This window comes from Buchnera aphidicola (Mollitrichosiphum nigrofasciatum), assembly GCF_039388045.1.
Taxonomy (GTDB): domain Bacteria; phylum Pseudomonadota; class Gammaproteobacteria; order Enterobacterales; family Enterobacteriaceae; genus Buchnera_K; species Buchnera_K aphidicola_B.
This window is the reverse complement of sequence record NZ_CP135015.1, coordinates 173,015-230,685: the sequence shown is the minus strand read 5'-3', so window position 1 is coordinate 230,685 and position 57,671 is coordinate 173,015. Positions and strand designations below refer to the sequence as shown.

Below are 57,671 nucleotides of genomic sequence, written 5' to 3'. Positions count from 1 at the left end.
AAAGACTATAGAGATATAAAATTAGCAGCAGGTATTGGTGTAGATTATCTAGCAGTATCATTTCCAAGATGTTGTGATGATATAAAATTAGCTAGATCATTAATTAACAAATTAGGAAGTAATGCAAAAATTGTGGCAAAGATTGAAAGAGCAGAAGCAGTATTTAATGAAAAAAATATGAAAGAAATTATTTTATCATCTGATGCTATTATGGTCGCAAGAGGTGATTTAGGAGTAGAAATTGGTGATCCAGAATTAGTAGGAATTCAAAAAAAATTAATTCGTACTGCTAGGAGAATGAATAGGGTGGTTATTACAGCTACACAAATGATGGAATCTATGATTAATTTACCTTCTCCAACAAGAGCAGAAGTTATGGATGTAGCAAATGCTGTCTTAGATGGTAGCGACGCAGTAATGTTATCTGCTGAAACAGCTTCTGGAAAATATCCTGTAGAAACTGTTAAAGCGATGAGTAAGGTTTGTATAGGTGCTGAGAAAGTTCCTAGTATTAATGTCTCAAGACATCGATTAGATATTAAATTTACAGATATTGAAGAATCCATAGCTATGGCTGCAATGTATTCAGCAAATCATTTAAAAGGAGTTTCCGCTATTATAACTTTAACTGAATCCGGAAACACTCCTTTAATGACTTCGCGTATTACATCTGGTTTACCAATATTTGCCTTATCACGTCATCAAAAAACTTTAAATTTGGCTTCTTTATATAGGGGAGTAACACCTATTTTTTTTGATAGTTATAAAAATTCTAATGAAATTTCTAGTGAAGCGATAAAATTATTATTACAAAAAGGTTATTTAACACCTGGTGAAATAGTTATTTTTACTAATGGAGAAATTATGAGTCAAACAGGCAAAACAGATACTATAAGAATATTAAAAGTTTATTAGCAAATTTTAAAATTTTTTAAAAATAATTTATATACAAGAAATTTAATAATAAAAAAGATTATATGTAATTATATAAACAGAAAAAATTATTTTTCTACTCAATAAGTTATATTACTTAATAATTTTACTTTAATAATAAATTAATTGGTGCATCACTTACTGGACAAATAGCAGCAGTTGTTTTTGGAAACGCGATAACTTCACGAATACTTTTGCTATGTGTTAATAGCATAGTAATTCTATCTAATCCAAATGCTATACCTGCATGAGGTGGTGTGCCATATTGTAATGCTGTTGTAAAAAAACCAAATATTTTTTTTTGTATTTTTTTCTTTAATTGAACTATATCAAATATTTTTTTTTGGAGATTTTTATTATTAATACGCACTGATCCACCACCTATTTCATATCCATTAATTATTAAATCATAAGAATCTGAAATAATTTTTTCTGGATTTTTTTCTAAATCTTTTAATATAAAATTTTTTGGGGCAGTAAAAAGATGATTAGTGCAACATAATTTATTTTCTTTATTTTTAATAAATAATGGAAAGTTAATAACCCATAATGCTTTCCATTTTTTATATTTTATTATATTTAATTTTTCACCTAATTTAAATCGTAATTTTGTTAATTTGTTATTTGCTTTGTTTTTTTCATTTGCTATTAAAATTAATACATCATTATTATCTATTTTATTGATATTTATTATTTCTTTAAGTATATTTTGTGAAATTATTTCTTTTATGTTACTTATTATTTTTATTTTTTTAAAATTTGTATTTTTAAATTTTATGAAAAATATTTTTTTTTTATTGTTTTTTTTAATTATCGTCTTATATATTTCTTTTTGATTTTTTAAATATTTATTAGGTAGATGTATTGCAGCTACTCTATTTATGTTATTTTTTTTTAAATAAAAATATTTTTGATATTTTGTTTTTTTAAAAAATTGTGTTAATTCTATAATTAATAGTGGATTTCTTAAATCTGGTTTGTCAGAACCATATAATAATAATGCTTTATCATATGTTATAATTTTAAATTTTTTAAGATTTATATTTATTATTTTTTTAAATAATTTTTTTATCATTTGTTCCATAATATTACGTATTTTTGAAGAATGTACAAATGACATTTCTATATCTACTTGTGTAAATTCTGGTTGTCTATCTGATCTTAGATCTTCATCACGAAAACATTTAGCAATTTGATAATAACGATCTATTCCAGAAATCATTAATAATTGTTTAAATATTTGTGGCGATTGTGGTAATGCATAAAATTTATTTTTATATATACGACTAGGAACAATGTAATCTCTAGCTCCTTCTGGAGTTGATTTAGTTAAAATTGGTGTTTCTATTTCTAAAAAATTTCTTTTTTCTAAAAATTTTCTTATAAAACTAGTTATTTTATTTCTTATTATGAATTTTTTTAATACTTTTGGGCAACGTAAATCTAAATAACGATATTTAAAACGTATATCTTGATTTTTATTATTATATAAATCTATCGGCAAAGGTTTGGATTTATTTAAAATATTTATTTTTAATGCTAGTATTTCGATTGTTTTTTTAAAGGTTTTTATTTTTTTTTGTATTATGCCTATAACTTGTATGCAAAATTCGTTTCTTAATTTTTTTGCTTGTTGAAAAGAAATATTATTTTTATAATCACAAAATATTTGAATTGAGCCTTTGCAATCACGAATTTTTAAAAAAATAATTTTTCCTAAATTAATATATTTTTCAACCCAACCGCAAACTTTAACTATTTTACCTATATCTTGATAGTTTAATTTTCCGCAATAATGTGTTCGCATATGTCTCTTAAATAAAATATTTTTTTATTTTAAAATAATTTAATTTTTTAATATATTAAATAATATAATTATAAAATATTTTTTAATATTTAAATCATGTAAAAATAATAATAATTTATTTATTATTAAAATAAATTTTATTTTTTTTTTAAATTTGTCTCTATATTTTTATTTTATTATATTTATCTACTTCTAAAAATTATACGTCCTTTATATAAATCATATGATGTTAATTCTACCACTACTTTATCTCCTGTTAAAATTCTTATATAGTTTTTTCTCATTTTTCCAGATATATGTGCAGTTATAATATGACCATTATCTAATTTTACTCTAAACATAGTATTTGGTAATGTATCGATAACTGTTCCAGAAGCTTCAATATTTTCTTCTTTTATCATATTTTATTTTCCTTTTATATAATTTATTTTTGTAATTGTTCTAAATAACGTGAAGCATCTATCGCAGCCATGCATCCGCTAGATGCTGAAGTAATAGCTTGTTTATAAACATGATCTATTACATCACCTGCTGCAAATATTCCTGGTATATTGGTTTGAGTAAAATTACCATGATTTCCAGATTTTACAATAATGTACCCATTATTCATTTTTATTTTTTTATTAAATATATGAGTATTAGGATCATGCCCAATAGCTATAAATAAACCTTCTATATTTATTTTTTTTTTAAATTTTATATCTTTTTTTGAAATAATTTTAATTCCTGTAATATTATTTTCATTACCTAATATTTCTTTAATTGTGCAATTTAAATATAAATCGATTTTTTTTTCATTAATTTGTTTCATAACACGAGAAATTAAAATTTTTTCTGCACGAAATTTTTTGTTTCTATGTATAATATATATTTTTTTAACAATTTTAGATAAAAATAAAGCATCTTCTAAAGCAGTATTACCTCCACCAACAATAGCTACTTTTTTATTTTTAAAAAAAGGTCCATCGCATATTGCACAAGCTGATACCCCTTTACCTTTATAATATTCTTCTGATGGTAATCCTAGATACCTTGCAGATGCTCCAGTTGCTATAATTAAAGCATCAGATTGATATTCAGTATTATAACCAAACATTGAAAATGGTTTAACATTTAAATTTACTGTATTTATATGATCATTAAATATTTTAACATTATTTTTTTTAACTTGTTCTTGCATTCGATTCATTAATTTTAAACCACTGATATTATTTATTTCTCCAGGCCAATTTTCAATATGTTCAGTTTTTATTAATTGCCCTCCACAATCATTTCCGGTAATTAAAAATGGTTTTAAGTTCGCCCGTCCAGCATAAATACCTGCTGTATAACCTGCAGGACCAGAACCTAAAATTATCAATTGACTATATTTTATTTTTTTATCTATTTTAAAATTTTTCATATTATTGTATATTAAACTAATTAATTATTTTAAATAAATTAAATAATATCAAATTTTTACATTATATTAAATAATTGATTTTAATTTTTTTTTAATTATATACTTAAATTTTATTTTTATATACAATTATATATAAAAAATAAATATAATTGTATAATATAAATATTTAATTTAAGAAATAATTATGATTAATGTTAAATTATTACGAAATAATCCTAAATTAATTGCATCAAAATTGTGGCGTAGAATGTTTTTTTTAAATACTAAAAATATTATTAATATAGAAAAGATTCGAAAATTTTTACAAATTGAATTAGAAAAATTACAATATAAATATAAAATTATAATTACAAAATATAATAATGATAAATATAAAAAAAATTTTTTTTTAAATGAAAAAAAAAAAATTTCTTTTTTCTTAAAAATAATATATAAAAAATTTTTAAAATTTAAAAAAAAAATTAAAAAATATTATTCTTATATACCTAACGTTCCAGATTCACACATTCCTTATGGAATAAAGTATGAAAATAATAAAATAATAAATCAATGGGGTCAAATCAAAAAAAATAAGAAATATAAAAACTATATGCAATTAAAAAAAAAATTTTTAGATTGGGAAAGTGCTCAAAAAATAACTGGTTCGAAATTTACATTTATAAAAGGTAATATGGCTTTATTACATAGAGCATTAGGTCAATTTATGTTAGATTTACATACTTTTAAACATGGATATACAGAAACTTATGTTCCTTACTTAGTTAATAAAAAGAGTTTATATTGCACTGGTCAAATACCAAAATTTACTAATAAGTTATTTCATATATTAAATTCTAAAAAAAAATATACTTTGATATCTACTGGTGAAATACCTTTAACAAATACTATGCGAAATACAACTATTTTAAAAAAATATTTGCCAATTATGTTAACTACAAAAACACCTTGCTTTCGTTTAGAATCAAAATCTTATGGTCGTAAATTGAAAGGATTAATACGCATGTATCAATTTGATAAAGTAGAATTAGTTCAAATGACTTCAAATAAAGAATCATTCTATACATTAGAAAAAATTACAGTACATGCAGAAAAAGTTTTACAATTATTACAATTACCATATAGAAAAATATTATTATGCGCAGGTGAATTGGGTTTTGGTTCTACTAAAACATATGATTTAGAAGTATGGTTTCCTTCACAAAAAAGATATAAAGAAGTGTCATCTTGTTCTAATATGAAAAATTTTCAATCTAGAAGAATGAACGCAAAATATTTTTCAACAAATAATTCAAAAAAAAAAAAATTATTACATACTCTAAACGGATCAGGTTTAGCTTTAAGTAGGATTTTAGCAGCTATATTAGAAAATTATCAAGATAATTTTGGTAATATTAAAATACCTAAGATTTTAAGTAAAAAATATATGAATGGACTAAAATTTATATAATTTTAAAATAATTATTTTAAAAATAAATACAAATATCATGATTTTATGTTTTTTAAAAAAATATAGTTTATAAAATAAAAAAGGTTCATTGATGAAAAAAATATATAACTTTAATGCTGGACCCTCTATGTTACCTAAAGCAGTTTTACTAAGAGTTAAAAAAGAACTTTTAAATTGGAATAAATTAGGTGCTTCTGTAATGGAAATTAGTCATCGTAGTATAGATTTTATAAATTTAACTGATAAAATAAAAAGAAATTTAAAGAAATTATTAAATATTCCTAATTCTTATAAAATTTTATTTGCTCCAGGTGGTGCTAGAGGTCAATTTTCAGCTATACCTATGAACATTACACGTAAATTAGACACTGTAGATTATATAGTTGGAGGACATTGGTCTAACGAAGCATATATTGAAGCTAAGAAATTTTGTTTACCTAATAAAATTAATGTTCGTGAAAATTTTTTTGGTAAAGAATATATTACACATTTTAATAAATGGAAATTAAGTAAAAATAGTAAATATGTACATTATTGCCCAAATGAAACTATTGAAGGTATAGAAATTTTAAACAACCCAATAGGTAATAATTTTGCAAATAAAATAATTATTGGTGATTTTTCATCTACTATTTTATCTAAACCTATAAATGTTAAAGAATATGGTATAATTTACGCTAGTGTGCAAAAAAATATAGGTCCTCCAGGAATCACTTTAATTATAATTAAAAAAAGTATTTTATATTCTAAAAGAAAGGATATTCCTTCTATTTTAGATTATAAAAATTTATTAAATTATGATTCTATGTTTAACACACCTGCCACTTTTTCTTGGTATGTCTCTGGTTTAGTAATTAAATGGTTAATTAAAAAAGGTGGAATTGATTTTGCAAGTAAATTAAATTATAAAAAATCAAAATTGTTATATAATTTTATTGATAAAAGTGATTTTTATAATAATAATATACATTATAATAATAGATCTACATTAAATGTAATATTTAATATTTATAATACTAATTTAAATAATTTATTTTTAAAAGAATCACGTGATGCAGGATTAATAGCATTAAAAGGACATAATTTAATTGGTGGTATGCGTGCTTCTATTTATAATTCTATGCCTATAAGAGGTGTAAGAAAATTAATAAAATTTATGAAATATTTTGAAAAAAAATATGGATAATGAAAATATTAATGAAAAAATATAATTTTATTATATTTTATGGAATTTAATGCAATGAAAAAAAATATTACTTTAAAATCTATATCTTCTATTTCGGGTTTGATTAAATTACCTGGTTCTAAAAGTATTTCAAACAGAGTGTTACTTTTATCCGCTTTATCCAATGGAATTACTACAATAAAAAATTTATTACAAGCTGATGATGTTTCATGTATGTTAAATGCATTAAAAATTTTAGGAATTAAAACTGTTGTTTCTAATAATGGTTCCGAATGTAAAGTTTTTGGAATAGGTAAAATTCCAAAAGTTTTAGAATTTTCTAATTTTTTTTTAGGAAATGCTGGTACAGTCATCCGTCCTTTACTTGCAGTTTTATCTATACCTAAACATCAATTAGTTCTTACTGGTAACTCGAGAATGCAAGAAAGACCGATTGGACATTTAGTTGACGCTTTAAGACAAGGTGGAGCAGTAATTAATTATGTTAATAATTCCAATTATCCACCAATATTAATTAATGGAGGATTTGAAGGAGGAGAAATATTTTTAAATGGAAATATTTCTAGTCAATTTTTAAGTGCTTTATTAATTGCCGCTCCAATGGCTAAAAAAAATACAAAAATCACAATTATAGGTAATTTAGTTTCTAAACCATATGTTGATATGACTTTAATGTTAATAAAAAAATTTGGTGTATGTATAAAAAATAAAGATTATAAAATATTTGAAATTTCAGGTAAACAAAATTATTCTACTATTGGAAAGTATTATGTTGAAGGGGATGCATCAGCAGCATCGTATTTTTTAGCTGCAGCAGCAATTAAAGGAGGTAAAGTTGTTGTTAAAGGTATAGATTTAAAAAGTATTCAAGGAGATATTTATTTTGCACATATTTTAAGGAAAATGGGAGCAATAATAAAATGGAAAAAAAACCATATTATTTGTATTAGGAAAAATTTATATGGAGTAGACTTAGATATGAATCATATACCTGATGCAGCTATGACTATTGCTATAGTTGCGTTATTTGCACAAGGTGTTACAACAATACGTAATATATATAATTGGCGAGTAAAAGAAACAGACCGATTAAAGGCTATGTCTATAGAACTTAAAAAGATAGGTGCGTTAATAATTGAAGGAAAGGATTTTATATCTATCATACCTCCTAAAAATTTTTTATTTTCTAGTATAGAAACATATGAAGATCATCGTATGGCAATGTGTTTTTCATTAATATCATTATCAAACCAATCAGTAAAAATCATTGATCCTTTATGCACTTCTAAAACTTTTCCTCAATATTTTGAATTATTTAATAACATTAGTAAAAAAAAATAAATTTATTATATTAATTATATATTATAATAAAAAATTAAAATATATTTATAATTAACTATAAGGAAATAAAAATGTTAATGATTCCAATTATTACAATAGATGGTCCAAGTGGTTCAGGAAAAAGCTCTTTATGTGCCGCTATAGCAAAAAAAATTAAATGGGAAAGTTTAAATTCCGGATTCTTTATAGATTACTTGCTTTAGAAATATGTAAAAAAAAAATAGTTTTAACAGAAAAAAGTGTTTGTAAATTTTTAAAAAAATTCTTTATTTACACTTCTTATGAAATATTACGAATTAAAATGAATACAATAGATAATTATACAAATAATTACAAAAATTTTTTTAATACATTATCTATTATTTCGCAATTTGCTAAAGTACGTAAATTATTATTATCAATTCAACGTGAGTTTGTCAAACCTCCTGGTTTAATTGCTGAAGGTAGAGATATGGGTACATTAGTTTTTTCTAATGCTGTATTAAAATTTTTTTTAGATGCGAATTTAGAACATAGAGCGTATAGAAGGAAGTTAGAGTTGCAAAAAAAGGGTTTTAATGTTAATTTTGAGGAAATTTTGTTAAATATGTGGGAAAGGGATAATAAAGATTCTAATAGAAAAATATCTCCTTTAATACCTGCAAAAAATGCAATTATATTAGATTCTACTTTTTTAAATTTTAAACAAATATTTAATATAATGATGCAATATATTAAAAAAAATACAATTATACGTACTATTATGAACCATCATTCTACTTTATAATAAAGGAATGTTATAATTATATAAACAAATAGTATATTAAAAAGGATATTTAATAACTGTTCAGAAAAATATATTATAGTGTGTATGACTAAATCTTTTGCTGTATTATTTGAAGAATCTTTAAAAAAAATAAAAACCCAACCAGGTTCAATTATTCGCGGTGTTGTTATTTCTATAACAAAAGATACAGTTTTAGTTGATGCAGGTTTAAAATCTGAAGCTTTAATTCCAATAGAGCAATTTAAAAATTCTGAAAATATCTTAGAAGTTCAAATTGGTGATAAAGTGGATGTTTCTTTAGATGCGATTGAAGATGGTTTTGGTGTAACTATTTTATCTAGAGAAAAAGCAAAAAGACATGAATCATGGTTAATTTTAGAAAAATCACATATAGATAATGCTACAGTTTTAGGTAAAATTAATGGAAAAGTAAAAGGAGGCTTTACAGTAGAACTAGGTGATATAAGAGCTTTTTTGCCTGGTTCATTAGTAGATGTCAGACCTGTTAGAGATACTATGCATCTTGAAGGAAAAGAATTAGAATTTAAAGTTATAAAATTGGATCAAAAAAGAAATAATGTTGTTGTTTCAAGAAGAGCAGTTATTGAATTAGAACATAATGCTGAAAGAACGCAGTTGTTAAAAAAATTATTTGAAGGTGTTGAAGTAAAAGGAATTATTAAAAATTTAACTGATTATGGCGCTTTTGTAGATTTAGGTGGTGTAGATGGATTATTACATATTACAGATATGGCTTGGAAAAGAGTTAAACATCCTAGTGAAATTGTAAGTGTAGGACAAGAAATTATTGTTAAAGTATTAAAATTTGATAAAGAAAAAACAAGAGTTTCATTGGGTTTAAAACAATTGAGTATTGATCCATGGATATCTATTTCTAAACGTTATCCTGAAAATACAAAATTAAACGGAAGAGTAACTAATTTAACAGATTATGGTTGTTTTGTAGAATTAGAAGAAGGTATAGAAGGTTTAGTACACGTTTCAGAAATGGATTGGACAAATAAAAATATTCATCCTTCAAAAGTAGTAAAAGTTAATCAAATAGTTGAAATTATGGTTTTAGATATAGATGAAGAACGTAGAAGAATTTCTTTAGGTTTAAAACAATGTACTATTAATCCATGGAAAATTTTCTCTAAGACACATAAAAAAGGTGATCATGTTATAGGTAAAATTAAATCTATTACAGATTTTGGAATTTTCATAGGATTGAATGGTGGTATTGATGGATTAGTGCATTTATCAGATATCTCTTGGATTTTAAGTGGAGAAGAATCTGTTAAAAAATACAACAAAGGTGAAACAATTTCTGCTGTAGTATTGCAAGTAGATTCAGACCGTGAAAGAATCTCCTTAGGTATTAAACAATTAACAGAAGATCCGATAAATTATTATGTAAAATTGTACAAAAAAAACAGTATAATTAACGGTGTAGTTTTTAAAATAGATAATGAAAATACTGTAGTGAAATTATCAGAAAATATTAAAGGTATTATTAAAAATAATGAATACAACAAAAATAAAAATATAAAAACAAATCTATATAATTTACATGATACAATAATGGTTAGAATTTCTAATATTGACCGTAAAAATCGTATTATATTTTTATCTTATATATCTAAAAAATAAATTTTAAAAAAAATCTAATTACACCAAATTTAAATATTTTATATTATTTAAAAATATTATATTAAATTATATTTTACATAATTAAATTTATATTTTAATATCATTGGTCAAATTTATAAAATACATTTTTTACATTGTTTTATATAGTATATTCAATATTAGATTAAATTTTTAGAATGTATTTTATAAGTATAAATATTTTATTTAATTAATAAATTTATATAATTATAGTTTTATTTATTATAATTATATCATTTATCAACAAAATTAATTATGAGCGTAATAATTATGAATAATAATATATTAATTACAGCAAACTGGAAATTAAATGGTGAAAAAAAAACAATTAAAAAATTTTTACAATTATTAAACACCTTTTTATTTGTTAAATTATACCCTTGTAAGATTATTTTTTCTCCTCCTTTAATTTATCTTAATTTAGCTAAACAGCTTATTACATATAAAAATTTACATCTTGCTGCGCAAGATGTGGGAGTTAATTCTTTAGGAGCATTTACTGGAGAAATTTCTGCTTATATGCTAAAAGATATAGGTGTAGAATATGTAATTATAGGACATTCTGAGCGTCGTTTATATCATTGCGAAAATAATATTTTTATTGCAAAAAAATTTAAAATAATTAAAGAATCTGGTTTAATACCGATTTTATGCATAGGTGAAACATATGAACAAAAAAAAAATAACGAAACTGAAAAAGTTTGTAAAGAACAAATTGATATAATTATTGAATATTGTGGTCAATATGCTTTTAAAAATACTGTTATTGCTTATGAACCTATTTGGTCTATTGGAACTGGTAAATTACCTACTCCTTATGAAGTACAAAAAATTCATGCATTTATAAAGTATTATATAGAATATAAAAGTAAATTTATTGATATTTCAAAAATTACTGTGCAATATGGTGGATCTGTTGATGGAACAAATATACAAAATTTTTTAAAAGAAAAAGATGTTGACGGTGTTTTAATTGGAGGAGCTTCTTTAGATTTTTATAAATTTTCTAATATTATTACTTTATCAAATAATTTATAATTATCAATTAATTTTATTAATGTTTCAAATGGTATTATTAATTTTTTAGTAATTATAATATATTATATTTTTGTAAAAAATTACAATTTACTTATTGTAAATAAATAAATTATAATTTTTTATAAATATAAATTTATGAAAGAATATATCTTAATATAATTTTTTTACTAATTTTAGCCAATCACATTTAAACGGTTTTTTTAAATTTTTTAAAGCATAAATAATATCATTATGTATAATTTTTTCATTTTTTATTCCTATACATCTACCGGAATATCCTTGCAATAATAATTTTATCGCATAAGCACCCATTCTCGAAGCTAATATTCGATCATAAACTGATGGAGACCCGCCTCTTTGAATATGACCTAATACTGTCGCTCTAGTTTCTTTTGCAGTTTTTTTTTCTATATATTTAGCTAATTTTTTTACATCATATATACATTCTGTAATTATTATTATTGCGTGTTTTTTGCCATTTTTAATATGTTTTTTAATTTTCAGAATTAATTCTTTCTTTTTAAATTTCATCTCTGGAATAATTACAAATTCACAACCTCCAGCAATAGCAGCAGATAAAGCTAAATCACCACAATTTCTTCCCATAACTTCAACAATAGAAATTCTTTGATGTGAAATAGAAGTATCACGTAATCGATCTATAGATTCAACGATAGTTTCTAATGCTGTGTAATATCCTATAGTATAATCCGTTCCAGGAATATCATTATCAATGGTACCTGGAATGCCAATACATGGAAAACCCATTTCAGTTAATTTTTTTGCACCTAAGTATGATCCATCTCCTCCAATTACAACTAAAAAATTAATATTTTGATCAGTTAAATTTTTTATTGCCACAGATTGTATTTTTTTTTTTAGAAATTTTGGAAAACGAGATGAACCTAATATTGTACCACCTTTATTAATAATATTAGAAACACTAAATTTGTTTAATTTAATCATTTTGTTTTCATATAAACCTAAATATCCATCATATATACCAAAAACTTCTAATTTAGAATTTAAAGCACTTTTTACGACACTACGTATAGCTGCGTTCATTCCTGGAGAATCTCCACCACTAGTTAAAACTGCTATTTTTTTTTTCATATTGTTTATTTTATTCCTGTATAATTAATAAAATGTATATTTTAAATAATTTTTTTAAATAAATATAAATAATACATAGTACGTGTATTTAAATTTAAAATATAAAATTAAATAAAATAGTTATCAATAAATTTTAAAACATATAAATACAAATATTAAAATAAAATTTAAATATTTTATATAAATAGTTAAATAAATTAATTACAATAATTTTAAAAATTTTTATATTAAAAATATTTTAATTATATTTAATTGAATATTTTATTAAAATATTTTAATAATTTTATTAAAATATTTTATAAATATTTTTACTTTATGGTGTTAAATAAATTAACACCATAATATTAACTTTTAATAATATTATTAATTAAATATTTAACATGATACGTCTATTATCTTCTACAAGATATTTTATTCTTTTTAAAAATTCTATCGCATCTTTTCCATCTATTAAACAATGATTATAAGATAATGCTAAATACATCATTGGAAAAATATTTATTTTTTCTTTTACAACACATGCTCTATTTTGAATTGCATGCATGCCTAGTATTGCAGATTGTGGATAATTAATAATTGGAGTAGACATAAGTGATCCATATATCCCTCCATTGGAAATAGTAAAATTACCTCCAGATAATTCTTCAATAGTAAGTTTATTATTTTCGGCTTTTTGGGCTAATTCTTTAATTTTGTGTTCTATTTTTGGAATACTCATTGTGTTTGCATTTTTTAAAACAGGTGCAATTAAACCTTTAGATGTAGAAATAGCAATATTTATATCATAAGATTTATTATATATAATTTCATTATTTTCAATATATGCATTAATTATTGGAAAATATTTTAAACATTCTACAACTGCTTGTACAAAAAAAGAAATAAATCCTAATTTTATATTATGTTTTTTTTTAAATTCTTCACCATATTGTTTTCTTATTTTAATAATAGAAGACATGTTTACTTCGTTAAAAGTCGTTGCTGTTGCTGTTTTTTTTTTAGCATTTAATAATTTTTTAGCTATACTTCTACGTATATAGGACATGGGAACAGATTGTTTTTTTATGTTTTCTTCTATTTTAAGTATTTTATTATTATTTTTTGATTTTTTAAAATATTGTTTAATATTATGTTTTTTATATATTTTTTTTAAATCTTTTTTTGTAAAATTTTTATTTTCAAATTTATATTTTGAAATGATTCTTCTGATTTTAGGAGTATAATGTACTTTTTGGAAAATATTATTTTTGCATTTTTTTATGTTTAATTTTTCGACTTCATTTGTATTTATAGTTAATTCATCTTTATTAATATTTAATGCATCTTTATTAATATTTAATGCATCTTTATTAATATCTAATTGATCTTTATTAATATTTAATGCATCTTTATTAATATTTAATGCATCTTTATTAATATCTAATTGATCTTTATTAATATTTAATGCATCTTTATTAATAGTAATATTATTTTTGTTTAAATTAACTTTAATATCAATGATTCCTAATATTTCATTAGATTTAATTAAATTTCCAGGTTTTTTAAAAATATCTTGTAATACACCACAAATAGGCGCAGGTATTTCTAAAATTATTTTATCTGTTTCTATATCTATTAATTTTTCATTTTCTATGATTTTATCACCAATATTTTTATACCATTTTACAATTACAGCCTCAGCTATTGATTCAGGTAATTCTGGTGCAACAATATTAACTGTATTCATTATTAATTCTCGCAATTAATTGTACTGAATATTTGATTAATAATTTTTTTTTGTTGTTTTTTATGTATATATAAACTCCCCACTGCTGTTGTAGAAGACGCTGGACGTCCAATATATTGCAAAGAAGCTGTATATGGTATAATTTTTAATAATATGTTTTTAATATAATTCCATGATCCTTGATTACGCGGTTCCTCTTGACACCAAATGAAATCATTTATGTGCTTATATAATTGTAATAAAATTTTTAATTGTTTTTTTGGAAAAGGGTATAATTGTTCTATTCGAATTAAAGAAATATTGTAATTTTTATTCTTTTGTTTTTGTATTAATAAATCATAATATATTTTTCCAGAGCAAAAAACTACACGTGTTATTAATTTATTCGATATTTTTTTTTCTTCTACAAGAATATTTAAAAATTTTTTATTTAATAAATCTTTAAAAGTAGATTTAGCTAATGGGTGTCTTAATAATGATTTAGGAGAAAAAATTATTAATGGTTTAATAATTTTTTTAAACATGTGACGACATAATAAATGATATATTTGAGCTGGATTAGATGGTATACAAATATACATATTTTTTTCTGCACAAAGTTGCAAAAATCTCTCTATTCTAGCTGAAGAATGCTCAGGACCTTGACCTTCATAACCATGTGGTAAAAAAATAACCAAATTAGATTTTTGATTCCATTTTGTTTCAGCGGAACTAATAAATTGATCTATTACAATTTGAGCTCCGTTAATAAAATCTCCAAATTGTGCTTCCCATATAGTTAAACATTTTTCATGATTTACAATAGAATAACCATATTCAAAAGCTAAAATCGCCGCTTCGGATAATGTAGAATTCCAAATATTAAATTTTTCTTTTGAGGTAATATTTTGTAAAGGAATATATTTTTTATTTGTATTTTGATCATAAATTGCACAATGTCTATGTGCAAAAGTACCTCTTTGCACATCTTCTCCGGATAAGCGACATGAAAAACCTTTTTTTAATAATATTGCATAAGCTAAATTTTCAGCAGCTCCCCAATTAAATAATTCTTTTTTTAACACCATCTTAATTCTTGAATTATATATCTTTTTTACTTGAAGATGTATATTAATATTTTTTGGTAAATTATTAATTTTATATGCTAATTTTTGTAATTTCTTTTTTTTAACTTTGTATTTTTTTTTTTTAAAATTTTTTTTATTTTCTTTTAAGAATGAGTTAAAATGTAATTTTTTATTACTAATATTTAAAAAAATAAAGTATTTTGTATTAAAGTATGTATTATATTTTTTTTTTATTTTTGCAATATACTTATTATCAACAATTTTTTGATTTATTAATAAATTTTCATATATTTGAGTAACTGTTTTATGTTTATAAATATTTTTATACATTATAGGTTGAGTAATATTTGGATCATCTGTTTCATTATGACCATGTCTTCTGTAACTAACTAAATTTATAAATACATCTTTTTTAAATATATCTCTAAAGTTTAAAGCTAATTTTATAATATAAATTGCAGATTCTGGTTCATCAGCATTAATATGAAATATAGGTGAATCAATCATTTTAGCAATATCTGTACAAAATTTGCTAGATCGTATATCCTTTTTATTTGAAGTAGTGAAACCAATTTGGTTATTTATAATAATATGTATTGAACCACCTGTTGAATAACCCCTGGTTTGTGACATATTTAATGTTTCTTGTACAATTCCTTGTCCACAAATAGCTAAATCCCCATGCACCATAATTGGTAAAACTTTGACATTATTATTTATTTTATCAATGTATGCTCTTGCAGTACCAGAGACCACAGGATTAATAATTTCTAAATGTGAAGGATTATATAATAATTTTACAACTATTTTGTCATCATTTTTAATTTTTATAAAACGAGTATAACCTTTGTGATATTTAACATCATCACTATATGAAATATTGTGATATTCATTAGAAAATTCATAAAATACTTGGGATAATTTTTTTTTTAAAATGTTTATTAAAACATTTAAACGTCCACGATGCGCCATTCCAATAATAACATATTTTTTATTTTTTTTTTTTGCAAAATTTAAAATTGTTTTTAATATTGGTATAAAAGTTTCAGAACCTTCTAAAGAAAAACGCTTAGTCCCAGGATATTTATTACCTAAATTTTTTTCTAATAATTCTGCAGAAATTAAATTTTTTAATAAGTTTTTTTTTTTTTTTATTGAAAGATTATAATTATAAAATTTTTCTTCTAATTGATATTGTATCCATTTTTTTTCTTTTAATTTTGATAAATGACCATGTTCTATACCAATAGTATTACAATATATTTTATTAAATTTTTTAAAAATTTTTTTTATTTTTTTTTTTTTTGGAAAATATTTTTTTAAATAAAAATTATTTTCATTTATATTCAAATATTTTTTTTTAATAATATCAAATTCAATAATATTGCTATTCTTTATTAAACCTAAAGGGTCAATTTTAGCAATTTTATAACCATGTAATCTATAAGTATTTATTATTTCTTTATAAGCATTTTCTTTTATATAGTATTTTATTTTTTTTTTTTTTATTTTTTTTTGTTTTTTAATAATTTTTTTAAATTTTTTACTCCAAATATTTGCAACTGAAGATTTTTTATTCAAATATTCATGATATAAATTATCAATATATGGTTGATTAAATACTGTAAACCATGTTTTTTTTTTAAATATTATATTAGATTTTTCTTTCATATACACCTGTATAATTATTTTTAAAATAAATATATAATATAATTATCCTAATTGTCGTAAATATTTCAAATAATGTCTTATAATTAAATAATTTATTATATTTTTTAAATTACATTTTTTAAAATAATAATTAATGTACTATAATTTTTAATTAATTGTATATAATATTAGGATTATGAAAAATATGAATAATAAAAAAAATATAGGAATATTTTTTGGCAGTGACACTGGTAATACAGAATTTGTCGCCAAATTAATACAAAAAACATTATATCCTAAACAATCTTTATTATATGAGATAAATAATACAAAGAAAAAAGATATAGAATCTTGTAAAATATTGTTTTTTGGTATATCTACTTGGTACTATGGAGATATGCAATGTGATTGGGAAGATTTTTTACCTATTTTACAAACAATAAATTTCCATAACAAAAAAATAGCTTTATTTGGTTGTGGAGATCAGGAAGATTATTCGGAATATTTTTGCGATGCTATGGGTTTACTATATAAAATTTTAAAATCAAAAAAAGTAGAAATTATAGGACAATGGTCTACAAAAGGTTATTACCATACTTCATCTAAAGCTGAAATAAAAAAGAATGTATTTTGCGGATTAACTATTGATATAGATAGACAACCAAAATTAACTAAATTAAGGGTTAAAAAATGGATTAAAAACCTAAGAATATAATAAAAGATATATAAATTATACTACCGTTATTTAAATTACATGCATAACGGTAAATATAATTTACATTGTATTTTAATTTAAACCAATAAACTAAAATATTAAAATTAAAATTAATTTTTTGTTATTAATTCTAATAAATCTAACACTTTACTTGAATATCCTGATTCATTATCATACCAAGCTATAATTTTTGAAAAATGATTATTTAATGATAAACCTGCTTTAAAATCTACTATAGATGTCAGTGTATTTCCATTAAAATCAGTAGAAACTACTTCATCTTCTGTGTAACCAATAATATTTTTCATATCATTATTGGCAGCGTGTTTTATTATATTACATATATTTTTATATGTAGATTGTTTTTTATAACGTATAGTTAGATCCACCACTGAAACATTAGAAGTAGGTATACGAAATGCAATACCAGTTAATTTTCCATTTAGTTCAGGTAAAACTTTTCCAACGGCTTGTGCTGCACCAGTAGATGAAGGAATAATATTTTGCAAAATACCTCTCCCACCTCTCCAATCTTTATTTGAAGCTGAGTCTACAGTTTTTTGTGTAGCAGTTGTCGCATGTACAGTTGTCATTAAACCTTCTATAATGTTTAATTCATTATTTAAAACTTTAATTAAAGGCGCTAAACAATTTGTTGTACAAGAAGCATTAGAAACAATTTTTTCACCATTATATTTTTCAAAATTTGCACCTTTAACATACATAGGTGTATCATCTTTAGAAGGTCCTGTTAATATAACTTTTTTTGCTCCTGCTTTAATATGTCTATAAGCGGATTCTTTAGTTAAAAATAAACCAGTAGATTCTATAACAACATCAATATTTAATTTACCCCAAATTAAATTTTCTGGATCACGAATGGAAAGGATTTTTATTATATTATTATTAACAATAATTGAATCGCCTTTAATATTAATTGTGTTATTAAATGTTCCATGTGTAGAATCATATTTCAACATATATGCTATATAATTTACGTCTAAAAGATCATTTATAGCTACTATTTTTATGTTTTTTCTTTTTTGAGCTAACCTAAAAACAATCCTTCCAATTCTTCCAAATCCATTAATACCCACTCTAATAGACATATACTCACCATTTTAATTAATTATATTAATATTATATTTTACTATTTAATAAAATTTTAAATACACTAAAAAATATTTTAGCACACAAATATTATTTAATAGTTTTATTTCAATTTACTATTATATGTAATAATTTATAAAATTTATTGTATATATTTTAATAAATTTTATATTATTAAATTCATATTATTTTTTCAATTGCATTTATTTAATAATATATTATGGTTTTTAAAAAACCAAAATCATCATATTTCGTACTTTAACATCTTAAAATTCAAATTAACTTAAATTTTATTTAATCTTAAATCCTTAAATATTATATTAAAATAATTTTAAAATACAATAAAAATTTATAATATTTATTTTAATTAAATATTTTAAAAAATTAAGTTTGTATATTTTCAAAAATAAATTTTTAAACTCCTATCTTAAAATAATAAAAAATACAAATATCAAACCAAATTCACATTTTATTAAAATTATAAATATATTATTTTATATAAATATTTTAATAAAAAATTTTTAAATTATTTATATTTTTTAAATTTTATATATTTTACTGATTTAAACGCATAATAAACAAAATGTAAAATTTTTTAAAAGCGTAATTTTAAAAATATCTTATTCAGGATATAAATATTATGAAAATTTTTAAAATTAGTCTCGCTTGGCAAATTTTAATTGCTTTATTTTTAGGTAGTATTTTAGGGGTTGTTTTGCATAATAACCCCGAAAAACGTTTATTAGTAATTAATCACTTCCTTAGCCCAGCTGGAGACATTTTTACACACTTAATTAAAATGATAGTTGTACCGATAGTTATTTCAACATTAATAATTGGTATTGCATCTGTTAGTGATACTAAACAGTTAGGCAGAATAGGTATAAAAACCATAATTTATTTTGAAATTGTAACTACTTTAGCAATAATTGTAGGTATTGCTTTAGCAAATTTTTTCAAACCTGGTTCTGGAATTGATATGTCTTTATTAAAAATGGTTGATATATCTAAATATCAAAATTCTGCCATGCAAATGCAAAATATATCTCATGATTTTATGCATATTATTTTATCTTTAATACCGCAAAATATTTTTTTTTCTATTGCACATAATGATATGTTGCAAATAATATTTTTTTCAGTATTATTTGGTTTAGGTTTATCTTCCCTTCCTTTGCAAGATAGAAAACCATTAATAAATATTTTTAAATCTACTTCAGCTACTATGTTTAAAATCACTAATATAATTATGTGTTATTCTCCAATTGGTGTTTTTTCATTAATTGCGCTAACTATTTCTAATTTCGGATTTTCTTCTTTTATACCTCTAGCTAAATTAGTTGTTTTAGTATATCTTTCTATATTTTTTTTTGCCTTTATAATATTAGGGGCTATAGCACGTATTTGCAATTTCAAAATAACTGTATTAATAAGAATTTTGAAAAATGAATTAATTTTAGCATATTCTACTTCCAGTTCAGAAACAGTTTTACCACAAATTATACAAAAAATGCAAGATTATGGCGCTCCAAAGTCTATAACTAGTTTTGTCGTACCTACAGGATATTCATTTAATTTAGATGGTTCAACATTATATCAAAGTATAGCAGCAATTTTTATCGCGCAATTATATGGCATTGAATTATCTCTTTCTGATCAAATAATTTTAGTTTTAACTTTAATGATTACTTCAAAAGGTATTGCCGGCATCCCCGGAATATCTTTTGTAGTTTTACTTGCAACTTTAGGTTCTGTAGGTATTCCATTAGAAGGACTAGCGTTTATTGCTGGAGTAGATAGAATTATGGATATGGCTCGTACTGCGTTAAATGTTATAGGTAATTCTTTAGCTGTTTTAGTAATTTCTCGTTGGGAAAATCAATTTGATGATATTAAATCTAAAAAATATGAATATAAAATATTAAATAATATAATAGATAATTAAATATTGTATTAATTGTATCAGTTAATATTGTAAATTAATATTAAGATATTTAAATATTTAAATTTTAATTTAATTATTATAAAATATTGCATTTTAATAATATTTATAATAAATATTAACTGTTATAAAATAAAATAAAGAGAATATATATATGAATCAAATAATTTACATATCTAGTTCAGAAAGTAAACAAATAGAAGTATGGCGTTTAGAAAATTTTGGAATATTAAATTTAATACAAATAGTTGCATTAAAAGGTGAACCACAACCTTTATGTATCAATAAAGAAAAAAAAATATTGTATGTAGCTATTCGACCAAAATTTTACATTATATGTTATAAAATTAATCGTTTTGGTTTTATAAAATTTTATAAAAAAGTTCGTTTATCCGTTAGTTTAAATCACATTACTCTAGATGTAAATAAACAATTAATATTTTGTAGTTCTTACCATTTTAATTCATTAAATATATTTAAATTGGATGTTTTTGGTATACCTATAATTGATTCATTAATTACATTACCTAATATATTAGGATGTCATTCATCATGCTTAAGCATGGATTATAAAAAAATATTTGTTACAGCGTTAAAAGAAAATAAAATTTATGTATATAATACTGAAATTAAAAAATTTAAAATAAAAAAATTAATTAAATTAAAAAACTCAATTAACTTCGGTCCTCGTCATATGTGTATACACAACAATGGAAAATATTTATATAATATTAATGAATTAAATGGCAGTGTTGATGTATGGTATATAGAACATTTTAATAACATTCTTAAAACACAAAATATAAGTATTTTTAAAAATAATATTAACACTAAACCATGGTCAGCAGATATAATTATACACCCTTCTGGAAAATTTTTATATAGTTGTGATAGAAAATTACATTTAATTACAATATTTAAAATTTTAAATAATGGAAAATATTTAAAAATTAAAAAAAATTTTATTACTGAAATACAACCTCGTTCTTTTAATATAAATAAAAAAGGAAATATTTTGATTGTCGCTGGAGAGAAATCAAATACTATTGCATGCTATTCTATAAATTTTAACACTGGTTATATAAAATTAATTTCTATTGGAAATACTGGTAAAAATCCTTTATGGGTTTTAATTCATAATATATAATATTTATTTAAAAATAAATTTAAAAAATTTATTTATAAAATATTTTAAATATAGTAATGTAAGTAATTTAAATAAATTGTTGAAAAATTATCATATTAAAATATTTGTTAATTTAATGTTTCACATTATAATAAATTATTATTAATTATATTCTTATTATTTCACTATGAGTGTAATTAAAATATTTAATTTTAAAAATGTAATACACATAAAGTAAAATTGCATTATATTTGCTTTTATGTGTAGAATATAATTAATAATTATATTATTTATTATAAACAGGAAATTTTTTACATAATTTTAATACTTTTTTTTTAATTTTATTAATAATATTTTTATTGTCTATATTTTCTAATATATCGCTAATCCAATTAGCTATCATTTGTGATTCAATTGCCCCCATACCTCTCTTAGTTATAGCAGGTGTGCCAATTCTAATACCCGATGTAATAAAAGGACTTTGTTTATCATTTGGTATGGTATTTTTATTAACAGTAATATTTGCTTTATTTAATGCATAATCTGCTTCTTTTCCAGTTATTTTATTTTTTGTTAAATCAATAACAAATAGATGGTTGTAAGTATTTCCAGAAACTATTTTATAATTTCTTAAAATAAATGTTTGTACCATTTTTTTAGAATTTTCTAATATTTTTTTTTGATATTCTGTAAATTTTTCTTCCATTGCTTCCTTAAATGCAATAGCTTTTGCTGCAATTATATGCATTAATGGACCACCTTGTATACCTGGAAATATAGAAGAATTAATCTTTTGATGTAAACTTTTATCATTAGAACAAGACAAGATTAAACCACCTCTAGGACCTGCCAAAGTTTTATGTGTTGTAGAAGTTACAAAATGAGCATATTTTAATGGATTAGGATATAATTTTGCTGCAACTAAACCTGCGATATGTGCCATATCTACCAAAAAAAATGCGTTTACAGTATCAGCAATATGTCGAATTTTCTCCCAATCACATAAACCGGAATATGCAGAAAATCCTCCAATAATCATTTTTGGTTTATATTTTTTCGCAAGTGATTCTATTTCTTTGTAATTTACTGTGCCATTTTCATCAATTCCATAACTTATTGTATTATATAATCTACCTGAAATATTTACTTTTGAACCATGTGTTAAATGTCCTCCATGAGTTAAATCCATTCCTAAAATTAAATCTCCAGGATTTAATAATGCATTATAAATAGCAAAATTAGCTTGTGAACCAGAATGAGGTTGTACATTAACGTAATTTGCGCCAAACAAAATTTTAGCTCTTTTTATAGCAATTTTTTCGATTATATCCACGTATTTACAACCACCGTAATAACGTTTTTCTGGATATCCTTCAGCATATTTATTTGTTAATATAGAACCTTGTGCTTGCATAACTAATTTACTAGTATAATTTTCTGAAGCAATTAATTCTATATGTTCTTCTTGCCTTTTTTCTTCTTTTTTTATAGCATTCCATATTTTTATATCATAATGTTGTATAGAATTATTTTTTATAGACATGCGTTTTTCCTTGGACTTTATATTTGAAAATTATGTATAATAATAAATATTCATTTAAAAAAATTTTTAATAAAAAAATAAATATTTTTAGAAAAAACAACAACTCTTTGATTTTGTTTACAAATTTTTACAGTAATATAATTATTTCTTCTTTCTTTGTCACCTATAAAAATTAACAAATGAATATTAAATTTAGAAATATTTTTTTTTTGATTAAAGAGATAATTATTACTATGAATTGTTATTGATAAATTAGGAAAAATATTATGAATATATTCAGATAATTTTATAGCTGATAATTTATTTCTATTTTTTATAAAACAAATGAAAATATTTATGGTTTTTTTTTTCTTTGTTTTTATATTTTTATAAAGCATTACTAAGCGTTCCATTCCAATTGCAAAACCTATAGCTGGAACATGATCTTTGTTACCTAATTGTTTAAATAAAGTATCGTATCTACCTCCTGAACAAACAGTATCTTGTGTTCCTAAAGTCTTTGTTTTCCATTCAAAAACAATATTGTTATAATAGTCTAAACCTCTAACTAAATTATAATTTATATTATATGGAATATTAAATTTCTTAAGCATTATGCATAAATTATTAAAATTATTTATTGAAATTTCTCCCAAATAATCTTTTAACAAAGGCGCTTTAGATAATATTTTTTTAATAACGTTATTTTTACTATCTAATATTCTTAATGAATTGAATTTAAATTTATGTATATTAGCTTTTTTAAAATATTGAATATTTTTTTTAAAAAAATTTTTTAAATCTTTAATATATTTTATACGTTCTTTTAAAAAACCAATAGAATTAATTTCTAAAGTTAAAAAATTACAAACATTTAATTTTTTCCATATTCTATTTATTAATAATAAAATCTCTAATTCAATTTCTGAACCTTCTAAACCGAAAATTTCGGCTCCAATTTGATAAAATTGTCTAAATCTTCCTTTTTGAGGTCTTTCATATCTAAACATAGGTCCATAATACCACAATTTTAATATTTTTTCATATAGAAGATCATTTTCAATAACTGATCTGACACAACTAGCGGTAGATTCCGGACGTAATGTAATAGAAAAATTATTTTTATCATTAAAACTATACATCTCTTTATTTATATCAGTATCTTGTCCTATAGTTCTATTAAAAAGATTTGTTTGTTCTAAAATTGGAGTTCTTATTTCATTAAAACAATAGCTTGTAAATATTTCTTTAATTACATTTTCTATTTTACACCACCAAAAATATAAATTTTTTGGTAAAATATCATTCATGCCGCGTAAAGATTGAATCTTGCTCATTTTTTTAAACCTTTAATATTTAAAATTTTAAATCATTTTTTCTATAAATATTAAAATTAATATGTTTTTTATAAATCACAATTTATAAAATTTGACAATTGCCCACAAGCGGCATTAATATCCGCTCCTCTATTTTTCCTAATTTTAACAATATAACCTTTTTTAAGTAAAATATTTGCAAATTTATGCATTTGCTCATATGTACTTACGCAATATTTAGAATATTGATTATAATTCCATGGTATTAAATTAATTTTGCTAGGTATATTTTTTAATAATTCTACTAGTTCTTGTGCAAATTTAATATTATCATTAATATCTTTTAACATAACGTATTCTATCGTTACACCTCCTTTATTGGTTTTAGAGGTGTTTAAATAATTTTTAGCAGTACTTAATATAGATTCAATATTATATTTTTTATTTATAGGTACAATTTTAGAACGTAATTTATTATTAGGTGCATGTAATGATATAGCTAATCTTATATCAATTGTATTTTTTAGTTTTTCTAATCCTGGTATTATACCTACTGTTGATAATGTAATATTATATTTAGAAATACACATTCCTAAAGGATCCAGCATAATTTTAACAGCAGTAATAACATTGTTAAAATTTAATAATGGTTCTCCCATACCCATGAAAACAATATTAAGTTTTTTTCTGGATTTTTTTTTTTTAATATTTAATATTTGACCAATAATTTCTGATACTTGTAAATTACGCTTAAAACCCATATAACCTGTTGCACAAAAATCACATTTTAATACACATCCTACTTGCGAAGAAACACATATTGTATTTCTTTTTTTTTCAGGAATATAAATGGTTTCTATATAATTTGTATCTATTTGCATTAAAAATTTTATAGTACCATCGTTAGAATTTAATTTTTTAATTATTTTAGGTATACGTAATGTCGTACGATGGATCAATTTTTGTCGTAAACGGATACTTAAATTTGTCATTTTATTAAAATCATAACAATTATGATTATATATCCATTTCATTATTTGATCTGCATGAAAATATTTTTCATTAATAGATATAAAAAAATCACGCATTTTAATACGATCAAAATTTAGCAAATTTATTTTCATAATTATATTTTTAAATAATTTTAATTAATAAAATATAAAAAATTATAACATTATTTGTATAGTTTATAATTTATTATAATTTTAATGTAATTTATTATAATTTTAATGTAATTTATTTAATTATTTTATATATTTTAAATTATAATATATTATTTTAAAATATAAATATTTAAGTAATTTTTTTTTATAAATTTTATAGATATAATAAAATTATTATTTAATAATAAAATTTTTTTAAATTAATTAAAATTAAACATTACAATTTAAAATTTATTATATTAAAAATAAATATTATACAAAATCAATAATTTAAATTAATATTAAAAATTTCAATATCATTTAAATTCATATCTTTGCAAGATTTACTAAAATTCTTAATTTATTTATTTTTTTTTTACTCAATTCTGTAAATTTCCCTTTTTTTAATGATTTTGGTAAAAATATATTTGCATAACTAATTCTTATTAATTTTTTTACTGTTAATCCTATAGATTCCCATAAAATCCTGACTTCCCTATTTCTTCCTTGATATAATGTTACTACAAACCATTTATTAAATTTATCACCTTTTATAAAAAAAATATTATTAAATATAAGAAATTTTTTATTATACCATAAACCTTTTTGTAATTTTTTAAACAAATGAGTAGTTAATAAACCACAAACTTTTACTTTATAATCTCTTTTAATATTATATTTAGGATGTGCAAGTCTGTAAGCTAATTCTCCATCTGTAGTAATTAATAACAAACCTTCAGTATTAACATCTAACCTACCTATATTAATCCATTTTCCATATTTAATTACAGGTAAATGATCAAATATAGTATTATAATTTTCATTTGTTTTTTTTGAGCAAATTTGCCCAATTTTTTTATTTAATATTAACATTTTATTTAAAAATTTCAATGGGGTATTAAAACAAACACCTTTTATTTGAATAATTTTAATATCTTTTTCCTCAAAAACATCCCCAATTTTAATTAATTGATTATTTATAAATATTTCTTTATTATAAATCATTTTTTCAATATTTCTACGTGAATTAAATCCATATTTAGATAATATTTTTTGTATTTTGAAAATCATATAATTATATATATATTATAAAATTATTAATAATGATAATATATATAACATATTATAAAAAAAATTTTAAAGTTTCAAAATATTTTTAGGTAACATAGTTAATAACATACCAAATACTAAAAATATTAGTAATAAAAATTGAAATAAAGTAATATTATAAGCATAGTAATATTTATCAATAATACATACAATAAAAGGGAATAATAAAAAAACGATAGAAGTATAAAGTGAATCAATATTTTTTTGTAAATAAAAATATGATAAAATTCCAAAAATACCAATAAAATTTCCTAAATATATTATTGCAATGATAGATTTTAAAGAAAAATTCTGTATTACAGGATTTTCAATAAAATAAGATAATATTAATAACATCAAACCTGAAAATAAAGAAGGTAAGGTATTAAAAGTTAATATAGATATTTTTTTACATTTTTTTTTAGTATAAACATAAATCCAAGCATGACTTATAACAGCTATTAATAAAGTTAATATACCTTTATATGTTTGAATATTATATAACAATTCGGAAAGTAAAATAATAAAAAATGAAAATAAAGATATAGTAACACCAATAATTTGCAAAAAATGAGTTTGTGTTTTAAAATAAATACAAGAAATAATTATAATAAAAATTGGCATAGTAGAAAAAATTACAGAAGCAAAAAAAGAACTAATATAGATACTACTATATAACATTAAAGTAAAAGGTATAAAAAAATAAAATAAAGAAATTATAAATTGATATTTTATTTTATTTGTAGGAAAAAAAAAAGGAACATTATTTAAATAACATAATATTATTAATAATGGAGAAGCTAATAAAAAACGCATTCCAGTTCCAAAAATTGGAGGTATTGTTTCTGTTACTAATTTCATAACAATCCATGTCGTCCCCAGTGTAATTGAAACTATTAAAAATAATAATAATATAAATAATTTCTTCATTATACTGGTCCCTTAAACATATAATTAAATAATATAAAAAAATATAAATATTAAATATAAATATTAAATTTAAATATTAAATATTAATATTATTCAAAATAAAGATCAAGATAAAATTTTTATTTTAATAGAATTATCAATAATTTAATTTTAAAATAAATGATTATTTTAAATTTAATATATACATTATATTTAATATTTATTAAAAATATTTTAATATAATTTATTTTATTTAAAATGTTTAATATTATTTATTTAAATCCAATATTATAAGATTAAATCATGAAAAAAATTTTACAAAAAATTTATAATGGTCAATATTTAACACAAAAAGAAAGTGAAAGATTATTTAAATTCATAATTGTCAATAAAATTAATGAAATGCAATTATCAGCTCTTTTGATGACAATTAAAACCCGCGGTGAAACAATAGATGAAATTTATGGTGCAGTATTAAGTTTATTTAAAAATTGTAAATTTTTTCCACGTCCTAAATACATATTTTCTGATATTGTAGGAACAGGAGGATGTGATTTTCATACTATGAATATTTCTACTGCAACTGCTTTTGTATTAGCTGCAGCAGGATTTAAAATAGTAAAACATTGTAATTATAATATATCTAGTAAAGTCGGTTCCGCGAATATTTTAAAATCATTAAAAATACCTTTAAATATAACACCTAATCAATCACGTTTCCTTTTAGATAATTATAATATTTGTTTTTTATTAGCTCCTAAATATCATTCTAGTTTTAAATTAATTCACAAAATTAGAGCAAATCTTAATACTAGAACAATATATAATATCTTAGGACCTTTGTTAAATCCTGCAAAACCTAATTATACTATTATTGGAGTTTATAATTATAACTTAATAGATCCAATGATTAATTTATTAAAAAAATTAAATTATAAACATGCTATTGTAGTTAACAGCGATAATATTGATGAACTGACCTTACATGATATTACACATGTCGCAGAACTAAATAATAATGTAATTACTAAATATAGTTTAACAGCAAAAGATTTTGGTTTAGAACCATATTCTAAAGATGTTCTGAAAAGTGGTACAGTAACACAAAATGCTCGAATACTTAAAAACATATTACAAGGAACAAAAAAATATATTGATTTAGAACACACTGTAGCAGCAAATGTTGCTTTATTTTTAAGAAATTTAGGTTTTTTAAATTTAAAAGAAAATACTAAATATGCATTAAAAATAATTTATAGTGGAATTGCATATAAAAATCTTTTATCTATTTCTAAGAGTTGTATTATATGAAAAATAATATTTTAAAAAAAATATTAAAAAAAAAAAAAGAATGGATTCATTATAATAAAATAGCAAATCCTATTTCATCTTTTAAGAACAATATTATTAAAAGTGATAGAAATTTTTATTCAAATTTAAAAAAAGAATATCCAGCATATATTTTAGAATGTAAAAAATATTCTCCTTCTCATGGTTTGTTAAGAAATAAATTTGATTTACCAAAAATAACTAATATATATAAAAAATATGCTTCTGCAATTTCAGTTGTTACAGATGAAGAATTTTTTAAAGGATCTTTTAAAAATTTATTATTAGTAAGAAATAATGTGCACCAACCAGTATTATGTAAAGATTTTATAATAGATAAATATCAAATATATTTAGCTAGATATTATAAAGCAGATGCAATACTATTAATGTTATCTATTTTAAATGATGCACAATATATTTATTTATCTAATATTGCAAAAAAATTAAATATGGGAATTTTAACAGAAATTTATGATATTAATGAAATGCATAGAGCACAAAATTTAAAAGCTAAAGTTATTGGAATTAATAATAGAAATTTAAATGACTTAAATATTAATATTCAAAATACGCAAAAAATAGCACCTTTAATTTCAAAAAAAACTATAATAATTAGCGAATCAGGTATAAATAGTTTTAAACAAATAAAGAAGTTACGTAAGATGGTTCATGGCTTTTTAATAGGATCGTATCTTATGAAAAAAAAAAATATTGATCATGCTATTAAAAGATTAATATTTGGAAATAATAAAATTTGCGGTTTAACAAATACACAAGATGCAATATGTTCGGAAAAAAACGGTGCTATTTATGGAGGATTAATTTTATGCAAAAATTCTCCTAGAAAAATAAACATAAACAAAGCAAAAAAAATAATTTCCAACACAAATTTAAAACACGTTGCTGTATTTCAAAATAATACTGCACGTTATATTATAAATGTATGTAAAAAAATAAATTTATATGCTATTCAATTACATGGTAATGAAACACAAGAATATATAAATAATATTCGCAGAAATATAAGTTCTAAAATAAAAATATGGAAATCTATACCTATCATAAATTCTTTTCCTAATTTAAAATTTATTCATGTTAAAAAATATATTTTTGATAATATAATAGGAGGTAGTGGAAATACATTTAATTGGTCAATTTTAAAAAATAAAAAAATAAATAATATTTTTATTGCTGGAGGGTTGAATATAGATAATTGCAAAATAGCATTAAAATTTGATTGTTTTGGATTAGATTTTAATTCTGGTATAGAAAGTATTCCTGGAATTAAAAGTGAAAAAAAAATACAAAAAATTTTTAAAATATTACGTACATTTTAATATTATAAAAGGTAATTTAAAATGACTTTATTAAACCCATATTTTGGTTCATTTGGTGGTATGTATGTTCCTCAAATATTAATTCCTGCATTATATGATTTAGAAAAGATATTTTTTAATTCTTTAAAAGATGAATTATTTAAAAAAAAATTACATTATTTATTAAAAAACTATGCAGGAAGACCAACTCCATTAACTCTTTGTCGCAATATTACCAAAGGAACAAATACTAAAATATACCTTAAAAGAGAAGATTTATTACATGGTGGAGCGCATAAAACTAATCAAGTAATAGGGCAATTGTTATTAACTAAAAAAATGAATAAAAAAAATATTATAGCTGAAACAGGTGCAGGACAACATGGAGTTGCAACTGCCATGGTATCATCATTTTTTGGAATAAAATGTCGTATTTATATGGGTCAAAAAGATATACAAAGACAATCACAAAATGTTTTGCGTATGAAATTACTAGGAGCTAAAATTATACCAGTACATAGTGGCTCCAAATCTTTAAAAGATGCCTGCAATGAAGCTATAAGAGATTGGTCAGAAAATTATGAAAATTCACATTATATGATCGGAACTTCTGCTGGACCACACCCATATCCAACTATAGTTAAAGAATTTCAAAAAATAATTGGTAAAGAAACTAAAAAACAAATTTTAAAAGCTGAAGGAAAATTACCAGACTCCATAATCGCATGTGTAGGAGGAGGATCTAATGCTATAGGAATTTTTTCTGATTTTATTAAGCACAAAGAAGTACAATTAATTGGAATTGAACCAGGTGGATTAGGTGTAAATAGCGGCAAACATGGCGCTCCTTTGACAAATGGTAGAACAGGTATTTATTTTGGAATGAAAACACCAATTATGCAAAATAAAAATGGTCAAATTAAAAAATCATGGTCTATTTCTGCAGGATTAGATTTTCCCGCTGTTGGTCCAGAACACGCTTGGTTAAAAGAAACTAAAAGAGCTAAATATTATAGTATTAATGACAAATATGCTGTAATGGCTTTCAAAAAATTATGTAAATATGAAGGTATTATACCTGCTTTAGAATCATCACATGCATTAGCTTATGCTTTAAAAATAATGAATCAAAATCCAAATAAAAAACAAACTTTAATAGTTAATTTGTCAGGTAGAGGGGATAAAGATATTGCAACTATAAATAAATTTAATAATAAGGAGATATTATGAATCGTTATTATAAATTATTTCAACAATTAAAAAAAAGGGAAGAGGGATGTTTTATACCTTTTGTAATATTAGGCGACCCTAATATTGAATTATCATATAAAATTATTAATACAATGATTTATTCTGGAGCAGATGCATTAGAATTAGGTTTTCCGTTTTCCGACCCTATGGCTGACGGAAAAATTATACAATCAGCAAATATTCGTGCTTTAAAAAATAATATAAATTATATAAAATGTTTTGAATTATTACAAAAAATAAGAAAAAAATTTCCCAATATACCTATTGGTTTATTACTTTACGCAAATATTATTTTTAATATAGGAGTTAAAAATTTTTATAAAAAATGCCATGAATTAAATATAGATTCTATACTTATTGTAGATGTTCCTATAGAAGAATCTGTTTCATTTTTATATTTATCTAAAAAATACCAAATTGCGCAAATTTTTATTTGCCCGCCAAATGCAGATGATGCATTAATTACAAAAATTTCTTTATATGCAGAAGGATATATATATATATTATCTAGAACAGGTGTAACAGGTATTACACAAAAAACTATAAAACCATGTGAAACAATTATTAAAAAATTTAATAACTTAACTAAAACACCTTTAATTCAAGGTTTTGGTATTTATGATATTAAACAAATAAAAGAAAGTATAAAATTAGGCATTAATGGAGTAATATGCGGTTCAATTATAATTCAAATTATTGAAAAAAACATACATAATTCAAAAATAATATTATTAAAAATACAAAAATTAATAAAAATTTTAAAAAAATCTACTAAAATTTTATGCTAATTAATGATATTTTAAAAAATAAATATTTACTAGTTTAATATTATAAATATATTTTTTAAAAAAATAATTAAATGATATATTTAAATTTATGTATTTAAAACAATTTTATTATAGGTGTAATATGAAGAAATTTATTGATATATTACCAATATTATGTTTTTTCCTATTTTATAAAAAATATGACATTTTTATAGCATCTAATACATTAATTATAACTTCTGGTTTAACTATTGCTATTAAATGGTTAATTTATAAAGAAATAAAAAAATTTGATATTATCAGTTTTGTCTATATAGTTTTTTTTACAACTTTAACTATAATATTACATGATAGCCAATTTATAAAATTAAAACCAACTTTCGTTTATTTTTCTTTAGCTATTTTTTTATTTATCAATCATATATGGATGAAAAAATTATTTATTAAAAAAATTTTAAAAAAAAAATTTATATTACCTGACTCTATATATAGAAAAATAAATATATCTTGGATATTTTTTTTAATATTATGTGGTTTTAGTAATGCTTATGTAGCTTTAAATTCACCAGATAACATTTGGGTAAATTTTAAAATTTTTATTTTAAATTTGGCTATTTTGATATTTGTTATATTAAATTTAATTTATATAAAATATACAATTTCAAAAAATGATAAACTGAAATAAAATAATATAAAAAAAATTAAATAAAAAAAGATATTTATAAAAAATTAGGATTTAAAATATTATAAAAAAATTTAAATAATAAATTTTTAATATTAAATAAAAATTGTATTGCGCTTATTTATACAATTTATATTTTTGTTTATTATAATATTATTAAAATAAATAAAAAAAATTAATAACGTAATATTTAAAAATTATATTAATAAATTAAAATTACTTAAAAACAAATTTTTAAAAATTTTAAAAATATTTGTCATTAATTTTGCTTAAATATAATTCTATTTAAATGCAAGATAAAATAATTTAAATATATAATTTATTTAAAATATTAAAAATTTTTAAATAATATAAATTTTAAATATTTGGAAAGAAACATGGATAAATACATTTTAATATCAACTAATTTGTTTTTTTTAAAATATTTTTTGATATACCTAATTATTGCAATAGAGATTTTTAAAAAAAAAAAATCTCAATTTTTATTATGCAAATGATTTTTTTGTTATTATTTTTAATAATTATATTATTATGGATTCAATGTATTAAAAAAAAACCTAATAAAAAAAAAAGAATATCATGCATCATGTTTTCAAAAAAAAAATATTATTTAAAATTTATTAATTCTTTACATTATAATTATAAAAAAAAAATTAGTGATGTAGCACAACCTTTATTGCAATTATGCAAAAAGCGCCAAGGGTTATCTGGATTAACTAATAAAAAAATAAAAATATTTACTAATTCTAATAATATCATAAAAAAAATAATATACGATATAAAAAAAGCAACTAAAACTATCGATATTGTTTTTTATATTTGGCAACCTGGTGGTATTGCAGATGATGTAGCAAATGCTTTAATTAAATCTTCTAAAAAAGGTATTAAATGTAAATTAATGTTAGATTCTACAGGTAGTTCAAAATTTTTTCGAAGTAAATGGGTTCAAAAAATGAAAAACTCTGGTATTAAAATAGTTGAAGCTTTAAAAATAAAATTTTCAAATATATTTTTAAAAAGAATCGATCTTAGACAACATAGAAAAATAATTTTAATTGATAATTATATTGTATATACTGGAAGCATGAACTTAGTTGATCCGGAATTATTTAAACAAAATTCTGGTTTAGGAAAATGGATTGATATTATGGTTCGAATAGAAGGAACTATAGCAGCAACTATAGGTTTAATTTTCTCTTGTGATTGGGAATTGGAAACAGGTAAAAAAGAAAAAAAAAAAATACCCAAAAAATTAAAAAAATTCACAACAATTGAAAAAAATCCCATTTCAATAGAAGTTATACCTTCAGGTCCAGGTTATTTAAAAAATATAATACATCAAGTATTATTAACTGCAATATATTCTGCAAAAAAAAAAATAATCTTAACCACTCCCTATTTAGTACCTAGTGAGCATTTATTATATGCAATTTGCATAGCTGCACAAAGAGGCGTAAAAGTTATTATTATTTTACCCAAAAAAAATGATTCTTTTTTAGTACATTGGGCTAGCAGAGCTTATTTTACAGAACTATTAGAATCAGGAGTAAAAATTTATCAATGCAAAAAAGGATTATTACATAGTAAAAGTGTGTTAATAGATGATCAATTGAGCTTAATTGGAACATTTAATTTAGATATGCGTAGCATTTGGTTAAATTTTGAAATAACTTTAGTTATTGATGATATAAATTTTAGTAAAAGATTAACAAAAATACAAAATAAATATATTGCACATTCTAAATTAATCATTCTGAAATTATGGTATCTACGTGCATTTTGGAAGCGTTGTATAGAAAATTTTACTTACTTATTTAATTCTTTATTATAAATTTAAATATTTAATAATAATTTATTTTAAATAACTAATGTAAATTTAAAATTTTTTTAAATAATATACTATACTTTATTATTTAATATGATTATTAAAAATCAAATATATGTCCCATTTTTTTTTCTTTTGTACTTAAATAATTAAAATTTTTTTTATTTTTTCCTATAATTAAAGGAATTCTTTCCAAAATATCTAATCCTGTTGCAGATAACATTTTTACTTTAAAAGGGTTATTAGTTAATAATCTTATACTAATAACACCTAATATCTTAAAAATATCTGCACAAATAGAAAAATCTCTTTCATCTGCAGAAAAACCTAATTTATGATTAGCTTCTACAGTGTCAAAACCAGAATCTTGTAAAGCATAAGCATTTAATTTATTTAATAAACCAATATTTCTTCCTTCTTGTCTATGATATATCAATATACCTTTCTTCTCTTTAGCAATCATCATTAAAGCGGTTTTTAATTGAAAACCACAATCACATCTTAAACTAAATAACGCATCTCCAGTTAAACATTCTGAATGGACTCTAGATAAAACAGCAGCATTATTATTTACGTTACCATAAATTAATGCTAAATGAGATTTTTTATTAATTTTTTCTTCAAAACCAATAATTGAAAATTTACCCCAAGGTGTAGGTAAAATTGATTTAACAGATTTTTTTAACATTTCGATATTCCTTAAAAAATTTTACTATTTTAAATTAATATAATATAAATATTACAAAATACATAAATTTATATTTAAAATAATATAATTAAAATTTTATTAAATTTAAAAATATTCTATAAATAAAATGTTTTTAATAATTAAAAGATATATTATAAAAACATATTTTAATATTTTAAATAATATATTTAAATATTATAAAGTGATATAATTTAATACATAAAACAAAAAAATTTAAGTATTTAATTATTGTAATCTATATATAAAACAAAAAAATTTACAAAATAAAAATTTTTTTTAAAATATCTAAAGGATTTATTGCAGCTGTTACAGTTCTACCTAAAACAATATAATCTATATTATATTTTCTAGCTATTTTAGGGGTAATAACATTATATTGATCATTATTATTATCTCTTTCTAACCTAATTCCTGGTACAACATATTTAAATTTTTTATTTATATTTATAATTTTATTTTTAATATATTTGAAAAATACACCAGGACATATTACTCCATCTAAATTGCAGTTAAAAGCAATCTTAGATAATAGTAAAGCTTGTTTTTGCATAGAATTTACAATACCTAATTCAATAAAATTTTTAATATTAAAACTAGTTAAAATAGTAACACCCATTAACAAAGGAGCATCATACTTAAAGTATTTTAAAGCTGACTTGGCGGATCTTAACATATCACTACCACCAGAAGTATGAATACTTAACATCCATACCCCCATATCTGCAGAAGCTAGTACAGAATTAAAAATTGTATCAGGAGTGTCAAAAAATTTTAAATCTAAGAAAATTTTAAAATTTAATTTTTGCAACTCATAAATAAATTTTTTACCAAATAATGTAAACATTTTATTTCCAATTTTTAAATAATATAATTTAGGATCTATATTATATACTAAATTCATTGCTTCTTTTTTAGAACTATAATCTAAAGCTATAATAATTTTAGTCATAATAACACCTATCAAGTTTTTAAAATAATTAATAATATTTAAAAAATTATTATTTAAATTACAATAAAACAAATTTATACAATAATTTGTTTTGAAGCATGATATGAAGAACGCACAAAAACACCACAATATGCTTTAGCAAAACCCATACTTATTGCTTTTTTTTGAATTTGTGAAAATTCATAAGGTGTATAATATTTTACTACAGGTAAATGATTTTTACTAGGTTGTAAATATTGTCCAATTGTCAACATACTAACATTATTTTTTAATAAATCGATTAAAACTTTTATAATTTCACTTTTTGTTTCTCCTAAACCAACCATTAATCCTGATTTTGTTGGAATATTGGGAAATAATTTATTAAATTTTTTTAATAATTTTAATGAATTATAATAATTTGCACCTGGTCTTATTTTTTTATATAAACGCGGTATACTTTCAATATTGTGATTAAAAACATCTGGAGTGTTATCTACAATATATTGTAAAGCAATATTGATTTTCTTTCGAAAATCAGGTACTAAAATTTCAATTTTAGTCTTCAAACCATTTATTTTACGTATTTCTTTAATACAATTAGCAAAATGCAATGCTCCAGCATCTTTTAAATCATCTCGATTTACTGAAGTTAAAACAACGTATTTTAATTTTAATTTATAAATTAATTGTGCTAATCTTAATGGTTCTTTTTTATCTACAATATTGGGTCTACCATTCTTTATTGCGCAAAATGGACATGATCTTGTACAAATATTTCCTAAAATCATAAATGTTGCAGTTTTATTATTAAAACATTCAGGTAAATTAGGACATAAAGCATTTTCACATACTGTGATTAACTTATTCTTTTTAAGAATAGATTTCATTTTATTAATTTTTTTATTATCAACAGGTAATTTAATTTTAATCCAATTTGGTTTTACCAAATTTTTTTTTTTTTGAATATTTTTAATTGGAATTAATTTATTTATATCATATTTCATATATTATAATTTTATTTTATAAAATTTAATTTCGCATATATTTAATATACAATGCTTTTTTAAAAATAAATTTTTTATTTAAAGAATTTAAATTTTTTTATATCTTTATATATTATTTTTTTTATTTTAAGAATTTTTACAAAATTATATAAAAATTTTTTCTTTAATTGTATAAAAGAAGTTTTAGAGCAAAAATCAGATATTTGAGTCATCTTCATATATTTATCTCCACACGGTGTTATTAAATTAAATGGAGATAAATTCATTTTAACATTAATTGATAAACCATGTAATGTAAAACCATTTATTATTCTTAATCCAATAGAACAAATTTTTTTATTATTGACATATACACCTGGAAAAAAAAGTTTATTATATGCTACAATTGAAAAATAATTTAAAGTCTTTATTACACAATTTTCTATTATACTTATGAGTTTACGTGGATTAAGATTATATAATTTAATATTTATTAATAAATATATAATTTGTTGCCCAGGACCATGATATGTTATTTCACCACCTCTATTTGTATATACACAAGGGATATTAGTTTTAACATTAATTTGCTTTGAATTTAATCTTTGACCAAATGTAAATATAGGATAATGTTCTACAAACCAAATTTCATCTATAGAAAACATAGTTCTTTGAACAGTAAAAGAATGCATTTCTAAAAAAACAACTTTCCAATCTATTAAACCAAAATCCCGAACAATAATACAACTCAAAATATATACCTCACAATTTTAAAAATTTATATATTTAAAATCATATCTCTTATACTAAGATGAATAAATTCAATCCCTATAGAAATTAATAGTATACCCATTATTTTTGTAATAATTTTCATACCTTCTGTTCCAATAAAAGAATAAATGTAAGGAGAAATTTTAAACAATAACCAACAAAAAAAACAAAAAAAAGAAATTGCTATTACACAACCTACATGATTAAAGAAACTAGAATACTTCTCATTCCAAATAATTGTTGTGCTAATTGCTCCAGGTCCAGCAATTAAAGGTATAGCTAAAGGTACAATAGCTATTTTTTCAGGAGTATTAATTTTTCTACTGTCAACAGAATACATTAATTTATCATTTAACATATTTAATGCAATCACTATTATCAATAATCCTCCTGCCATACGAAAAGAAGAAATAGATATACCTAAAAAATACAAAATTTTACTACCTAAAAAAACAGTAATAGATAAAATTAAAAAAACAGTGAAATTAGTTATAAAATTTGTTTTTGATTTATTTATTGTTGACTGTTTTTGAGTCATACTAGAAAATATCGGAATAATTCCTATAGGATTTACTAATATGAATAAATTCATAAAAAAATTAAAATAAATTGCACAATTTGTCAATAAATTAATCATATATATTCCTAATAATGATAAATGTAATAAATTAATTTATATAATAAATATAAAATATTGTAAATAAAATATTACATTTTGAAAAAACAAAGAATTTATATAAATTATATAAAAATATTTTTATAAAAAATAAATTACAGTAATTAATACATTAAATTATAACCTCCATCAACATAAATAATTTGCCCAGTAATACCAGAAGAAAGATCAGAACATAAAAAAGCTGCTACATTACCTATTTCATGTATAGTTATATTTCTTTTTAAAATATTTTTTTTTTTACTATCATTAAATAATTTATTAAAGTTTTTTATTTTAAAAGAAGCTAAAGTTTTAATTGGAGCAGGTGAAATACCATTAATTCTAATATTATCTTTTCCTAATATATTTGCACTATAACGAACATTTGCTTCTAAAGAAGCTTTCGCTAAGCCCATTATATTATAATATGGTATTATTATATTAGCACCAATAAAAGAAATAGTAATTATCGATGATTTTTTATTTAACATATTTTTACAAGCTTTAATCATTGAAACTAAACTATATGATGTAATAACATGTGTCATATTAAATATCTTTTTTGTTATACAATCAATATAATTATTTTGTAACTGAGAAATTGGTGTATAAGCAATTGCATGAACAAAGCCATCAAATTTCTTCCAAATAATTGATAAATTTGAAAATAAATTTATTATATTATTATCTGATGATACATCACATGGAAAAATAATATTTGAATTAAAATTATTAGCTAATTTTATAACTCTTTTTTTATATTTTAGATTTTGATAAGTAAAAGCTAAATCCGCTCCTTGTTGATACATTGCTTTTGCAATTCCATAACCGATAGAATACTTATTTGCCATACCCAAAATTAATATTTTTTTACCTTTTAAAAAACTCATATAAATACCTTAAATTTAAGTCTCAAAAATTAAAATATATTAAATTATGTTTAAAAATTAAATAAAAAACACATTAATTAGTAAACTTTTCTACAATTTTTATCGCATACCCTATATAATTAGATGGATTAATTTTTTTAAAACGTTCTTTTTCTTTTAAAGGGATATTTAAATTATTAATAATATTATATAATTTTTTTTTATTTAATACTTTTCCTTTAGTTAAATTTTTAATATATTGATAAGAATTACTGAAACCATAACGTCTCATTATAGTTTGTAAAGGTTCTGCAAGAATTTGCCAGTTATTTTGTAATTCTAATAACATTTGTTTAGAATTAATTCTTAATTTTTGCAAACCTAACAATAAAGAATCATAAGCAATAATAGAATATCCGAAAACAACACCTAAATTTCTTAGAACAGTTGAATCACTCAAATCCCTTTGCCATCTAGATATTGGTAATTTATTAGACATATGTGTCATTAAAGCATTAGATAAACCCAAATTTCCTTCAGAATTTTCAAAATTAATAGGATTAATTTTATGAGGCATAATTGAAGAACCTACTTCATTTATATTATTATTTTGCTTAAAATAATTCAAAGAAATATAACCCCAAATATCACGATTAAAATTAATTAAAATATTATTAAATCTTATGATACAATTTAAAAGTTCAGCAATATAATCATGTGGTTCAATTTGTGTAGTACAAGGATTCCATTTTAAACCTAATGATTGAACAAAATCTTTGCTTAAAGTAATCCAATTAACATTAGGAAAAGTAATAAAATGTGCGTTATAATTTCCTATAGTACCATTAATTTTACCTAAAATAGAGATTTTTTTAAAAATAAAAAACTGCTTTTTTAATCTAAAATAAAAATTTAATATTTCTTTACCCATGGTAGAAGGAGTGCAATTTGGCCATGTGTTCTAGTTATTAAAGGTTCATATTTATATAAAATAGCTAAATTTTTTAAATATTTTAATATCTTTTTAAAATAAGGTGTTAAAATTTTTTTTTTAGTTTTTTTAAGCATGATACCATATGCTAAATTATTAATATCTTCAGAAGTACAAGCAAAATGCACAAATTCTTTAATATATTTAAAATATTTTTTTTTACTTAATTTATTTCTAATAAAATATTCTATAGATTTGACATCATGTTTTATTTTTTTTTCGAATACTTTAATTTCTTTTATATCTTTATCTTGTATATTGTTAATATTATTTATAAAATTTAATATATTTTTATTTAATTTTGGTATTTCTTTTATTTCTGAAACTGTAGATAACTTTTTAAACCAATTTAATTCTATATAAATACGAGCTTTAATTAAACCAAATTCACTAAAAATATTTTTTAGAAAAATAGTTTTATGTTTATAACGTCCATCAATTGGAGATATTGACTTTAAATACTTATAACACATTCAAAACTCCTAATATTTTAAAATTATTATTATATATTCAACTACCAATTTTATTAATATTATTAATTAAAAAAACTTTTGTAATAATTCCTCCTCCAATACATATATTATATTTATAAAATACAGCGGACTGTCCTACAGTAACTGCAATTTCATAATTTTTAAAAAAAATTTTAATATATTTTTTTTTTATTGGATATATAATACATTTTAAACTTTTTTTTCTATATCTTATTTGAACATCACATTTTTTTTTTTTTTTAAGTACTTTTAAATCAAACCAATAAGGTTTTTTAATTATAAAACCATAAGATCGTAAATAAATATTATTCGAACCTTGTGCTACAATTAATATATTTTTAGAAACATTTTTATCAATAACAAACCAAGGTTTATTTGAAGTATTTTTAATTCCACCAATATTAATACCTTTCCTTTGACCTATAGTATAAAATTCAACACCATCATGAAATCCAATATTTAAACCAAAAATAGTCTTAATTAAACCTTTTTTAATAGGAATATAATCAGTTAAAAATTTTTTGAAATTTTTAGGCTCAATAAAACAAATTCCTGTAGAGCTTTTTTTATTAGCAATTTGCATATTTAATTTATGTGCTAATTTTCTAACAATATTTTTATTTAACTCCCCTAAAGGAAAAATAATTTTTTTAATTATTTTATAATTTAATGTATATAAAAAATAAGTTTGGTCTTTACTTTTATCCCAAGATTTTAATAATTCCCTTTTATGAAAATTACTATTTATAGCATAATGCCCAGTAGCAAGATAATCTGCTTTTAAAATTTTTATAGCAAATTTTAAAAGGACGTTAAACTTAATTTTATAGTTACATAGTACATCAGGATTAGGAGTAAAGCCTTGCATATAATTTTTTAAAAAAACTTTAAAAACTTTATTCCAATATTCATAAGAAAAATTAACTTTATGTAAATAAATATTTAATTGATTGCAAACTAATTGAACGTCTTTTAAATTCTTTTTAGATGCGCAATATTCATTTGTATCATTTTCTTCCCAATTTTTCATAAATAATCCTTCAACATTATAATTTTGCTTTTTTAATAACCACGCTGCAATAGATGAATCAACACCTCCAGACATAGCAACAATTACTTTTTTTTTAAAATTCATATCTTTTCCTCTAAATATTTATAATTACAAAATCTTATTCTTATATCTTTACTCATTAAATAAATATTATATAATTAAATTTATATTCTTAATATTTATAAGATATTATTTATAATAATATATTAAATTAACAAGTTATTAATTGAAAATAAAAAATTATGAAAAAAATAAGAAATTTTTCCATTATTGCGCATATAGACCATGGTAAATCTACTTTATCAGATCGTTTTATTCAAATCTGTGGAGGTTTATCAAAAAGAGAAATGTCAGAACAAGTTTTAGATTCTATGGAATTAGAGAAAGAACGAGGTATTACTATTAAATCACGTAGCGTAACAATTAACTACACAGCAAAAAATAAAAAAAAATACAAATTTAATTTTATAGATACCCCAGGTCATGTAAATTTTTCATATGAAGTTTCTAGATCTTTAGCTGCATGTGAAGGTGCGTTATTAATTGTTGATGCTACACAAGGAGTTGAAGCTCAAACAGTAGCAAATTGTTATTTAGCATTAGATTTAAATTTAAAAGTAATTCCTGTATTAAATAAAATAGATTTACCTACTGCAAATACTGAAAAAGTTTGTAATGAAATTGAAGATATAATAGGAATTTCTGCTGCTAAAGCAGTTCATTGTTCTGCAAAAACGGGTTTTGGAGTTATAAATTTATTAGAAAATATTATAAAAAAAATACCAAAACCAAAAGGTAATATTAACAATCCTTTACAAGCATTAATTATAGATTCATGGTTTGATAGTTATATTGGAGTAGTATCTTTAATCAGAATAAAAAATGGTTTTATAGAAAAAGATATGGAAATACAGATTATGGAAAATAAAAAAACATTTAAAATAGAAAAATTAGGAATTTTTACACCAAAAAAAAAAAAAAAAAAAAAATTATTTTGTGGTGAAGTAGGATGGATTGTATGTGGAATTAAAAAAATCTCTTTGATTCCTATTGGAAGCACTATAACATATCATAAAAACCCAGCAAAATCACCTTTAATTGGGTTTAAGAAAATTAAACCAAAAATATTTGCTGGTTTATTTCCAGATTCTTCTGAAAAATATGAAATTTTTAAAAAAGCTCTAGAAAAATTAAGATTAAATGATTCTGCTTTATTTTACGAACCTGAAAAATCTCTTGCTTTAGGTCATGGTTTTCGATGTGGTTTTCTAGGTTTATTACATATGGAAATAACACAAGCACGTTTAGAAAGAGAATATAATTTAACACTAATTTCCACTCGACCAACAGTAATTTACAAAATAAGATTAATAAATGATAAAACAATATATTTAGATAATCCTGGAAATTTTCCATTAATTAACACCATAAAACTAATAAAAGAACCAATTGCAGAATGTAATATACTTGTACCACCTAAATATTTAGGTAATATTATGAAATTATGTTCTGAAAAACGCGGTGTACAAAAAAAATTAATATATCATACACATCAAGTTTCACTAACATATGAAATACCTATGTCTGAAATAGTATTAAATTTTTTCGATAAATTAAAATCTCTTTCTAGTGGATATGCTTCATTAGAATATAATTTTTTAAAATTTAAAAAATCAGAAATTATAAAATTAGAAATATTAATCAATTCCGAAAATATTGATGCATTATCTATAATCATGCACAAAAAAAATGCTCAAAAATACGCAAAAAAAATAGTTAAAAATATATCTACATTAATTCCTAGACACCAATTTAATATTTCAATACAAGCCGCTATAGGTAAAAAAATTCTAGCACGTTCAAATATAAAACAACTACGTAAAAATGTTTTATCAAAATGTTATGGAGGAGATGTAAGTAGAAAAAGAAAATTATTAGAAAAACAAAAGGCAGGGAAAAAGAAAATGAAAAAAATAGGCGGAATTAATATACCAAAAGAAATATTTTTAAAAGTATTATATAAAAATTAGTTTAAAGGAATATATATGTATATAAATTACATAATTTTTATAATATTTATAATATTTATTCAAATATTTTCTTTTAAAAAAAAAAAAAAAATACTAATTTCATTTTTAATAGTAGTTTTTATGCGTACTTTTATATATGAACTGTTTTATATTCCATCTAATTCTATGAATCCAAATTTATTAATTGGAGATATAATAATAGTTTCAAAATATATTTATAATATAAAAAACCCCTTTACAAAAAAAATTCTATTAAATTTTAAAATTCCTGAAAGAGAAGATATTATAGTATTTAAATATCCTTACAATACGAATAAATATTTTATAAAAAGAATTATTGGTTTACCTGAAGAATATATAATATATGATACATATAATAAAAATTTAAATATTTATAAAAAAGATATATTTAAAAAAAATTGTTATAAAAAAATCTTTGTTTCTTACATCAAGAATAACAATAAATTTAATTATTATAATTATTTTCAAGAAATTATAAATAATAAAAAAATACAAATTATTTTAAAAAAAAAATACACAAAAAAAACACAAAAAATACATTTTTACATACCAAAAAAATACTACTTTGTTATGGGTGATAATAGAGATGATAGTTTTGATAGTAGATATTGGGGCGTAATTTCTGAAGAAGAAATTGTAGGGAAAGCAACTAATATTTTATTTAATTGTATAAAAAATACAAATTATTTTTTAAAAAATTCTAACAATAGAATTTTAAATAAAATAAATTAATATGAAACATATAAATAGCATTAATTTAAATAAATTATTAAATAAATAAAATATATCTTAAATAAATAATGTAAATAAATTATTTAAATGGTATAACATGAATTATATTATAATTAAAAAAATACAACAAACATTAGGGTATAAATTTAAAAAAGTTGATTTACTTTATCAAGCATTAACACATAGAAGCGCAAGTAGTGCACATAATGAAAGATTAGAATTTTTAGGAGATTCAATATTAAATTATGTTATTTCTACAGCTTTATATAAATACTTTCCAAATGTAAATGAAGGTACTATGAGTAGAATGAGATCACTCTTAGTTCGAGGTAAAACACTTACACAAATAGCTTATAAATTTAATTTAGGAGTATTTTTAAATTTAGGTCAAGGTGAATTAAAAAGTGGAGGTATAAAAAGAAAATCTATTTTAGCTAATACAGTAGAAGCATTAATAGGGAGTATTTTTTTAGATAGTAATATAATTACTATTGAAATTTTAATATTAAAATGGTATAAAAAACGTTTTAAAAAAATTAACCCAATAAAAATAAAAAAAGATGCTAAAACACGTTTACAAGAATACTTACAATCTAAACATTTACCTTTACCTAAATATTTAATAATACAAGTATATGGAAAAGCCCATAAACAAGCTTTTACAATTAATTGCACAATTCAGGGAATTTCAGAAAATTTAATTGGAACAGGCGAAAATAAACGAAAAGCAGAACAAAATTCTGCTCAATTTGCATTAAATAAATTAGGAATAAAGTGAATAAAAAAAAAAAATATTTCTGTGGAAAAATATTGATAATAGGTAAAACTAATGTTGGTAAATCTACTTTATTAAATAGATTAACTAATAAAAAAATATCTATTGTATCTTATAAAAAAAACACAACACAAAAAAACATAAAATCTATAATAACAAATAAATACTATCAATATATTTATATTGATACACCAGGTTTAGAATATAAAAATAATAATACAATTAAAAGAAAAAAATTTTACATAAACACTAAAATAGATATAATTATTTTCGTAATTGAATTAATATATTGGAGTAATATAGAAAAATATATTTTTGAAAAAATAAAAAAAAAAAAAACACATATAATTTTAGTTATAAATAAAATAGATAAAATTAAAAATAAAAATATATTGTTACCATTTTTACAACAATTTAAAGAAAAAAAAATAACAGAAATAATACCAATTTCTTCACTTACAGGAGAAAACATTAATATATTGTTTAAAACAATAAAATCATTATTACCTATAAAAAAACACAAATATAAAAATAACATCACTATAAATGATTCAAAAAAATTTTTTATTTCAGAACTAATTCGAGAACAATGTATTAAATTATTAAAACATGAATTATCTGACACTATTGAAATTAAAATTAATACTTTTAAAAAAAATTTGTTTTCTTATTTTATAGATGCGACAATATTTGTAATTCACAAACGACATAAAAAAATAATTATAGGAAAAAAAGGTGAAATAATTAAAAAATGCAGTAAACTATCCCGTAAAAACATTGAAAAATTTTTAAATAAAAAAACTCATTTATATATTTGGGTAAATCAAAAAAAATAATCAAATATTTCAATAAAATAATATAAATATATGACAATATTTGGCATTGGAAATGATATATTAAATATATCTAGAATAAAGAAAATAAGAAAAAAAAACGGTTCACAATTTGCAAAAAAAATTTTAACTAATCAAGAATTAAAGAAATATTTTAAAGAAACATATAAAACTAAATTTTTAGCAAAAATGTTTGCAGTTAAAGAAGCATGTTGTAAAGCATTAGGATCAGGAATAAGAAATAAAATAAATTTTAAAAATTTTGAGTTATTTTATACCAGATTTGGAAGACCAAAATTAAAATTCTTAAATTATGCTAAATACTATGCTAAAAAAAATAAAATTACAAGAAAACACTTAACTATAACATATGAGAAAAAATATATTTACACATTAGTTATTTTAGAAAAGTAGTATTTTATCTTTTTTTTTTAAAAAAATTTTTTAATAAAAAAGAACATTTTTTTTTAAAAACCATTTTTTTAACTATAACTTTTGAAAATAAAACATCGTAAATTTTATAATATTTACATAATTTACATAATTGAAAATTTAAAATTTTCTTAGATATAGCTCCAATAACTAAACGTTTTATTCTACTATGCGCAATTGCCCCTAAACACATAATACATGGTTCTAATGTAACATACAATGTAGTTTCTAATAAACGATAGTTTTTAATATAAGAACCACCTTGGCGTAAAGCAAGGATTTCAGCATGAGCAGTAGGATCATTATTTTTTGTAGATAAATTAGTTCCAAATCCTATTATTTTATTATTTAAAATTAATATCGCCCCAATAGGAATTTCATAATTTAAATAATTTTCTTTAGCAAATTTTAAAGCATAATTCATCCAATATTCATCTATTTCATTTTGACAAATCATATAAACCTTATGTTATTTTTTTAAAATTTTTTTTTTGTAAACGCATTTTATCTATTTTCCAGTCATTTTGCTTTATTTTAAAACGTTTATCTATTTTTTTTTTTCCCTGAGATAATGCAAATTTTAATTTACACCAATTATTTTTCCAAAACAAAGATAATGCAATGCAAGTAATGCCTTTTTTCTTAAGTGCTAAAGATAAAAATTTAATTTCCATTTTTTTTAAAAGTAGTTTTCTTTTTCTTTTTATATTTATATCAGTAAATGTATTAATTATAGGTAAAACATTTATTGTAGAATTGATTAAAAAAAATTCATTATTAATTATAGATATGTAAGCATTACTAATATCAACTTTTTTAAATCTTAATGATTTAACTTCCCAACCTTTTAAAACTAAACCAGAATAATAAACATCTTTAATATAATAAGAATATTGTGCTTTTTTATTAATGCAAATTATAGATTTTTTATTATTTAACATAATATTTTTAAATTTAACATATTAATAATATAAAATTTTAAATTAAATTATTTTTTAGATACTACTACCATTGCAGGACGCAATAATCTATTATTTAAAATATATCCATTTTGCATAATGAAAAGAACAGTATTTTCTGGAAAATCTTTAGAAATCTGTATAGATATTGCTGCATGTAAATCTGGATTAAATGGTATATTTTTTTTATTAATAATGTTTACATTCATATCTCTTAAAAATAATTTAAACAATTTTGATAAATACAATATTTTTTTATCCAAAATATTATGTTTTGAATTTTTTTTTCCTAATATAACTGCTTGATCAATGCTATCAATAATAGGTAAAAAATCTGTTATTTTCTTTTCTAATGAAAATTTATAAGTATTTTCTAGTTCTTTATTTAACCTATTTTTAATTTTTTTAAAATTTAACTTTAAATCTGTTTTTTCTTGAATATATTTTTTTTTAATATTTGCAATTTTTTTAGTAATTATTTCTAGAATATCCATTGTTTTTTTATTATTTAAGTTTTTATTTACATTAATATTTTTATTTTCCATAAAAAATCCTTTTTAAATATTAAAAAATATAAAATAAAACTGATTAATTATAAAAATAATCAATAAATATATAAAAATATTTTTTATATTTTTATTATAATAAATATATTTATCTTTTAAAATTTTATTATTACAATTTTAATAAAAATTTTTAATTTATATTTAAATTTTTAATAGGTTTAATATATGACCAATGCATATCCCAAGGTTGTTCAATCCATGTATCTTGTGATATATCAACAACATATTTATCTACAAATATTTTTCCCATAGGTTTAGCAAAAATTGTTACAAAATATGCGTCAGGGTACATATTTCGAATAAATCTTGCTGTAGAACCAGTATCTACTAAATCATCTACAATTAAAACATTCTTTCCTAAAAAAGAAGAATTTTTTAAAATCTTAGTTTTTTTAAAATCTGTAACTTCATAACTAGATATACACAAAGTATCAACATAGCGGATATTTAGTTCTCTTGATATAATAGAAGCAGATACCAAACCACCTCTACTTACTGCAATTATCTTTTCCCAATTTCTTGTATATATTATTTTTTTAACTAATTTTCTAGTAAAAAAATGTAAATTATCCCAAGTTACTATATATTTTTTTTTCATATTTTTATAGAAAATAAATCCACCAATTAATAATTCGGTGCGGACGGGACTTGAACCCGTGACCCCCGGCGTGACAAGCCGATATTCTAACCAACTGAACTACCGCACCATAAAACTTTAAATATATAATAATTATTTAAAATAATTTATTATTATTTATTTTTCCATAAACAAAAACCTGTTTTTTTACGTATTTTTTTTATATAACTTTCATGTAAATTTTTTTCTTTTAAATTAGCTTTTTTTAAAAATATTTCAGAATTAAAATACACATAATCTTTATAATTATTATTATTTAAATCTTCTTTAAATAAAATCTTTTTTTGAATGCTAGTTAAAATTAAATAAACTTTAGCTAGTAATTGCGCATCTAAAATAGCACTATGTAAAAAACGTTCTCTAATAGAAATATCAAGCCTAGAGCATAAAGCATCTAAACTATTTTTTTTACCTGGAAACATATTTCTAGCAATTTTTAAAGTATCTGTTATTTTACATATTTCATTAACACTTTGAATATTTAATTTTAAATTATTTAATTCATAATTTAAAAAACCAATATCAAACTTTGCATTATGTATAATAATTTCAGAATTTTTAATAAATTTTAAAAAATCTATGAAAATATCAGAAAATTTAGGTTTATCTTTTAAAAAATTATCGGCAATTCCATGTATTTTGAAAGCTTTATCATCTATTATTCTATCTGGATTAATGTATACATGAAAATTTTTACCAGTTAAATTTCTATTAAATAATTCTACAGCGCCAATTTCTATTATTTTATGTCCTTTATAAAAAGGACCAGAAAAATTCATACCAGTAGTTTCTATATCAAGAATGATTTTTCTACAAAAATCATTATTTTTAATCATTTTACACGCTCAAAATTAAAATATTAATATTAATGGAGCTAAGCGGGATCGAACCGCTGGCCTCCTGCGTGCAAAGCAGGCGCTCTCCCAGCTGAGCTACAGCCCCTTTTTAAAAATAAAAAAGATTGGTTGAACATATAGGCCTGAGTGGACTTGAACCACCGACCTCACCCTTATCAGGGGTGTGCTCTAACCAACTGAGCTACAAGCCTGTGAAATATACATCAAATAATTTTACTGAGTACTGATAAATTAAAAACATAAAAAATGTAAGGAGGTGATCCAACCGCAGGTTCCCCTACGGTTACCTTGTTACGACTTCACCCCAGTCATGAACCACAAAGTGGTAGGCGCCCTCCTTTTCAGGTTAAGCTACCTGCTTCTTTTGCAACTCACTCCCATGGTGTGACGGGCGGTGTGTACAAGGCCCGGGAACGTATTCACCGTGACATTCTGATACACGATTACTAGCGATTCCGACTTCGTGGAGTCGAGTTGCAGACTCCAGTCCGAACTAAGACGCACTTTATGAGGTTTGCTTATCTTTACAGAGTTGCATCTCTTTGTATGCGCCATTGTAGCACGTGTGTAGCCCTGGTCGTAAGGGCCATGATGACTTGACGTCGTCCCCACCTTCCTCCGGTTTATAACCGGCAGTCTCCTCTGAGTTCCCGGCCAAACCGATGGCAACAGAGGACAGGGGTTGCGCTCGTTGCGGGACTTAACCCAACATTTCACAACACGAGCTGACGACAGCCATGCAGCACCTGTCTCATAGCTCCCGAAGGCACTCTCTCGTTTCTGAGAGATTCTATGGATGTCAAGACCAGGTAAGGTTTTTCGCGTTGCATCGAATTAAACCACATGCTCCACCGCTTGTGCGGGCCCCCGTCAATTCATTTGAGTTTTAGCCTTGCGACCGTACTCCCCAGGCGGTCGACTTAATGCGTTAGCTTCGGAAGTCATCTCTTAAGAAACAGCCTCCAAGTCGACATAGTTTACGGCATGGACTACCAGGGTATCTAATCCTGTTTGCTCCCCACGCTTTCGCACCTCAGCGTCAGTATTCGTCCAGGAGGTCGCTTTCGCCACAGGTATTCCTCCAGATATCTACGCATTTCACCGCTACACCTAGAATTCTACCTCCCTCTACGATACTCTAGTTTATCAGTTTCAAATGCAGTTCCTAGGTTAAGCCTAGGGATTTCACATCTGACTTAATATACCGCCTACGAGCTCTTTACGCCCAGTAATTCTGATTAACGCTAGCACCCTCCGTATTACCGCGGCTGCTGGCACGGAGTTAGCCGGTGCTTCTTATTCGAGTAACGTCAAGATGTAAATGTATTATATTTACATTTTTCTTCCTCGATGAAAGTACTTTACAACCCTAAGGCCTTCTTCATACACGCGGCATAGCTGCATCAGGCTTGCGCCCATTGTGCAATATTCCCCACTGCTGCCTCCCGTAGGAGTCTGGACCGTGTCTCAGTTCCAGTGTGGCTGGTTATCCTCTCAGACCAGCTAGAGATCGTTGCTTTGGTAAGCCTTTACCTCACCATCCAGCTAATCTCGTCTGGGTTCATCAAAAAGCACAAGGTCTATAAAGATCCCCTGTTTTGGTTTTTCAACATTATGCGGTATTAGCTACCGTTTCCAGTAGTTATCCCCCTCTTTAAGGTAGATCCCCAGATATTACTCACCCGTTTGCCGCTCGCCGTCAAAAAATAAATTTTTTACGCTGCCGCACGACTTGCATGTGTTAAGCTTGCCGCTAGCGTTCAATCTGAGCCATGATCAAACTCTTCAATTAAAAACTTGGAACTTAAATAAAACAATTTAAGTTTTAAAATTACTTAAAAAGGTAACGTTTTTAATTTACCAGCACCCAGAAAAATTATTTGATATATTTTTAAAGAGCTTTGTATTCCTAACTTTTTAAATAGTACAGCTTTTTTTTTAAAAGTCAACAAATTTTAATTATTTATAATAAAATATTTTAAATAATTTTAAATTAGATAAATTTGATAGATATATTATCATAATAATAATAAAATTACTATTTAAAACAGAAATTTAATAAATATTTATAATAGGTAAATTTCATGAACATGAAATATTTTATAAAAAAAAAATTTAAAAAATCTTTTATTTTAAATAAAATATATAAAATACAACCCCCATTAATACAAAAAAGCATAAATAAAAATTTAGGAATATATCAAATAAATAATGTTATGAAGATTGCGAAGATATTAAATATCAACGCATATAATTTAGCTACTATAATTGCAAAAAATATTAATTTAATAGGAATATCTAAAATTATTATTTCACAACCAGGGTTTATTAACATATCTTTCGCAAAAAATTGGTTAGAAAAAAACATACAAAAAAAAATTTTCACAAAAAGATTAAATATTGAATTTAAAAAAAAAAAAACCGTCGTAATTGATTATTCTTCTCCAAACATTGCCAAAGAAATGCATGTAGGGCATTTGCGCTCTACTATATTAGGTGATGCTACCGCTCGTTTAATGAAATTTTTAGGATATAACATAATACGAGTAAATCATATTGGAGATTGGGGTATTCAATTTGGTATATTAATTGCATACTTATCTCATATACCAATAAATAAAAATACATCATTAAAAAAAATAAACAATTTATACATCAAAGCTAAAAAAAAATATAATGAAAATAAAAATTTTAAAAAAAAAGCAAAACAATGCACAATAAAACTACAAAATGGTGATATAAAATACATATCTATATGGAAAAAAATTGTAAAAATAACAATAAAAAAAAATCAAAAAATATATAAAAAATTACAAGTAAATTTAAAAAAAAAACACATTATGGGTGAAAGTTCATATAATTATATGATTCCTAAAATAATAAAAGATCTTATTAAAAAAAAAATAGCAATTCGAAAAAATGGAAAAATAATAGTTTTTTTAAAAAAATTTAAAAATAAAAATGGTCAAAATATGGGCGTAGTAATACAAAAAAAAAACGGATCATTTTTATATACCACAATAGATATTGCTTGTATAAAATACAGATATAAAAAATTAAAAGCTAAACGTATAATATATTATGTAGATTCTCGTCAAAAAAGACATTTACAACAAGTTTGGGAAATAAGTAAAAAAGCAGGTTATATTCCAAAAAATATGATTCTCGAACACCATAACTTTGGCATGATGTTAAAAGAAAATAATAAACCTTTTAAAACCAGATCTGGAAATATAATAAAATTAACATCATTAATTAAAAAATCTATAATTAATGCAAAAAAAATAATTTTAAAAAAAAAACCTACTATTTCCAAAAAAAAACTACAATATTTAGGAGAAAAAATTGGAATAGGTGCAATAAAATATTCTGATCTATCAAAAAATAGAGAAAAAAACTACATATTCAATTGGAAAAATATATTATCTTTTAATGGAAATACCGCTCTTTATATACAATACTCATATACTCGTATAATTTCTATTTTCAAAAAAATTAAAAAAAAAGAATATTTAAAAAAAAAATACATATCATTAAAAAATAAAACAGAATTAAATATATCTATAAAATTATTACAATTTGAAGAAATATTATTAGAAACCCAAAAAAAGGGATCTTTACATATATTATGTAATTACTTATATGATTTATCAGTAATATTTTCTTTATTTTATGAAAAATATTCAATTTTATTTGCAAGCATTAAAAAAAAAATAACCCGTTTAAAATTGATTTTAATAATTAAAAAAACACTAAAAATAGGATTATATATATTAGGAATTAGCACATTAAAGCAAATGTAATAAAAATATAATATAATTAATATGTATAATTAATAAAATTCGTAATACAAATTTTCTTATTAGATACAATTTCCATAACAGATAAAACTGTAAGATTATTAAAAGATAAACTAAAAAATTTAGCTAAAAAAAATCTTAATCTATGATTTACTAATAAAACTAATGGCGCTTTAATTTTCATTTGATTGAAAATAGCTATTTTAGCTTGTTCTATTATATTTTTAGATAATATAGGATCAATAATTAAACTATTATCATCTTTAATAATTTTTAACAATAAATCTTCTAAAGTATTATTTAAACCTATAACTTTAATTACATCATGATTATAAAAAAATTTTTGTGTAATATATTTACCTAAAGAAATTCTAACAGTGGCAACTAAATCATTTATATTTCCGTTATTAATATTTGTAAATTCTAATAAAGATTCAATAATAGTATACATATCTTTAATAAAAATACGTTCATGAAGTAAATTTTTAAGAACTGCATGAAACGTCGTTAAAGAAATTAATTTAGGAATTAAATCTTTTGCAAACTTAAAATATGATTTATTAATTATATATAATATTTTTTTAACTTCATTTCTTCCCAATAACTCATGAATATTTTGCAAAATAATATATTTTAAGTGCATAACAATAATAGATTCAATTTTTAAAATAGTATATCCTGATTCTTTAGCTAAATTTTTTAAAGATTTTTCAATCCAAAAACCTGTAAAACCAAATGTTGGCTTTAAAATTTTATTTAAGAAAATATTTTTCTTAGCCCCACCTAAATCAGCGGCCATAATTAAATCAAAAAAAATCTCACCTGTAGATATTTCTATTCCTTTTATATAAAAACGATATTCAAAAGCGCCGAGATTAAAATTATTACAAATATGTATAGAAGGAGGTAAAAAACCAACATCATTAGCAATATTTTGTCTTATGACAGTAATAAGATGTAAAAATTTTATTTTTTTTTTTTTATCAATTAATAAATAAGATAAATTATCTCCTAACTCGAGTCTTATAATATCTTCTAATTTCATATCATCCCAAGAAATATTAGACAAATATTTCGATTTTATTTGATCATCTTGCCATGCATAATTATTTTTAATATCATTTAAGTCCCATATTTTATAAAATATAAAAAACATTACAGAAGAAAAAGATAAAAAAACAAAATTAGGCATACCTGGTATTAAACCAAAAACACCTATAACCATAGCACTAAAAAAAATAACTTTAGGATTATAAAATAACTGTTCTACAATTTGAAAACTTAAATCTTGTTTGCAATTTACTCGAGTTACAATAATCCCAGCTGCTGTAGAAATAACTAATGCAGGTATTTGTGCAACTAAACCATCACCAATAGTCAACAAAGTATAAATATCTAAAGCCTGAAAAAGTGTTAAACCATGTTGCATTACACCAATAATCAAACCTCCAAAAATATTTACCACTAATATTAAAATACTAGCAATAGCATCACCTCTTATAAATTTGCTTGCACCATCCATAGAACCATAAAAATCAGATTCTTTAGAAATATTTTTGCGTTTTTTCTTAGCTTGATCATTATTTATTATTCCAGCATTTAAATCAGAATCTACAGACATTTGTTTACCTGGCATACTATCTAATATAAAACGCGCATTTACTTCAGCAACTCTTTCAGCACCTTTAGTAATAACCATAAAATTAATTATTACTAATATTATAAATATTATTATTCCAATAGAAAAATTTCCACCAACTAAAAACTTACCAAAAGATTCAATGACATGACCAACAGCGCAAGTACCATTATGACCATACAAAAGAATAGCTCTTGCAGACGCTACATTTAAAAAAACACGCAATAATGTTATAAATAATAAAATAACTGGAAAACCAGAAAAATCCAAAATATTATGCACAAACATAGTTACTAATAATATTATTACTGAAATAGAAATATTAAAAGTAAATAACAAATCTAAAAAAAACGGTGGTAAAGGTAAAATAATCATAATTAATAAAATTAAAACAAAAATAGGGGTAATTAAAGTTTTCCAAGAAATTAGTTCAAAATCACGCATATTAAAAAATAAAGAACGTAACTTATTCATTTAAATTTTTTTCCAAAATTTACAACACATGAAACACAAAAGAAGAAGGTTTTTTAGGATATAAGCCACCATATTTTTTCCATTTGTTAAATATTTTTATCCAATTAATAATTTTTATAATTTCTCCTGCATGACAATCAGGTACTTTTTGATTAATATGTAAATTTTTATATAAAATTTTTATTAAATGAGAAGATCGCACAATTGGGATTTTATTATCTTTTGCTAATTTTTTTATTTTAAATATTATTAAACCAGAAATTTTAAAAATTAATTGTAAATTATTTTTTTCAATATTATATCTGATAGAAATAAGCTTCTTTTTTTTTGTATCAATAAAAAAAATATCGGAATGTAAAAAATTCTTTATATTATTATTTTCAATAAGTTCATGCATATTTTTGAAAATACGTTTTTTATTTAAATCATTACCTTCTAAAAATTTTTTCTCTTCTTTTACTTCTGTTTTTGTCATACTTAAAAGATTAAAATAATTTATTTTAGTAGATATAATATCAAATATAACAATTGGTAAATAAGAAAATAACAGTAAAAGATAAAAAACATATACTATATAAGTATATATTGATATAGTATTTTTAAATGTGTTATTTACAGATAATATAAATAATTGCTCATATAAAATTACACAATAAATTATATAAATCAAATTCATAAGTAAAATTTTCATCATACAATTCAGAGATTCATATATCTTGTTAAAAGAAAAAATATTCATCAATCTTTGTTTCAAACTAATATTTTTAAAATTTATAATCAGTTTATTAAATTTTACAAATTTATGACCTTGCAATAATGGAAAAAATATATTTACCAAAAATATAATACAAAAAATATACAAAAAATGAATAAATATAAAATAAAAAAACTCACCAAAATAAGATAAATCAAACTTTAAACTATATTGCAATACATTAATTAAATTAGAAGTTATTTTTTTTTTATATATCCAAAAATATGCTATTATTGTTAATAATATTACTAAAGTATTAAGCTCCTTAAAATAAATGTTATTTCCAATTTCGCGATTTTTTTTTAATCTATAAGAAGTTGGTTTTTCTGTTTTTTGTTCACTATTCATACCACACATATTTATTAATTTAAAAAGTTATTATTAAAAATAAAAATATTCTTTAAATATTATAATATATTTAATGTACATAATACAATAAAATATATAAATATAATTTTTAAAAAAAAAAAGNAAAAAAAAAAAAAAATATGTTATAATTTTTAAAATCCATTAA

At 21.7% G+C, this 57,671-nt stretch carries 46 protein-coding genes, 3 tRNA genes, 1 rRNA gene and 3 pseudogenes (1 of these 53 cut by a window edge); 22 read left to right on the top strand and 31 right to left on the bottom strand.

From position 1 onward, the window contains the following. Positions 1 to 915 carry the 3' portion of a pyruvate kinase gene (gene pyk / locus RJT30_RS01065; protein WP_343190490.1) on the top strand. The gene continues 528 nt to the left of window position 1, outside the view, so only the last 915 of its 1,443 coding nucleotides appear in the window; its start codon lies off the left edge, out of view; the stop codon is at positions 913 to 915. A 124-nt stretch (positions 916 to 1,039) separates the two neighbouring features. On the opposite strand, the gene aspS is transcribed toward pyk, so the two are convergent. The 3 genes from aspS to trxB all read right to left on the bottom strand — a co-directional run bounded on the left by aspS (position 1,040) and on the right by trxB (position 4,142). Beyond that, a complete protein-coding gene (aspS, locus tag RJT30_RS01060; RefSeq protein ID WP_343190149.1) occupies positions 1,040 to 2,740 on the bottom strand; it encodes an aspartate--tRNA ligase in 1,701 nt (566 codons plus the stop codon). Between the two features lie 182 nt (positions 2,741 to 2,922). After that, positions 2,923 to 3,141 carry a translation initiation factor IF-1 gene (gene infA / locus RJT30_RS01055; protein WP_343190148.1) on the bottom strand — a complete coding sequence of 73 codons (219 nt, stop codon included), beginning with the start codon at positions 3,139 to 3,141 and terminating at the stop codon, positions 2,923 to 2,925. Between the two features lie 23 nt (positions 3,142 to 3,164). Beyond that, positions 3,165 to 4,142 (bottom strand): thioredoxin-disulfide reductase, encoded by a 978-nt coding sequence (trxB, locus tag RJT30_RS01050; protein WP_343190147.1) that lies wholly within the window; start codon positions 4,140 to 4,142, stop codon positions 3,165 to 3,167. Between the two features lie 184 nt (positions 4,143 to 4,326). On the opposite strand from trxB, the gene serS reads away from it, so the two are divergent. The 6 genes and pseudogenes from serS to tpiA all read left to right on the top strand — a co-directional run bounded on the left by serS (position 4,327) and on the right by tpiA (position 11,591). Further along, positions 4,327 to 5,589: a serine--tRNA ligase gene (gene serS, locus RJT30_RS01045; protein ID WP_343190146.1), complete on the top strand. Its 1,263-nt coding sequence runs from the start codon at positions 4,327 to 4,329 to the stop codon at positions 5,587 to 5,589. Between the two features lie 91 nt (positions 5,590 to 5,680). Then, entirely contained in the window at positions 5,681 to 6,775 is a 1,095-nt protein-coding gene (gene serC / locus RJT30_RS01040; protein ID WP_343190145.1) for a 3-phosphoserine/phosphohydroxythreonine transaminase, read from the top strand. Between the two features lie 54 nt (positions 6,776 to 6,829). Next, positions 6,830 to 8,116 carry a 3-phosphoshikimate 1-carboxyvinyltransferase gene (gene aroA, locus RJT30_RS01035; protein WP_343190144.1) on the top strand — a complete coding sequence of 429 codons (1,287 nt, stop codon included), beginning with the start codon at positions 6,830 to 6,832 and terminating at the stop codon, positions 8,114 to 8,116. A gap of 71 nt (positions 8,117 to 8,187) precedes the next feature. Next, positions 8,188 to 8,882, top strand: a pseudogene (cmk, locus tag RJT30_RS01030) ((d)CMP kinase). Positions 8,883 to 8,966: 84 nt separating this feature from the next. Next, positions 8,967 to 10,535, top strand: coding sequence for a 30S ribosomal protein S1 (rpsA, locus tag RJT30_RS01025; RefSeq protein ID WP_428994211.1), 1,569 nt, complete (start codon positions 8,967 to 8,969; stop codon positions 10,533 to 10,535). 288 nt (positions 10,536 to 10,823) lie between these two features. After that, entirely contained in the window at positions 10,824 to 11,591 is a 768-nt protein-coding gene (tpiA, locus tag RJT30_RS01020) for a triose-phosphate isomerase (protein WP_343190142.1), read from the top strand. A gap of 150 nt (positions 11,592 to 11,741) precedes the next feature. On the opposite strand, the gene pfkA is transcribed toward tpiA, so the two are convergent. From pfkA to RJT30_RS01005, 3 genes are all read right to left on the bottom strand, one after another. Next, positions 11,742 to 12,704 carry a 6-phosphofructokinase gene (pfkA, locus tag RJT30_RS01015; RefSeq protein WP_343190141.1) on the bottom strand — a complete coding sequence of 321 codons (963 nt, stop codon included), beginning with the start codon at positions 12,702 to 12,704 and terminating at the stop codon, positions 11,742 to 11,744. A gap of 367 nt (positions 12,705 to 13,071) precedes the next feature. Then, entirely contained in the window at positions 13,072 to 14,430 is a 1,359-nt protein-coding gene (locus RJT30_RS01010) for a 2-oxo acid dehydrogenase subunit E2 (RefSeq protein ID WP_343190140.1), read from the bottom strand. A 2-nt stretch (positions 14,431 to 14,432) separates the two neighbouring features. Beyond that, the gene (locus tag RJT30_RS01005) at positions 14,433 to 17,168 is read right to left on the bottom strand and encodes a 2-oxoglutarate dehydrogenase E1 component (RefSeq protein ID WP_343190139.1); all 2,736 of its coding nucleotides are present in this window, start codon (positions 17,166 to 17,168) and stop codon (positions 14,433 to 14,435) included. Positions 17,169 to 17,352: 184 nt separating this feature from the next. Here RJT30_RS01005 and fldA point away from each other — a divergent pair, with 184 nt between their 5' ends. Next, positions 17,353 to 17,862 (top strand): flavodoxin FldA, encoded by a 510-nt coding sequence (gene fldA / locus RJT30_RS01000; protein WP_343190138.1) that lies wholly within the window; start codon positions 17,353 to 17,355, stop codon positions 17,860 to 17,862. 110 nt (positions 17,863 to 17,972) lie between these two features. Here fldA and gap read toward each other — a convergent pair whose 3' ends face one another. After that, complete coding sequence (gap, locus tag RJT30_RS00995; protein WP_343190137.1) at positions 17,973 to 18,971, bottom strand: type I glyceraldehyde-3-phosphate dehydrogenase; 999 nt, start codon at positions 18,969 to 18,971, stop codon at positions 17,973 to 17,975. 641 nt (positions 18,972 to 19,612) lie between these two features. Between gap and gltP the strand changes: the two genes are divergently transcribed. Together gltP and RJT30_RS00985 are read left to right on the top strand one after the other, a co-directional pair. Further along, positions 19,613 to 20,917 carry a glutamate/aspartate:proton symporter GltP gene (gene gltP / locus RJT30_RS00990; protein WP_343190136.1) on the top strand — a complete coding sequence of 435 codons (1,305 nt, stop codon included), beginning with the start codon at positions 19,613 to 19,615 and terminating at the stop codon, positions 20,915 to 20,917. Between the two features lie 151 nt (positions 20,918 to 21,068). Beyond that, complete coding sequence (locus RJT30_RS00985) at positions 21,069 to 22,061, top strand: beta-propeller fold lactonase family protein (RefSeq protein ID WP_343190481.1); 993 nt, start codon at positions 21,069 to 21,071, stop codon at positions 22,059 to 22,061. Positions 22,062 to 22,326: 265 nt separating this feature from the next. On the opposite strand, the gene glyA is transcribed toward RJT30_RS00985, so the two are convergent. From glyA to RJT30_RS00960, 5 genes are all read right to left on the bottom strand, one after another. Next, positions 22,327 to 23,583: a serine hydroxymethyltransferase gene (gene glyA, locus RJT30_RS00980; protein ID WP_343190480.1), complete on the bottom strand. Its 1,257-nt coding sequence runs from the start codon at positions 23,581 to 23,583 to the stop codon at positions 22,327 to 22,329. Positions 23,584 to 23,633: 50 nt separating this feature from the next. Continuing rightward, positions 23,634 to 24,899 carry a histidine--tRNA ligase gene (hisS, locus tag RJT30_RS00975; RefSeq protein WP_343190479.1) on the bottom strand — a complete coding sequence of 422 codons (1,266 nt, stop codon included), beginning with the start codon at positions 24,897 to 24,899 and terminating at the stop codon, positions 23,634 to 23,636. Positions 24,900 to 24,967: 68 nt separating this feature from the next. Further along, complete coding sequence (gene rlmN / locus RJT30_RS00970) at positions 24,968 to 26,002, bottom strand: 23S rRNA (adenine(2503)-C(2))-methyltransferase RlmN (RefSeq protein WP_343190478.1); 1,035 nt, start codon at positions 26,000 to 26,002, stop codon at positions 24,968 to 24,970. A 345-nt stretch (positions 26,003 to 26,347) separates the two neighbouring features. Next, positions 26,348 to 27,091 (bottom strand): pseudouridine synthase, encoded by a 744-nt coding sequence (locus RJT30_RS00965; protein WP_343190477.1) that lies wholly within the window; start codon positions 27,089 to 27,091, stop codon positions 26,348 to 26,350. Positions 27,092 to 27,157: 66 nt separating this feature from the next. Beyond that, entirely contained in the window at positions 27,158 to 28,039 is an 882-nt protein-coding gene (locus RJT30_RS00960) for a DMT family transporter (protein ID WP_343190476.1), read from the bottom strand. Between the two features lie 282 nt (positions 28,040 to 28,321). On the opposite strand from RJT30_RS00960, the gene trpD reads away from it, so the two are divergent. The 6 genes and pseudogenes from trpD to cls all read left to right on the top strand — a co-directional run bounded on the left by trpD (position 28,322) and on the right by cls (position 35,197). Further along, on the top strand, positions 28,322 to 29,329 hold the full coding sequence (trpD, locus tag RJT30_RS00955) for an anthranilate phosphoribosyltransferase (RefSeq protein WP_343190475.1): 1,008 nt from the start codon (positions 28,322 to 28,324) through the stop codon (positions 29,327 to 29,329). Then, positions 29,326 to 30,687, top strand: coding sequence for a bifunctional indole-3-glycerol-phosphate synthase TrpC/phosphoribosylanthranilate isomerase TrpF (gene trpCF, locus RJT30_RS00950; RefSeq protein ID WP_343190474.1), 1,362 nt, complete (start codon positions 29,326 to 29,328; stop codon positions 30,685 to 30,687). Before trpD ends, trpCF begins: the two co-directional genes overlap by 4 nt. A gap of 21 nt (positions 30,688 to 30,708) precedes the next feature. Further along, positions 30,709 to 31,896, top strand: coding sequence for a tryptophan synthase subunit beta (gene trpB, locus RJT30_RS00945; protein ID WP_343190473.1), 1,188 nt, complete (start codon positions 30,709 to 30,711; stop codon positions 31,894 to 31,896). Next, the gene (trpA, locus tag RJT30_RS00940) at positions 31,893 to 32,705 is read left to right on the top strand and encodes a tryptophan synthase subunit alpha (RefSeq protein WP_343190472.1); all 813 of its coding nucleotides are present in this window, start codon (positions 31,893 to 31,895) and stop codon (positions 32,703 to 32,705) included. The genes trpB and trpA overlap by 4 nt, the downstream gene beginning before the upstream one ends. Positions 32,706 to 32,826: 121 nt before the next feature. Next, positions 32,827 to 33,369, top strand: coding sequence for a septation protein IspZ (locus RJT30_RS00935; protein ID WP_343190471.1), 543 nt, complete (start codon positions 32,827 to 32,829; stop codon positions 33,367 to 33,369). 374 nt (positions 33,370 to 33,743) lie between these two features. Further along, positions 33,744 to 35,197: pseudogene (cls, locus tag RJT30_RS00930) on the top strand (cardiolipin synthase). A 94-nt stretch (positions 35,198 to 35,291) separates the two neighbouring features. On the opposite strand, the gene ribA reads toward cls, so the two are convergent. The 8 genes and pseudogenes from ribA to mnmA form a co-directional block, all read right to left on the bottom strand. Continuing rightward, positions 35,292 to 35,879, bottom strand: a complete 588-nt coding sequence (ribA, locus tag RJT30_RS00925; protein ID WP_343190470.1) for a GTP cyclohydrolase II — start codon at positions 35,877 to 35,879, stop codon at positions 35,292 to 35,294. A 277-nt stretch (positions 35,880 to 36,156) separates the two neighbouring features. Then, positions 36,157 to 36,849 (bottom strand): orotidine-5'-phosphate decarboxylase, encoded by a 693-nt coding sequence (pyrF, locus tag RJT30_RS00920; protein WP_343190469.1) that lies wholly within the window; start codon positions 36,847 to 36,849, stop codon positions 36,157 to 36,159. Between the two features lie 74 nt (positions 36,850 to 36,923). Continuing rightward, positions 36,924 to 37,835: a lipoyl synthase gene (gene lipA / locus RJT30_RS00915; RefSeq protein ID WP_343190468.1), complete on the bottom strand. Its 912-nt coding sequence runs from the start codon at positions 37,833 to 37,835 to the stop codon at positions 36,924 to 36,926. A gap of 74 nt (positions 37,836 to 37,909) precedes the next feature. Then, positions 37,910 to 38,566, bottom strand: a complete 657-nt coding sequence (lipB, locus tag RJT30_RS00910; RefSeq protein WP_343190467.1) for a lipoyl(octanoyl) transferase LipB — start codon at positions 38,564 to 38,566, stop codon at positions 37,910 to 37,912. A 26-nt stretch (positions 38,567 to 38,592) separates the two neighbouring features. After that, positions 38,593 to 39,222 (bottom strand): YchE family NAAT transporter, encoded by a 630-nt coding sequence (locus tag RJT30_RS00905; RefSeq protein WP_343190466.1) that lies wholly within the window; start codon positions 39,220 to 39,222, stop codon positions 38,593 to 38,595. A 143-nt stretch (positions 39,223 to 39,365) separates the two neighbouring features. Beyond that, positions 39,366 to 40,133 carry an enoyl-ACP reductase FabI gene (locus RJT30_RS00900; RefSeq protein ID WP_343190465.1) on the bottom strand — a complete coding sequence of 256 codons (768 nt, stop codon included), beginning with the start codon at positions 40,131 to 40,133 and terminating at the stop codon, positions 39,366 to 39,368. A gap of 73 nt (positions 40,134 to 40,206) precedes the next feature. Further along, positions 40,207 to 41,576, bottom strand: a pseudogene (gene purB, locus RJT30_RS00895) (adenylosuccinate lyase). Positions 41,577 to 41,613: 37 nt separating this feature from the next. After that, a complete protein-coding gene (gene mnmA, locus RJT30_RS00890; protein ID WP_343190464.1) occupies positions 41,614 to 42,732 on the bottom strand; it encodes a tRNA 2-thiouridine(34) synthase MnmA in 1,119 nt (372 codons plus the stop codon). A gap of 158 nt (positions 42,733 to 42,890) precedes the next feature. Here mnmA and lepA point away from each other — a divergent pair, with 158 nt between their 5' ends. The 5 genes from lepA to acpS all read left to right on the top strand — a co-directional run bounded on the left by lepA (position 42,891) and on the right by acpS (position 47,453). Further along, a complete protein-coding gene (gene lepA / locus RJT30_RS00885) occupies positions 42,891 to 44,678 on the top strand; it encodes a translation elongation factor 4 (protein WP_343190463.1) in 1,788 nt (595 codons plus the stop codon). Between the two features lie 15 nt (positions 44,679 to 44,693). Continuing rightward, positions 44,694 to 45,431, top strand: a complete 738-nt coding sequence (lepB, locus tag RJT30_RS00880) for a signal peptidase I (protein ID WP_343190462.1) — start codon at positions 44,694 to 44,696, stop codon at positions 45,429 to 45,431. Between the two features lie 97 nt (positions 45,432 to 45,528). Then, on the top strand, positions 45,529 to 46,209 hold the full coding sequence (gene rnc, locus RJT30_RS00875) for a ribonuclease III (RefSeq protein ID WP_343190461.1): 681 nt from the start codon (positions 45,529 to 45,531) through the stop codon (positions 46,207 to 46,209). Beyond that, positions 46,206 to 47,042 carry a GTPase Era gene (era, locus tag RJT30_RS00870; protein WP_343190460.1) on the top strand — a complete coding sequence of 279 codons (837 nt, stop codon included), beginning with the start codon at positions 46,206 to 46,208 and terminating at the stop codon, positions 47,040 to 47,042. Before rnc ends, era begins: the two co-directional genes overlap by 4 nt. 30 nt (positions 47,043 to 47,072) lie before the next feature. Beyond that, entirely contained in the window at positions 47,073 to 47,453 is a 381-nt protein-coding gene (acpS, locus tag RJT30_RS00865; protein WP_343190459.1) for a holo-ACP synthase, read from the top strand. Positions 47,454 to 47,457: 4 nt separating this feature from the next. Here acpS and tadA read toward each other — a convergent pair whose 3' ends face one another. The 9 genes from tadA to RJT30_RS00820 form a co-directional block, all read right to left on the bottom strand. Beyond that, a complete protein-coding gene (gene tadA, locus RJT30_RS00860) occupies positions 47,458 to 47,928 on the bottom strand; it encodes a tRNA adenosine(34) deaminase TadA (protein WP_428994216.1) in 471 nt (156 codons plus the stop codon). A gap of 7 nt (positions 47,929 to 47,935) precedes the next feature. Then, positions 47,936 to 48,412, bottom strand: coding sequence for an SsrA-binding protein SmpB (smpB, locus tag RJT30_RS00855; RefSeq protein WP_343190458.1), 477 nt, complete (start codon positions 48,410 to 48,412; stop codon positions 47,936 to 47,938). Between the two features lie 47 nt (positions 48,413 to 48,459). Beyond that, positions 48,460 to 48,975 (bottom strand): nucleotide exchange factor GrpE, encoded by a 516-nt coding sequence (locus tag RJT30_RS00850; RefSeq protein WP_343190457.1) that lies wholly within the window; start codon positions 48,973 to 48,975, stop codon positions 48,460 to 48,462. Between the two features lie 151 nt (positions 48,976 to 49,126). Continuing rightward, positions 49,127 to 49,594 (bottom strand): xanthine phosphoribosyltransferase, encoded by a 468-nt coding sequence (gpt, locus tag RJT30_RS00845; protein ID WP_343190456.1) that lies wholly within the window; start codon positions 49,592 to 49,594, stop codon positions 49,127 to 49,129. A 35-nt stretch (positions 49,595 to 49,629) separates the two neighbouring features. Further along, positions 49,630 to 49,703, bottom strand: a tRNA-Asp gene (locus RJT30_RS00840). Positions 49,704 to 49,746: 43 nt separating this feature from the next. Beyond that, positions 49,747 to 50,469: a DNA polymerase III subunit epsilon gene (gene dnaQ, locus RJT30_RS00835; protein WP_343190455.1), complete on the bottom strand. Its 723-nt coding sequence runs from the start codon at positions 50,467 to 50,469 to the stop codon at positions 49,747 to 49,749. Between the two features lie 33 nt (positions 50,470 to 50,502). After that, positions 50,503 to 50,575 (bottom strand) — tRNA-Ala (locus RJT30_RS00830). Positions 50,576 to 50,607: 32 nt separating this feature from the next. Further along, positions 50,608 to 50,681: transfer RNA gene (locus RJT30_RS00825), tRNA-Ile, on the bottom strand. Positions 50,682 to 50,739: 58 nt separating this feature from the next. After that, positions 50,740 to 52,282 (bottom strand): 16S ribosomal RNA (locus RJT30_RS00820). Positions 52,283 to 52,574: 292 nt separating this feature from the next. Between RJT30_RS00820 and argS the strand changes: the two genes are divergently transcribed. Then, the gene (gene argS / locus RJT30_RS00815) at positions 52,575 to 54,293 is read left to right on the top strand and encodes an arginine--tRNA ligase (RefSeq protein WP_428994215.1); all 1,719 of its coding nucleotides are present in this window, start codon (positions 52,575 to 52,577) and stop codon (positions 54,291 to 54,293) included. A gap of 16 nt (positions 54,294 to 54,309) precedes the next feature. Here the strand turns inward: argS and RJT30_RS00810 are convergent, their stop codons facing one another. Then, entirely contained in the window at positions 54,310 to 56,403 is a 2,094-nt protein-coding gene (locus RJT30_RS00810) for a flagellar biosynthesis protein FlhA (RefSeq protein ID WP_343190453.1), read from the bottom strand. A 19-nt stretch (positions 56,404 to 56,422) separates the two neighbouring features. Continuing rightward, positions 56,423 to 57,514 (bottom strand): EscU/YscU/HrcU family type III secretion system export apparatus switch protein, encoded by a 1,092-nt coding sequence (locus RJT30_RS00805; RefSeq protein WP_343190452.1) that lies wholly within the window; start codon positions 57,512 to 57,514, stop codon positions 56,423 to 56,425. Positions 57,515 to 57,671: the final 157 nt, after the last annotated feature.

Bases quoted from the DNA above. Each gene is read 5' to 3' on its own strand.
- trpCF (WP_343190474.1), top strand. From the start codon at position 29,326: ATGAAAAATAATATTTTAAAAAAAATATTAAAAAAAAAAAAAGAATGG.
- RJT30_RS00900 (WP_343190465.1), bottom strand. From the start codon at position 40,133: ATGAGTTTTTTAAAAGGTAAAAAAATATTAATTTTGGGTATGGCAAAT.
- aspS (WP_343190149.1), bottom strand. From the start codon at position 2,740: ATGCGAACACATTATTGCGGAAAATTAAACTATCAAGATATAGGTAAA.
- gltP (WP_343190136.1), top strand. From the start codon at position 19,613: ATGAAAATTTTTAAAATTAGTCTCGCTTGGCAAATTTTAATTGCTTTA.
- hisS (WP_343190479.1), bottom strand. From the start codon at position 24,899: ATGAGCAAGATTCAATCTTTACGCGGCATGAATGATATTTTACCAAAA.
- argS (WP_428994215.1), top strand. From the start codon at position 52,575: ATGAACATGAAATATTTTATAAAAAAAAAATTTAAAAAATCTTTTATT.
- RJT30_RS00965 (WP_343190477.1), bottom strand. From the start codon at position 27,091: ATGATTTTCAAAATACAAAAAATATTATCTAAATATGGATTTAATTCA.
- mnmA (WP_343190464.1), bottom strand. From the start codon at position 42,732: ATGAATTTTAAAAAAAAAGTAATTGTTGCTATGTCTGGAGGTGTTGAT.
- aroA (WP_343190144.1), top strand. From the start codon at position 6,830: ATGAAAAAAAATATTACTTTAAAATCTATATCTTCTATTTCGGGTTTG.
- rnc (WP_343190461.1), top strand. From the start codon at position 45,529: ATGAATTATATTATAATTAAAAAAATACAACAAACATTAGGGTATAAA.
- tadA (WP_428994216.1), bottom strand. From the start codon at position 47,928: ATGATTTGTCAAAATGAAATAGATGAATATTGGATGAATTATGCTTTA.
- tpiA (WP_343190142.1), top strand. From the start codon at position 10,824: ATGAATAATAATATATTAATTACAGCAAACTGGAAATTAAATGGTGAA.
- RJT30_RS00935 (WP_343190471.1), top strand. From the start codon at position 32,827: ATGAAGAAATTTATTGATATATTACCAATATTATGTTTTTTCCTATTT.
- ribA (WP_343190470.1), bottom strand. From the start codon at position 35,879: ATGTTAAAAAAATCTGTTAAATCAATTTTACCTACACCTTGGGGTAAA.
- glyA (WP_343190480.1), bottom strand. From the start codon at position 23,583: ATGTCTATAAAAAATAATTCTATACAACATTATGATATAAAAATATGG.
- trpD (WP_343190475.1), top strand. From the start codon at position 28,322: ATGAAAAAAATTTTACAAAAAATTTATAATGGTCAATATTTAACACAA.
- trpA (WP_343190472.1), top strand. From the start codon at position 31,893: ATGAATCGTTATTATAAATTATTTCAACAATTAAAAAAAAGGGAAGAG.
- dnaQ (WP_343190455.1), bottom strand. From the start codon at position 50,469: ATGATTAAAAATAATGATTTTTGTAGAAAAATCATTCTTGATATAGAA.
- RJT30_RS01010 (WP_343190140.1), bottom strand. From the start codon at position 14,430: ATGAATACAGTTAATATTGTTGCACCAGAATTACCTGAATCAATAGCT.
- serC (WP_343190145.1), top strand. From the start codon at position 5,681: ATGAAAAAAATATATAACTTTAATGCTGGACCCTCTATGTTACCTAAA.
- trxB (WP_343190147.1), bottom strand. From the start codon at position 4,142: ATGAAAAATTTTAAAATAGATAAAAAAATAAAATATAGTCAATTGATA.
- smpB (WP_343190458.1), bottom strand. From the start codon at position 48,412: ATGTTAAATAATAAAAAATCTATAATTTGCATTAATAAAAAAGCACAA.
- gap (WP_343190137.1), bottom strand. From the start codon at position 18,971: ATGTCTATTAGAGTGGGTATTAATGGATTTGGAAGAATTGGAAGGATT.
- RJT30_RS00960 (WP_343190476.1), bottom strand. From the start codon at position 28,039: ATGAAGAAATTATTTATATTATTATTATTTTTAATAGTTTCAATTACA.
- RJT30_RS00905 (WP_343190466.1), bottom strand. From the start codon at position 39,222: ATGATTAATTTATTGACAAATTGTGCAATTTATTTTAATTTTTTTATG.
- RJT30_RS00850 (WP_343190457.1), bottom strand. From the start codon at position 48,975: ATGGAAAATAAAAATATTAATGTAAATAAAAACTTAAATAATAAAAAA.
- lepA (WP_343190463.1), top strand. From the start codon at position 42,891: ATGAAAAAAATAAGAAATTTTTCCATTATTGCGCATATAGACCATGGT.
- rlmN (WP_343190478.1), bottom strand. From the start codon at position 26,002: ATGAAAATAAATTTGCTAAATTTTGATCGTATTAAAATGCGTGATTTT.
- RJT30_RS01005 (WP_343190139.1), bottom strand. From the start codon at position 17,168: ATGAAAGAAAAATCTAATATAATATTTAAAAAAAAAACATGGTTTACA.
- lepB (WP_343190462.1), top strand. From the start codon at position 44,694: ATGTATATAAATTACATAATTTTTATAATATTTATAATATTTATTCAA.
- pfkA (WP_343190141.1), bottom strand. From the start codon at position 12,704: ATGAAAAAAAAAATAGCAGTTTTAACTAGTGGTGGAGATTCTCCAGGA.
- pyrF (WP_343190469.1), bottom strand. From the start codon at position 36,849: ATGACTAAAATTATTATAGCTTTAGATTATAGTTCTAAAAAAGAAGCA.
- serS (WP_343190146.1), top strand. From the start codon at position 4,327: ATGATTAATGTTAAATTATTACGAAATAATCCTAAATTAATTGCATCA.
- RJT30_RS00805 (WP_343190452.1), bottom strand. From the start codon at position 57,514: ATGTGTGGTATGAATAGTGAACAAAAAACAGAAAAACCAACTTCTTAT.
- rpsA (WP_428994211.1), top strand. From the start codon at position 8,967: ATGACTAAATCTTTTGCTGTATTATTTGAAGAATCTTTAAAAAAAATA.
- RJT30_RS00810 (WP_343190453.1), bottom strand. From the start codon at position 56,403: ATGAATAAGTTACGTTCTTTATTTTTTAATATGCGTGATTTTGAACTA.
- RJT30_RS00985 (WP_343190481.1), top strand. From the start codon at position 21,069: ATGAATCAAATAATTTACATATCTAGTTCAGAAAGTAAACAAATAGAA.
- acpS (WP_343190459.1), top strand. From the start codon at position 47,073: ATGACAATATTTGGCATTGGAAATGATATATTAAATATATCTAGAATA.
- fldA (WP_343190138.1), top strand. From the start codon at position 17,353: ATGAATAATAAAAAAAATATAGGAATATTTTTTGGCAGTGACACTGGT.
- lipA (WP_343190468.1), bottom strand. From the start codon at position 37,835: ATGAAATATGATATAAATAAATTAATTCCAATTAAAAATATTCAAAAA.
- gpt (WP_343190456.1), bottom strand. From the start codon at position 49,594: ATGAAAAAAAAATATATAGTAACTTGGGATAATTTACATTTTTTTACT.
- infA (WP_343190148.1), bottom strand. From the start codon at position 3,141: ATGATAAAAGAAGAAAATATTGAAGCTTCTGGAACAGTTATCGATACA.
- trpB (WP_343190473.1), top strand. From the start codon at position 30,709: ATGACTTTATTAAACCCATATTTTGGTTCATTTGGTGGTATGTATGTT.